Origin of the sequence: Microlunatus panaciterrae (genome assembly GCF_016907535.1) — a bacterium.
Lineage (GTDB): Bacteria > Actinomycetota > Actinomycetes > Propionibacteriales > Propionibacteriaceae > Microlunatus > Microlunatus panaciterrae.
This window is the reverse complement of record NZ_JAFBCF010000001.1, coordinates 1,604,174-1,661,844: the sequence shown is the minus strand read 5'-3', so window position 1 is coordinate 1,661,844 and position 57,671 is coordinate 1,604,174. Positions and strand designations below refer to the sequence as shown.

Here is a 57,671-nt window from a genome sequence, read left to right as displayed (position 1 = left end):
GCAGCCGGCTGCTGATCAACAGCAGCAGAACGACGAGACCGCCGAGCTGAAGGTGGCCCTGGCAGAGCGCACCAGCGACCTGCAGCGGCTGCAGGCGGAGTATGTCAACTACAAGCGTCGGGTGGACCGAGATCGTGAGGTCGTCAAGACCCATGCTGTCGAAGGCGTGCTCAAGGAGCTTCTGCACGTCCTGGACGATGTCCGGTCGGCGCAGGAGCACGGCGAGCTCACCGGTGGGTTCAAGGCGGTTGCCGAGGAGGTCCAGCGGGTCGCCACCAAGTATGGCCTTGAGCAGTTCGGCACCAAGGGCGAGCCGTTCAACCCGCACATCCACGAAGCCCTGATGCACGCGCACGCCGACGGCATCGACGGCCCGACCTGTGTGGAGATCCTGCAGCCCGGCTACCGGATCGGGGAGAAGGTGCTGCGCCCGGCCAGGGTTGCGGTGGCCGAGCCGTCCGAGAGTCCCGTCGAGGCGCCGGTTGTCGATCAAGAGACGGCAACGGACAGCGAGCAGTAAACCCAGTGTCGATCATGGTCGAGAGGAGGCGTCGGTGAGCACGAAGGACTGGATAGAGAAGGACTACTACAAGGTTCTCGGCGTCTCCAAGGACGCCAAGCCCGAGGAGATCAAGAAGGCCTACCGCAAGCTGGCGCGGGAGAACCACCCGGACCAGAATCCCGGCAACCCTGAGGCGGAGCGACGCTTCAAGGAGGTGTCGGAGGCCAACGACGTGCTCGCCAGCGAAAGCAAGCGCAAGGAGTACGACGAGGCCCGGCGGCTGTTCGGTGGGGGCGGCTTCCGCTTCCCGCGCGGCGGCGGTGCCGGCAGCGGTGGTTCCTCCTCGGTCGATGACCTGTTCCGGCAGGCGTCGCAGGGCGACAACAACTTCTCCGACCTGTTCGGTGGGCTGTTCGGCGGGGCCGGCGGGGTGCGGACCCGCACCTCGACCCGGGGCCCGCGCCGTGGCAGCGATGTCGAGGGTGAGGTGACCGTCGACTTCGAGGACGCGATCAACGGGGTCACCGTCGGGATGCAGATGATCTCCGACGCCCCCTGCGCTGCCTGCCACGGCACCGGCGCCCGGGCCGGCACGGTCCCGCACGTCTGTCCGACCTGTGAGGGGAGCGGAATGCAGACCTCGACGTCGGGCGGCGTGTTCGCCGTCACCGAACCCTGTCGCGACTGCCGCGGCAGGGGGATGGTCGTGGACGACCCGTGCCCTGTCTGCCACGGGTCAGGTCGAGGCAAATCGACCAAGACGATGCAGGTCCGGATCCCGGCCGGGGTGACCGACAAGCAGCGGATCCGGTTGAAAGGCAGGGGCGGAGCAGGTGAGAACGGCGGTGCTCCCGGTGACCTCTATGTCCTGGTGCACGTCCGGCCGCACCCGGTCTTCGGTCGCAAGGATGACAACCTCACGCTGGTGGCACCGGTCACCTTCAACGAGGCCGCGCTGGGAGCCGAGATCGAGGTCCCGACGCTCAGCGGGCCGAACGTGCGGCTCAAGGTTCCGGCCGGTACGCCCAATGGGCGCACCTTCCGGGTCCGAGGCAAGGGAGCGGCCAAGAGGGACGGCACCCGCGGTGACCTGCTGGTCACCGTCGAGGTGGTCGTACCGCACAAGCTCAACGATGCCGCCATGCAGGCACTGCAACGGTTCGCCGAGGCCGTCGGCCCGGTGAACCCCCGGTCGAAGCTGTTCTCAGCACAGCACTGAGACGCTTCGGTCACGATATGTCACCACAAACGAGGTAGCAGGAAGGAAGGGAAACGGGGATGAGCGCTTCGTATCTGCCGCAGATTATCGACGGCGACGCGCCCCTCTTCGTCATCTCCGTCGCTGCCCAGCTGGCCGGGATGCACCCGCAGACGCTGCGCACGTACGACCGGATGGGCCTGGTGTCGCCGCAGCGCACTGTCGGTCGCGGGCGTCGTTACTCGCCCCGCGACATCGCCAAGCTCCGACTCGTCCAGCACCTGTCCCAGGAAGAGGGGGTCAACCTGGAAGGCATTCGACGCATCCTGCATCTGGAGAGCGAGCTCGACGACCTGCGTCAGCAGGTGCACGAGCTGACCCAGCTGCTGTCCGCCGCCCGGAGCGCCCCGCCCGGGCCCCGGGTGTTCACCGCCGACCCGCTCGGCGGTGTGCACATCGCCGGTCCACGCCCCCGAGGCCCCTGGTCCGCGACCAAGGCGCTGCCGGGCCGCGGCGGATGAACGGCGCGCCCCGAGCCAGGCATCACGTGCCCCGAGCCAGGCATCACGTGCCCTGAGCCTGTCGAAGGGCACTCAGAACCTCACACCACAACTCAAGATCAAGTGATGAAACACAACTAGGGAGCTCCGACTCGTGGAAGCACAGAAACTCACCACCAAGAGTCGTGACGCCGTCTCTGCGGCGTTGCGGCACGCCCTGACGCAGGGCAACCCCAACGCTGAACCGGCGCACCTGCTGCACGCATTGCTGATGGTGCCCGGCAATACGGTCGCACCGCTGCTGACCGCTGTTGGCGCCGACCCGGCTGTGGTCGACGCGGCGGCCCAGGGCGCGATCTCCAAGCTCCCCTCGGCGAGCGGGTCGTCAGTCAGCCAGCCGGCTGTCTCCGGCGCACTGGCCCGGGTGCTGGCCGACGCCGAAACGCGGGCCGAGCAGCTCGGCGACGCCTTCGTCGCGACCGAGCATCTGCTGATCGCCCTGGCCTCCGTCCAGTCCGAGTCGCGCAAGATCCTGCAGGACCTCGGGGTCTCGGCAGCGGCCCTGACCTCCGCCTTCAACCAGGCCCGCGGTTCCAAGCGGGTGACGTCGGCGGAGGCCGAGGGCACCTCGTCCGCCTTGGACCAGTACGGGGTCGACCTGACCGCGCAGGCCCGTGAGGGTCGGCTTGACCCGGTGATCGGCCGGGACACAGAGATCCGTCGGGTGGTGCAGGTGCTGGCACGCCGGACCAAGAACAACCCCGTACTGATCGGCGAGCCGGGCGTCGGCAAGACGGCCGTCGTCGAAGGGCTGGCCCAGCGACTGGTTGCCGGCGACGTGCCCGACTCGCTCAAGGGCCGGCGGCTCGTCTCCCTCGACCTGAGCTCGATGGTCGCCGGAGCCAAGTTCCGCGGAGAGTTCGAGGAACGGCTGAAGGCCGTACTCAACGAGATCCGCGATGCCGAGGGCCAGATCATCACCTTCATCGACGAGCTGCACACCGTGGTCGGCGCCGGCGCCTCCGGTGACTCGTCCATGGACGCCGGCAACATGCTGAAGCCGATGCTGGCCCGCGGCGAGCTGCGGATGATCGGCGCGACCACACTGGACGAATACCGGGAGCGGATCGAGAAGGACCCGGCGCTGGAGCGTCGGTTCCAGCAGGTCTATGTCGGCGAGCCCTCGGTCGAGGACACCATCGCGATCCTGCGCGGGCTGCGCGAGCGCTATGAGGCTCACCACAAGGTGGCCATCACCGACGCTGCCCTGGTCGCCGCAGCGAGCCTGTCCAACCGCTACATCACCTCGCGGCAGCTGCCGGACAAGGCGATCGACCTGATCGACGAGTCCGCCTCCCGGTTGCGGATGGAGATCGACTCGTCGCCGGAGGAGATCGACCAGCTCCGTCGGCAGGTGGACCGGATGACCATGCAGCAGCTGGCGCTGCAGAAGGAGCAGGATCCGGGCAGTGTCGAGCGGTTGGACCGGCTGACCGCCGAGCTGGCCGACGCACAGGAGCAGCTGCGTGGACTGGAGGCTCGATGGGAGGCCGAGAAGCAGGGCCTCAACCGGGTCGGCGACCTGAAGGAGAAGATCGACGAGCTGCGCAGCGAGGCCGAGCGCTATCTGCGCGACGGCGACCTGGTGAAGGCCAGCGAGATCAGCTACGGCAAGATCCCGGCGCTGGAGAAGGAGCTTGAGGCGGCCTCGCAGGCCGAGAGCGCGCTGCCGTCAATGGTCAGCGAGGAGGTCGGCCCGCAGGACATCGCCGAGGTGGTGGCCAACTGGACCGGCATCCCGGTCGGCCGGCTGCTACAGGGTGAGACCGAAAAGCTGCTGTCGATGGAGGACCGGATCGGCGAGCGGCTGATCGGTCAGCGCAAGGCCGTGACGGCCGTCGCCGACGCGGTCAGGCGGTCCCGAGCCGGCATCTCCGACCCCAACCGACCCACGGGTTCGTTCCTGTTCCTGGGTCCGACCGGCGTCGGCAAGACCGAGCTGGCCAAGTCGCTGGCGGAGTTCCTCTTCGACGACGAGCACGCCATGGTGCGGATCGACATGAGCGAATACTCCGAGAAACACTCGGTGGCGCGGCTGGTCGGCGCTCCGCCCGGGTACGTGGGGTACGAGGAGGGTGGCCAGCTGACCGAGGCCGTCCGGCGTCGCCCGTACGCGGTGCTGCTGCTGGACGAGGTGGAGAAGGCGCACCCGGAGGTGTTCGACATCCTGCTGCAGGTGTTGGATGACGGCAGGCTGACCGACGGGCAGGGTCGCACCGTCGACTTCCGCAACGTGATCCTGATCATGACCTCCAACCTGGGCTCCCAGTTCCTGTCCGACCAGACCCTGGACGCCGAGATGAAGCGGAACGCGGTGATGGGTGTGGTGCGCAGCGCCTTCAAGCCCGAGTTCCTCAACCGGCTGGACGAGATCGTGCTGTTCGACGCGCTCGGCACCGAGGAGCTGTCCAGGATCGTCGAAATCAACCTGCGAAGGCTCAATGAGCGGCTGGCCGACCGGCGGATCGTCGTCGAGGCGACCCAGCCGGCCAAGGACTGGCTGGCGCTGACCGGGTTCGACCCGATCTACGGTGCCCGGCCGCTGCGCAGGTTGATCCAGACCACCATCGAGGACCAGCTGGCCCGCAGGGTGCTCGGCGGCGAGGTGCTCGAGGGTGACACGGTGCTCTTCGACGTGGACGAGACCAAGGACGGTCTTGTGGTGTCCTCGGTGACCAGCTCCGCCGAGGCATGACCGACGGCGACCTCGAGCTGCGTCCCGGGGTGCGGTTGATCGCGGACCGCAGCTATCCGGCGGCCTACACGCTGCAGATGGCTGGGACGGACCAGTCCTATGTGGACCTGGACGATCCCACCCGCCTGGAGTTCGACTACGTCCAGCGGATCGCCGATGCCCTCGATGCGCATGCCCCGGCTGGGCAGCGGCTGCGGGTGGTGCACGTCGGCGGTGCCGGGCTCACGCTGCCCCGCTACCTGGCGGCCAGCCGGCCGCAGTCGGCGCAGATCGTGCTTGAGCCGGACGCGGAGCTCACCGAGTTCGTCCGGGAGCATCTGCCGCTCCCGCGACGGAGCGGGATCAAGGTGCGGCCGGTTGACGGGCGGGCCGGGATCGCCGAGATGCGTGACGACTTCGCCGACGTCGTCGTCGTGGACGCGTTCACCGGAGCGCAGGTCCCGTCGGAACTCTCCACCACCACCTTCTTCGCCGACGTCCACCGGGTGCTAGCCGCCGATGGCACCGTCATGGTCAACGTCACCGACCGCGCGCCCTTCGGCTACCTCAGACGCTGCGTGGCCGGGGTGCGCGAGCACTTCACGGACACCCTCATCAGCGCCGAGCCCGCGACCCTCAAGGGCCGGCGGTTCGGCAACGTGCTGATCCTGGGAAGCAAGGGCCGACTGGCCAGCGACCTGCTGGTGCGCAAGGCGGCCAGCTCAGCCTTCCCCTATCGGATCGTCCGAGGCGAACACCTGGATCAGCTGGTCGGCTCGGCCGCCCCATTCACCGAGACCGACTCCTCGCCCTCACCGGAGCCGCCGAGTGGTCTCGGCTTCTTCGGCTGATCTCGCCGCACGGAGTTAGGGAGCGCGGAAGAACGCCGCTGGGATCGCCCCCGGCGGAGGTCCCCTGGAGCGAGTCTTTGCGTGCTCCGAAACCCCGGAGGGGGGTTATCCCCCCGATGAATTCGGGTGCTGCTCCCAATGTGCGCAGGCCCGCCGTAGGGGATGGTTGATCTATGACCACCACAGTCCACGTCGCCCAGCCGGCGCCCACGCGCGGTTCCGCCAGTACCCGCGCCAAGAGTGAGTTCGGGCCGCTCCGCGATCGCATCGTGGCCGACGGCCTGCTCGAACGCCGCATCGACCACTATCTGTGGCGTGGCACCCTGATATTGCTCGGCCTGGCCGCCGTTGCCGCGGGAATTGTGCTGCTCTCCGGCTCCTGGTGGGTGCTGCTGCTCGCCCCGGTCGCCGCCATCGTGTCGGCCCAGGTCAGCTTCCTCGGGCATGATGCCGGTCACCAGCAGATCTCCGAGTCGCGCAAGACCAACCGCGTCATCGGTGTCATCGCCGCCAACGTGCTGGCGGGCATCTCCTACGGCTGGTGGCAGGACAAGCACCTCCGCCACCACGCCAACCCCAACCAGGAAGGCCTGGACCCCGACGTCGGCGAGAGCATCATCGCCTGGAGCGAAGAGCAGGCCGCCAAGAAGACCGGGTTTGCGCGCTGGTTCGCCAGGCACCAGGCAGCCTTCTTCTTCCCGCTGCTCACCTTCGAGGGCTGGAACCTCTCCGTCGCCGGATTCCGGGCGTTGAAGGCGCGGCCCGCCAAGGCGCGCACACTCGAGGTGGGCCTGCTGGTCCTGCACTTCGCGGTCTACTTCGGCTTCCTCTTCATCCTTCTCCCGCCGCCGGTCGCCATCCTCTTCATCCTGATCCACCGCGGCCTCTACGGCCTCAACCTCGGCTCGGCCTTCGCCCCCAACCACAAGGGGATGCCGATGCCGCCGGCGGGCTCGCGGCTCGACCACCTGCACAAGCAGGTGTTGACCTCCCGCGACGTGCTGGGTGGGCCGGTGGTCGACTTCATGCTCGGTGGCCTGAACTATCAGATCGAGCACCACCTCTTCCCGAGCATGCCGCGTCCGCACCTCAAGCTGGCGCAGCCGATCATCCGGGACTACTGCGCCACCATCGACCTGCCGTACCGCGCTTGCGGTGTGATCGAGTCGTACGGCGAGTGCCTGAGACATCTGCACAAGGCCGGCCACTAGCCGAGCCTCTCCGAGGCCTCCCCCCGGGCCGAAGAGTCCGACCCTGGCGTTGCCGCCAGGGTCGGATTCTGCTTTCCGGCCAGGCAGGCGTCCAGCCGGAGCGGCTGCGGCATTGACCGGCGGGGACCGTCTTAACTAAATTTGTTGGAGTTAACACCGATACGTGTACGCAGGATGGACGCTGGAGGAGTCCGCCGATCGAGTCGGACCCGACCTCGTCCCAGGACGGAACACCAACTGTGAATCATTTCGCGCCGTTCGCGGGACCTGCGAGGACGCTCGTCCTGCGTCAACCGAGATCGTCGCAACCGAGGGCGGCGACAGGATGAGAGATCTGACCGACGGGGGAATCTCGCCACGGGGCGCCAACCAGGTGAGTGTCGGTGACTTCAACCAGACCGTCATCCTGGACGCCATCCGCCGCAGTCGCAGCGGAATCAGCCGGGTCGAGCTGGCCGAGATGACGGGGCTGTCCGCCCAGTCGATCAGCAACATCGCCCGCCAGCTGCTCAGAGCTGGCCTGGTGCGCGAAGGCAGCCGGGCACCCGTCGCCCGTGGCAAACCCCGAACCCTGCTCGAGCTCGAGCCGACCGGGCAGTACGCAGTCGGCGTCCACCTCGATCCTGCGGTGATCACCTATGTGATCTTGGATCTGACCGGCAGGACGGTGGCGCGCAGTCGCCGCGTCACACCGGCCAGGATCAACCCCTCAGTCATCATCCGCCGAATGGCCACCGAGATTGAACGGCTGGTGACCAAGGCCGGGATCGAACGCAACCGCATCGTCGGTGTCGGCATCGCCGCACCGGGGCCGGTCGACATCATCCAGGGCATCGTCATCGATCCACCCAACCTGGAGGGCTGGCACCGGGTGCCGCTGCGGGAGGCGCTGCGCGAGACCACTGGGTTGCCGGTGCTGCTGGACAAGGACGTGACGGCCGCAGCGGCAGCAGAGAAGTGGTCGGGTGGTGAGAGCCGCAGTGGCAACTTCGTCTTCTTCTACCTCGGTACCGGCATCGGGGCAGGTCTGGTGATCAACAACGACCTGGTGCGAGGTTCATCCCACAACGTCGGTGAGATCGGGCACGTGATCGTCGACCCTGAAGGTCCGAGGTGTTTCTGCGGTCGGCGCGGCTGCGTCGGAGAGACCAGCCAGCCGCGCTACCTGGTGCAGCTCGGGGTGGCGGCTGGGCTGCTGGACCCGACGATCGATCTTGACGATCGACAGCGGGTGGAGCACGCCTTCACCGAACTGGCGCGGATGGCGCTGGCGGACGATGGCGAGGCAAGAAAGATCATGCTGGCTCTGGTCGATCGGATCGCCAAGGTAGTGGAGGACATCGCCAACCTGTTGGACCTCGACCGCGTCGTCTTCGGAGGGCCCCACTGGGCGCCGCTCGAGCCCTTCTTCGATCCGCAGAGACGCCAGGACCTGGACGACCGCTTCATAGCCCGAGGCATCCATTCCCTGAGCGTGTCGGGCACCGACCTGGGAGAGGATGTGGGGGCGGTTGGAGCGGCGAGTCTGGTGCTGGACCACACCTTCTCGGTCAATCCCTCGGCACTGTTGCTCGGAGCGCGGGCAGGCTGACCTTGGCGGTCAACTGTGCGTTCCTCGTTTTCTCCTGATCTGGAAGGCTTTCCATGGTGGTAGGTATCGATCCTGGCAATCTTCAACGCGTTGTTGCGCGGCTGCGGCGGCTGCTGGACGACGACCCGGTGGTCGACCTGTTCGAGCGGTCCATGGCCGAGAACCTCGGCCGGGTCGCCGAACGCCTGCCTGACGGGACGACGTTCATCCTGACCGGCGACATTCCAGCGATGTGGCTGCGGGATCCGGCGGCGCAGATCCGGCCGTACCTGATCTTGTGTGGCGATGATCCGCAGCTGCAGGATGTGCTGATCGGCATTCTGCACCGACAGCTCGAGTTCCTGGTGCTGGACCCTTACGCCAATGCCTTCAAGCGCACAACGGGGCCGGGGAACCATGACGACGACGTGACCGAGCTGCTTCCCGAGGTGTGGGAACGCAAGTACGAGATCGACTCGCTGTGCTATCCCCTTGAGCTGGCCCACCGGCTCTGGCGCATCACCGGCCGCCAGGAGGTGATCGATGATCGTTTCCGACCCGCGGCCGAGGCGATCCTGGAGCTCTGGACGCGAGAGCTCGATCATGATCACCGCTCCTCGTACACCTTCCAGCGGCTGCACGGTCCGGCCAGTGACACGCTGACGAGGGCGGGGCGCGCGGAGCCGATCGGCTGGACCGGGCTGTCCTGGAGCGCCTTCCGACCAAGCGACGACGCCTGTCGCTACAACTACAACATTCCGGGCAACATGTTCGCCTCGGTTGCCCTCGGCTACCTGGCCCAGATCGCCGAGCAGGTGCTGGGTGATGAGGGGCTGGCCGCCCGAGCGGTCGCCCTGCGCGACACGATCGAGGCAGGCATCGCCCGGTTCGGCGTCACTGAGCACCCGACCCGCGGCCGCGTCTTCGTCTACGAGACAGACGGACTGGGCAACTTCGTGCTGATGGATGACGCCAACATGCCGAGCCTGCTGTCGGCGCCGCTGACCGGCTTCGTCGATGTCGAGGACCCCGTCTACCTGGCCACCCGGTCACTGCTGCTGAGCACGGAGAACCCGACCTACTTCAGCGGTACGGCGGCGAGCGGGATCGGCAGCCCGCACACTCCCGGTCCCAACGTCTGGCCAATCGGCCTCGCCGTGGAGGGGCTGACGTCCCCGGACCCACGGGAGAAGCGCCGCATCCTGCAGGTGCTGAGCGACACCACGGCCGGCACCGGCCAGATGCACGAGTCCTTCAACGTCGACGATCCGACCGAGTTCACCCGGCCCTGGTTCTCCTGGGCGAACGCCATGATGTGCGAGCTGGTCCTCGACGTCGGCGGACTCACCCTGGCTTCCGCGATGCGCCCCTGAGCTTGTCTGCCACGTGCCCTGAGCTTGTCTCCCACGTGCCCTGAGCTTGTCGAAGGGCGGCTCTTCGACAGGCTCAGAGCGCGGTGCGGGCTCTTCGACGGGCGCAGAGCGCGGTGCGGCTCTTCACCGGGCGCCTGCCGCAAGGCCGATACCCTGGACGGCATGTCGCAACCGCCCAACCAGGGCTACCCGCCAGAGTTTCGGCCGCCCGTCCCTTACGGTGGCTATTCCGGGCAGCCCATGGGTTATGGACGGCCCTCCGATCCTCCGACGCAGGTGCTGCCCTATCACGGCGCACCACTGCCACCGCCGTTCGCGCCCGCCGCCGCCCGACCGACCCCCCAGCCACCGCCCCGCCCAGGAGGCGTCACGGTCGCCGCAACCATGGCTGTGACAGCGTCGATGCAATGGCTGGTGGTGCTCAGCTTCGCCTGGCTGGTCGCCGCCGTCGGTGCCGATCAGCTGGACACCTCCGACCAGGTCCAGGGGGCGTTCTTCCACATCATGAACCGTTTCCATCTGCGGATGATCGAGGGGCTGGCCTGGCCGCTGTACGGCTTCCCGCTGGCGGCGACGGTGGTCGGCTTGATGGTGCTGGCACGCCGGGCGGCCCACCGCATCGCCTTCTCGGTGGCCGGGCTGGCGGCGCTCGTTTGGTCCGCCTGGTGGCTGCACCAGGACCTGCGGTGGTGGGTACCGCTGGCCGGCTACGTCGGTCTGTGCCTGCTGCTCGTCTGGACTCCCGCTGCCACCCGTTGGTACGACTGGAGACCGCAGCATGGCTGAGTCCCTCAGGATCTTCGTCGCCGGGCCGGCGGCATGGAACCTGTTGGTGTTCCTTGATCATCTGCCGGAACCGGTGCCGCAGATGATGGCCGCCAGGCACAGCTATCCGACCCTCGGCGGCACCTCCGCCGGCAAGGCCTTGAACCTGCGGCACCTGGGGGCCGAGGTGACTCTGCGTACGGTGCTGGGCGCGGACGCACCCTCTGGGCTGATCCGGTCAGCCCTGGAGTCGGCAGGTGTGTCCTTGATCATCGAGGAGGATGCCGACGGGCGGGCCGAGCAGCACCTCAACCTGATGGACAGTGCCGGGCAGCGGCTGTCGATCTATCTGCACGGGTCACAACTGGGCCCTGACGGCCCGCGCCATGACAGTGCCAGTGTGGCGGCGATGCAGGCGGCAGACGCGGTGATCATCGACCTTGCCGACGCATCCCGCCCGCTGCTGCGAACGGCGAGGGAGCTGGGCCTGCCGATCTGGTGCGACCTGCACGACTATGACGGTGTGAACCCGTTCCATGCCGAGTTCGCGGACGCCGCCGACTACCTGTTCCTGAGCGCAGACCGGATGCCGGAGCCGGAGGTGTTCATGCAGCAGCGGATTAACGCCGGCGCGCGACTGGTGGTCTGCACTCATGGAGCCGACGGGGCGACTGCGCTGGATGGAGACGGCGGTTGGCACCAGGTTGAGGCCGAACCGATCTCCGCTCTGGTGGACAGCAACGGCGCCGGGGACGCCTTCCTGGCGGGCTTCCTGGTCAGCTATCTCCGCTCGGGACTGGTGGGCGACGCGCTGCGTTCCGGGGCGCGACAGGGGGCGGCAACAGTGCAGAGTCCTGCGCTGGCACCGCTCCCAATCTGATCACTCCGCCGCTGACGGCGACCCCGTCTCGAGTGACGGTCCCGCCAGATCGGCCAGTGCGGCCGCCACGCGGCGCTGCTCCTGCCCGGGGCGGGCCACGTGGCTGGCGGCGGTGAGCAGGAAGCTGCCGACCACCACCCCACCGCTGCGTACCGGTAGGGCGATCTCGGTGTCGGTCGGCAGCCCGTCGCGCTCGACAGCGATTTCTCCTGACGCCCCGACGAGGGTGCCGTCAGGTCGCAGCGACGGCAGCGACGAGTCGGACTCGGTCGAGATTCGGCAGCGATCGAGGTCGAGCAGCTCGACCAGTTCGGCCGAGATGTGGTTGATGACGTCCTTCGGCGGCGTTGTCCCGGCAGCAACCGTCGCGGAGGTGTCGAGCATCCCCGACAGGTAGCCCTGCTCCCGACTGGCCGAATGTTGCTGTCGTCGACCCCACAGGGCCAGCTCGGTCACGGCGAGGCCCACTGCGAGCAGCAGCAGTGTGGTTTCGATGTCGTCCCGGTTGGTGATGGTCAGCCGGTGGTAGGGCGCCGTCAGGAAATAGTCGAACGACACTGCGCCAGACAGCGCCGCCACAATCCCGGCGGAGCGCAGCCCGGTGGATGCGGCGGCGACCACCAGCAGCACCAACCCGAGGGCGGCATTGGTGTTCTCCACCCACTCCCGCAGCAGGGACAGGAGCGCGCAGGCGAGGGCGGGCACTGCGACGGCGAGCACCATGACAGCCGACCGGTGCCGGGCGATGACCTGTTCCATGACTTTATGGAACAGCGTCTGGGTCGACGGAAGCAATGGTCCTGACGAAAACCTGATGGTCAGACGGGCGATGCGGCTCAGCGAGTCGTTGCCGGCTCGTCGCACGTCAGGATCTCGCCAAGGTCAGGTCTGGTCGCGTCAAGAACCTGTCAAGACGACCGGCCCAGTGATCTCGGCGGCTGTTGGCTGGAACCTGTACACCGGTGCCGCAACTGCTGGGAGATCTGATGCTGGACGCCATGTTCATCGCTCTGACTGCACTGTTCTTCGTGGGGGTGGCCTGGCTGGCGCGCACCCTGGGTCGTCTGCAGGCCGGGGACCAGGAGAGCCAGCCGACACACGTGGTCAGGCAGTCCGTCCTGCGGCGGGGCCGACGGTGAGCATCGAGAACCTGGTCGGCTTGATCATCGCTGGCGCCCTGCTGGTCTACCTGACCGTCGCCCTGATCAAACCGGACAGATTCTGATGACTGCGACTGTGGCCGGGGTTCTGCAGATCGCGCTCCTGGTGCTGCTGCTCGGAGTGGCCTACGTACCGCTCGGTGACTACATGGCTCGAGTGTTCACCTCCGAACGGCACCTCGCCGCAGAGCGTGTCCTCTATCGAGTGGTGCGCGTCGACCCGGATGCGGACCAGCGCTGGTACAACTACCTGCTGTCCCTGCTGGGGTTCTCCGCAGCGTCGGTGGTGTGCCTGTATGGCCTGTTAAGACTGCAGCGGTTTCTCCCGCTCTCGCTCGGCCACCGGGGACTGGAACCGACCCTGGCGTGGAACACCGCGGTGTCATTCGTGACCAACACCAATTGGCAGTCCTACTCGGGTGAGGCCTCGTTGGGATACCTGGCTCAGATGGCAGGGCTGACGGTGCAGAACTTCGCGTCTGCAGCGGTCGGACTGTGTGCCGCGATGGCGCTCATTCGCGGGCTGGCGAGTGAGGGTGGCGGCGTTGGCAACTTCTGGACCGACCTGACCCGCGGCATCGTACGGATCCTGCTGCCGCTCGCGGTGATCTTCGGCCTGGCGCTGGCGGCTGGCGGCGTCATCCAGAACCTCGCAGGTGTCCGCGAGATCACCACCCTGACCGGCGGAACACAGCAGCTTCCCGCCGGGCCCGTCGCCTCCCAGGAGGTCATCAAGCAGCTCGGCACCAACGGGGGAGGATTCTTCAACGCCAACTCCAGTCACCCGTTCGAGAACCCGAACGCGGTCACCAATCTGCTGGCGATCTTCCTGGAGCTGCTGATCCCGGTGTGCCTGACCCGGACCTTTGGACGCATGGTCGGACGGATGCGTCAGGGGTATGCAGCGTTGGGCTTCGTTTCGGTGCTCTGGTTGGGTTCGCTGATCGCGCTCTGGGCCATGGAGGCGAGCCACCGGGGGACAGCGCTGCAGCTGGCCGGTGCGGCCATGGAGGGCAAGGAAACCCGGTTCGGCATCCCGTCGTCAGTACTTTTCGCGACCAGCACCACAGCCACGTCGAGCGGCGCCGTCGACAGCATGCACTCCAGCTTCACCGGGCTCGGTGGTGCGGTGCTGATGCTGAACATGATGCTCGGGGAGGTGTCGCCCGGCGGGGTCGGCTCGGGCCTTTTCGGGCTGGTCGTGCTCGCCATCCTGACCGTGTTCCTCGCAGGTCTGATGGTGGGGCGAACGCCTGAGTTCCTGGGCAAACGGGTCCGCCGGGCGGAGATCACCTACGTCGCCTTGTACTGCCTCGCCATGCCCGCTGTGCTGCTGGTCGGGGTCGCTGTGGCGGCGGTGACACCCATGGGGCGGGATTCCAGGCTCAATCCGGGGCCCCATGGTCTGTCCGAGATGCTCTACGCCTTCACCTCTGCGGCGAACAACAACGGGTCCGCGTTCGCCGGTCTGGGTGCCGACACACCGTTCTACAACGTCGGCCTCGGGATCGTCATGCTGATCGGCCGGTTCGGGCTGATCGCTCTGGTGCTGGCCCTGGCCGGCTCGCTTGCGCAGCAGCAACGGCGAGCCGAGAATGCCGGGACGCTGCCGACCCAGACGCCGTTGTTCGTCGGCCTGCACGTCGGCACGGCCCTGATCGTGACCGCACTCACTTTCTTCCCAGCCCTGGCGTTGGGGCCGATAGCCGAGGGGCTGTCATGACGGGACCGGACAGGGCTCGGTCTGCGGGCGTCTCGTTCAACCCGAGCCAGCTCGTGCGCAACCTGCCGCAGGCGCTGCTGAAACTCGACCCTCGCGTGATGATCAAGAACCCAGTGATGTTCGTCGTGGAGGTCGGCGCCATAGTCAGCACCGGTCTGGCGACGGTGCACTCGAGTCTGTTCGCCTGGCTGATCGTTGGTTGGCTCTGGTTCACCGTCATCTTCGCCAACCTCGCCGAGGCGGTGGCCGAGGGTCGCGGGCGCGCACAGGCGGCATCGTTGCGGGCCACCAAGCGGGATACCCCAGCGCGGCTGCTCTCGGAGGACCGTCGGGAGTCGCTGGTCAGCTCGGTGTCGCTCGCCATCGGCGACCTGGTGGTTGTCGAGGCCGGACAGGTGATTCCCGGCGACGGGGACGTCGTCGAAGGCATTGCCACAGTAGACGAGTCGGCCATCACCGGTGAGTCCGCTCCAGTGATCCGTGAGTCGGGTGGCGACCGATGCGCGGTCACCGGGGGGACCACGGTGCTGTCCGACCGGATCATCGTCCGCATCACCGCGAAACCCGGCGAGAGCTTCGTGGACCGGATGATCGCCATGGTGGAGGGTGCATCACGGCAGAAGACGCCGAACGAGATCGCGCTGAACATCCTGCTGGTCAGTCTGACCATGATCTTCCTGCTCGCGGTCAGCACATTGCAGCCGCTGTCGATCTACTCCGGGGAGCCGCAGCCGGTGGTGGTGCTGGTGGCGCTGCTCGTGTGTCTGATCCCGACCACGATAGGGGCGTTGCTCTCCGCCATCGGGATCGCCGGCATGGACCGGCTCGTTCAGCGCAACGTGCTGGCGATGTCGGGTCGCGCCGTCGAGGCGGCGGGAGACGTCAACGTCCTGCTGCTCGACAAGACGGGCACGATCACCCTGGGGAACCGGCAGGCGGTGGAACTCATCCCGGTCGGTGGACGCGAGGACCAGCTGGCCGACGCGGCCCAACTCGCCAGCCTCGCCGATGCGACGCCGGAGGGACGGTCGGTGGTGGTGTTGAGCAAGACCCGTTATGGACTGCGGGAACGGCACGAGGGAGAGCTGCCGGGGGCCGAGTTCATCAACTTCACCGCCCAAACCAGGATGAGCGGTATCGACCTCGCAGATGGCCGGAAGGTCCGCAAGGGGGCCGCTGCGGCCGTGCTGGCGTGGGTGGCGGCGGAAGGCGGAACATCCGGATCGGAGGCAGAGGCCGGGCATGTTGACCCGGCCGACACCGCTGCCGACGCCTCAGAACTCGAGCCGAGCATCGATTCGATCGTCCACCGGGTCGCTGCGGCGGGAGGGACGCCCCTCGTCGTCGGCGAGGTCAGTTGCGGCAGGGCACGGGTGTTGGGTGTCATCCACCTGGCCGACGTCGTCAAGGACGGCATCAGGGCCCGCTTCGGCGAACTGCGGGCCATGGGCATCCGGACTGTCATGGTGACCGGTGACAATCCCGTCACCGCCAAGGCGATCGCCGCCGAGGCCGGCGTCGACGACTTTCTGGCGGAGGCCAAGCCAGAGGACAAGATGGAACTGATCCGTAGGGAACAGTCGGGTGGGCGGTTGGTGGCGATGACCGGGGACGGCACCAACGACGCGCCGGCTCTGGCTCAGGCTGATGTCGGAGTGGCCATGAACACCGGCACCTCGGCCGCCAAGGAGGCCGGCAACATGATCGATCTGGACTCCGACCCGACCAAGCTGATCGAGATCGTCGAGATCGGCAAGCAACTCCTGATCACGCGAGGTGCGCTGACCACCTTCTCGATCGCCAACGACGTGGCGAAGTACTTTGCCATCATTCCGGCCATGTTCGTCACCATGTTCCCCGGGCTCGAGGCGCTGAACATCATGCAGCTGGCAACTCCGCGCTCGGCGATCCTCTCGGCGGTGATCTTCAACGCCTTGATCATCATCGGCCTCATCCCGTTGGCCCTGCGCGGAGTGCACTATCGGCCGATGTCGGCCTCCAGGATGCTGAGACGCAATGTGCTGGTCTACGGGATCGGTGGGCTGGTCGCGCCCTTCGTCTCGATCAAGCTGCTGGATCTCCTGCTCTCGCTGATTCCCGGCGTCGGCTGACCGTCGTCCCCGAAGAGAGAGGGAATGCTCATGAATCTGCTCCGTCAGTCACTCGCCGGACTGCGAGTGCTGGCCGCCTTCACCCTGCTCCTTGGTCTGGCCTACCCCCTGTTGATCACCGGAGTCGCCCAGCTCGGCTTTCCCAGCCAGGCCAACGGCAGCCTCGTGTCGTACCGGGGCGCAGTAGTGGGCTCCAGCTTCATCGGTCAGCGGTTCACCGGTGACCGATGGTTCCTGCCACGGCCGTCCGCCGCAGGCAGCGGCTACGACCCGACCGCCAGCTCGGGGTCGAATCTCGGCCCCAACAGCCTGCGGCTCACCACTCTAGTGAGGGCCCGTCGGGTCGAGATCGCGCGACGGGAGGGTGTCAGTCCCGACAAGGTCCCAGCTGACGCGGTCACGGCCTCCGGCAGTGGCCTCGACCCGGCGATCTCTCCCGCGTACGCGCAACTCCAGGCGGCCCGGGTGGCGCGTGCGCGGAGGTTGCCGCCTGCTGAGGTGGAGCGGTTGGTCGCGGCGCACACCCAGAGACGCATGCTTGGCATCCTGGGCGAACCAGCCGTGAACGTACTGGAGTTGAACCTGGCCCTCGAGCGGCTCTCGTGACCGCCGGGCACTGGCCGGCGGACTAGGTTCGTCTCATGCAGCGTGGATCCCTGCGAATCTATCTCGGCGCCGCTCCGGGCGTCGGCAAGACCTTCGACATGCTGTCGGAGGGGCACCGCCGGGCGTCACGGGGGACCGATGTCGTGATCGGCTATGTGGAGGCACACGGCCGCAAGCTCACTGAGGCCCTGATCGCGGGTCTCGAGGTGGTGCCACGCCGCCGACTGGCCTACCGCGGATCGACCTTCGAGGAGATGGATCTGGACGCGGTGATCCGCCGAGCCCCCGACGTCGCCCTGGTGGATGAGCTCGCCCACACCAATGTCCCGGGCGTCCAGCACGAGAAGCGCTGGCAGGACGTCGAGAAGCTGCTGGCAGCTGGCATCGACGTGATCTCGACGGTCAACATCCAGCACCTGGAATCACTCAACGACGTCGTCAACGAGATCACCGGAGTGAAGCAACGAGAGACCATCCCCGACGAGGTGGTCCGCAGGGCTGATCAGATCGAGCTGGTGGACATGTCGCCCCAGGCGCTCCGGCGCCGTCTCGCCCACGGCAATGTCTATGCAGCGGAGAAGATCGACCCAGCCCTGGGCAACTACTTCCGGGTCGGCAACCTGACCGCCCTTCGGGAGCTGGCCCTGTTGTGGCTGGCCGACCGCGTCGACGACGCTCTGCAGAGCTATCGCAACGAGCATGGCATCGCCCAACCCTGGGCCGCCCGTGAGCGCGTCGTTGTAGCCCTGACCGGTGGGCCCGAGGGAGAGACCCTGCTGCGGCGCGGCGCGAGGATCGCCGGTCGTGGCGCGGGCGGTGAGCTGCTGGCGGTGCACGTCGGCCGCGAGGACGGTCTGGTGGACGGCAACCCTGGCACTCTCGAGGCGCAGCGTCTGCTCACCGAGCGGCTCGGCGGCTCGTTTCATCGGATCGTCGGTGACGACATCGCGGCATCCATCATCGACTTCGCCGTCGGCTCGAACGCCTCCCTGATCGTGGTCGGGGTCAGTCGCAAGCCACGGTGGCAGGCACTCTTCTCCGAGAGCGTTGGCGACGGGGTGGTACGCGGCGCCGGGGCCGTCGAGAGCCTCGACGTGCATGTCGTTGCCCATGAGCAGGCTGGCCGCGGACTACTGCCCCGCCGCATCGAGCTGCTCAGCCGCCGTCGCCGACTGGTCGGATGGCTGACGTCGGTGCTCGGCCCGACACTGCTGACCGCCTTTCTCATCACGTTCGGCCACGGGTTGGGTCTACCCACCGACCTGATGTTGTTTCTGGCGCTCACTGTTGCCGTGGCGCTGCTCGGCGGACTTGGCCCGGCTCTGACCGCTGCGGTGCTGGGCTCTGTGCTCGCCAACTTCTTCCTCACTCCGCCACTGCACACGCTGACTATCGCTGATCCGGAACATGCCCTTGCCCTGCTGACTTCGGTCTTGACCGGAGTGGCGGTCGCGTCCGTGGTGGACCGGGCTGCTCGGCGTGCAGACCAGGCTCGACGGGCCAGCAACGACGCCGAGATCCTCAGCGTGCTGGCCGGAAGCGTCGTCCGCGGCGAAGACTCGGTCGCGGCAATCCTCGAACAGCTGCGGGCCACCTTCCGGATGGACTCGGCGACGCTGCTCGAACGGGACGCGGAGGACGCCGCCTGGCGGATCGTGCACTGTGCGGGAGAGCCACCATGCGGCCGCCCGGAGGACGCGGACAATGAGGTCACCATCTCCCCGTTCCTGGTGCTCGGCCTCCGCGGGCATGCGCTGGAGGGTGGCTCACGGCGGGTGCTCGAGGCTTTCGCCGCCCAGGCGTCGGCGGTGCTGGAGCGAGAGCGGCTCCGGGTCCGGGCAGAGGAGGCCCGGACGTTGAAAGAGGGCGACGACATCAAGACGGCGCTGCTGGCGGCGGTGTCCCACGATCTGCGGACGCCGCTCGCCAACATCAAGGCCAGCATCACCAGCCTGCGTCAGGAGGACGTGCAATGGAGTCCGGCGGATGAGAAGGCGCTGCTCGGGACGATCGGAGAGGCGACGGACCGGTTGGAACGGCTGGTCGACAACCTGCTGGACCTCTCCCGGCTGCAGACTGGCAACACGCATCCGGTGATCCGCGCCATCAGCCTGGATGAGATCATCCTGCCCGCGCTGGAGAACGTTCCCGCCGACACGGTGCGGCTCGACTTCGACGAGGCACTGCCGATGATCGCGACCGATGCCGGGCTGGTCGAGCGTGCACTGGCCAACATCATCGAGAACGCCGTGAAACATGGTGCGCCGTCCCAGGCGCCGGTAATGATCTCGGCCGCCGTCGTCGGCGAGACCATCGAGATCAGAGTCGTCGACCGTGGGCCAGGGATTGCCGCTTCGCTGAGAGAGCAGATGTTCGAGCCCTTTCAGCGCCTGGGGGACGGGTCGGCGGGCGCGGGACTGGGTCTCGGGCTCGCAGTGGCCAAGGGGTTCATCGACGCGGTGGACGGCAGCGTGATGGCGGAGGACACCCCCGGTGGCGGCTTGACTGTGAGCGTGGTGTTGCCCCTGAGCAGCGGCGTCGTCAGGCCGGGGCAAGGCCAGCGGCGACAGTCATGACACAGCAACAGACCATTCTGGTCGCCGACGACGAGCCTGGGCTGGTCCAGGCACTGGCCATCAACCTCCGGGCGCGCGGCTGGAACGTCGTCACCGCCGGCACCGGCGCGGGCGCGCTGGAGGCGGCGGCCAAGCGGCGCCCGGATCTGGTGGTGTTGGACCTCGGGTTGCCGGACATGGACGGGGTCGACGTCATCCGCGGAATCCGGGGTTGGTCGGCGGTGCCGATCATCATCCTCTCGGCGCGGCACGACTCCGACGAGAAGGTGAGTGCCCTGGATGCCGGCGCCGACGACTATGTCACCAAGCCGTTCGGGATGGACGAGTTCCTCGCACGTATCCGGGCCGCTCTTCGGCGGGCACAGCCCAGCGAGAGTGATGCGCCGGTGGTGCAGGCGGGGGAGTTGCGGATCGACCTCGCGGCCAAGAAGATCTCCCGCAATGGTGCCGAGCTTCGGCTGACGCCGACCGAGTGGCACTTCCTGGAGATCCTGGTACGTCACCGCGGCCGACTGGTGACGCACGAACAACTGCTGCAGCAGGTGTGGGGACCCAGCTATCGCACCCAGAGCAACTATCTCCGGGTCTATTCTGCCCAGCTTCGGCGCAAGCTCGAGGCGGACCCTGCGCACCCCAGACACCTCATCACCGAAGCCGGGATGGGATACCGCTTCGAGACCGACTGACTCAGCCGAGCTTGGCCAGTCGTTCCACCGCCTGCTCGAGGACCTCGTCCCGCTTGCAGAAGGCCCAGCGGACGTAGGGCGCGCCGGCGGCCGTGTTGTCGTAGAAGACCTGGTGAGGGATCGCCACCACTCCGCAGCGACCTGGCAGCTCGCGGCAGAACTCCAGCCCGTCGTGGTAGCCCAACGGCCGGACGTCAGTGGTCATGAAGTAGGTCCCGCGGGGGAGGGCGGGGGACAGACCCATGCTCCTGAGTCCCTCGGCGAGCAGGTCCCGTTTGCGTTGCAGGTCGACCCTCAGCTCAGCCACCCAGTCGTCCCCCTCGTTGAGGGCCCGGGCGATGGCGGGTTGGAACGGTGCCCCGGACACGTAGGTCAGGAACTGCTTGACAGCGGTGATCTCGGTGATCAGCTCGGCCGGTGCCAGCGCCCAGCCGATCTTCCAACCCGTGGCGGAGAAGGTCTTGCCCGACGAGGAGATCCGGACCGTCCGTTCCCGCATACCGGGGTACGAGGCGAGCGGCACATGCGTGGCATCGTCGTACACCAGATGCTCGTACACCTCGTCGCAGACCACCAACACATCATGATCAACACAGATCCTGGCGATCTCTGCCAGCTGCTCCGGCGGCAGCACGGCACCGGTCGGATTGTGCGGCGAGTTGATCAACACCATCTTGGTGTGCGCGGTGAAGGCCCGCTCGAACTCGGCAAGGTCAAGGACGAAGTCGGGGCCGAACAGACCGACGCCGACCCGGGTGCCGCCGGCAAGGTCGATAGAGGCCGCATAGGAGTCGTAGAACGGCTCCAAGGCGACCACCTCGTCGCCGGGGTTGACGAAGGCCAGGATGGCCGCGGCCAATGCTTCGGTGGCCCCGGTGGTGACCAGCACTTCGAGGTCGGCGTCGTAGTGGAGGCCGTAGTGCCTCGAGGTGTGGTCGACGACGGCCTGCCTGAGCGACTGGATCCCCCGGCCCGGCGGATACTGGTTGATCCCGTCGGCGATGGCCTGCCGGGCGGTCTCCAGCATGAAATCGGGACCGTCGGTGTCGGGGAACCCCTGACCCAGATTGATGGACCCGGTCGAGAGTGCGAGCGCGGACATCTCGGCGAAGATGGTGGTGGTGGCCGATCGGACCCGATCCGCCTTCCAAGGTGAGGCCATACCCGCGACCCTAGCGCGATACGCCCCCGACCTTGTCTCCCCTCCGTGCCCTGAGCTTGTCTCTCCGCGCCCTGAGCTTGTCGAAGGGCTGCTCTTCGACAGGCTCAGAGCGCGTTGGGGCTCTTTGACAGGCTCAGAGCGCGTCGCTGCTCTTCGACAGGCTCAGGGCGCGTTGGGGCTCTTCGAGAGGCTCAGGGCGCGTCGGGCAGGATGAAGGGTGTGACCGATCACGCCATCACTCTGCCTGTCGGACCCGGCACCGTGCTGCTCGACCCCAACGACGGTGCTCCTCTGCAGTTCGTGGACCCGGACGCCGCCGATCGCCGGTTCCTGCTGGACGAGACGACGGACGCCTTCCATTCCAGCGAACATCGTTGGGGGTCGGGGTTCGTGATCACCAACGTGGGCTCCACCCGATGGTCGCAGCCCGCAGAGCGCCGGCTCGACGGCCCCGGCGTCCAGCTGACCTATCCGCTGCTCGACACGTTGACCTTGACGGTCACCCGGACCGGCGGTGAGCGCCTGCTGGAGCGCTACGAGCTGACCAACACTGGTGCCGCGCCGTTGGTCGTCACCAGCCTCGGCATCAACACTCCCTTCCGGGACCTGTACGAGAGCGCGGCGACCTCGTTGGCGCAGGCCGTCCACGCTCACGTGTGGACCGGTGGTGCGGACGCCTGGGTCTGGGCTCAACCGATGTCGGGCACCGGCCGATCCCTGGGGCTGATCGTCCGCAGCGGGGCCCTGTGGAGCTATTCGGTCGAGTCGCGCAACCAGAACTCGTCCTCCAACGTCCGCGGACACCTCCTGCTTCAGGCCACCGACCTGGCCAGGAATTCTACGGCTTTCGGCGGCCAGCCGCCGATCGAGATCGCGTCGGGCGAGTCCTGGCTGCTTGAGTGGGAAGTCGGCTTCTTCGCGAGCCGGGAGGCATTTCTGGCAGCGTCGACGCCACAGCTCACCGTCGACCGGCTGTATGCCGAGGTGGGTCAACAGATCACGGTGCTGGGCAACACGGCCGGGCTGCGGGTCGATGGGGAGGCCAGCGTCGAGCGGGAGGGTGAGCGGGTCGCCGTGACCGGCACCCAACACGGTGCGGTGCATCTGAGCACCGACTCGGCCCAGACGGCGGTGCTGTTCCACAGCCCGCTGCCCGACCTGGTCCGACGCCGGGTCCGGTTCATCCTTGATCAGCATCGGCCGACCGAACGACCGTTGCCCTATCGTTACGCCTTCGTTCCCTACGACACCGCGACCGGCCTGACGCAGACCACCAACGGTTGGGCCGACTGGTCGGACGGGGCCGAACGGGTGGCGATGCCAGCTCTGCTGCAGGAGGCTCGCCGACGCGGTTGGGTCGACTCACCGGGTGAGGTGGATGAGGCGCTCGTCGGCTTTGCCGACTTCGCGCGGAACCTGCTGCTGGATGAGTCGGCGGCGCCCCGATGGGGCAGCACGGTCAAGGCGCCCGTACGCATCTACAACTCGCCGTGGCTGGCTCACTTCTTCGCCACCCAGCATGATCACGGTGGCGCGGACGATGATCTCGACCTGGCCGCGCGAATCCTCGAGCGCAGCTTCGAGCTGGGTGCAGGCGAGCATCTGTCGATCGGCCACCCCGAGGCGCTGGTCCTGGTGACCGAGAGGCTGCTGGAGGCCGGTCAGGCCGACCGGGCGACCGGCCTGCGGGACCTGCTGGTCCAGCAGGCGGCCCATTTCGCCAAGATCACGGTGAACCTGCCGAGCCACGAGGTCAACTACGAACAGTCCATGGTGGCGCCGTTGGTCACCCTCTATGCCGTGGCTGAGCAGCTCGAGGGTCAGGACCGCTTCCTCGGGCCGCTGGATCAGGCGGTGCGCTGGCTGCGGGCCTTCGGTGGACCACAGCCACACATCAGGCTGAACGAGATCGGCATCCGGCACTGGGACGGCTACTGGTTCGGCCGAGACCGGCAGTGGGGCGACATCTTCCCGCACCACTGGAGCGTGCTCACTGCGGTGGCACTGCGGCAGCTGCCCACGACGATGCGTACCGCGGAGTCCGACTCGGCGGCCCGGGAGATCTTCCACGCCAACTTGATCAACATCTTCGCGGACGGCTCGGCGACCTGCGCCTTCACCGTGCCCAGCGCCGTCGACGGCCGCCCGGGCTACCGCGCCGACCCGCTCGCAAACGATCAGGACTGGCCGCTGACCCTGTGGCTGCGGCAGCTCGAGTCGGGTGACGTCTGACGACCTGAGGCAGTTCGACATTCACCCATGGCGGTGCTATGCTTTGCCCGACTCGGGGGAACGAGTCATTGGCTCGTGGGGTACCAGGCGTGCATGCCACACCCGATCGGGCCGCTTTGGCTCTATCCGGGGGGATGCAGCACATGCAGGGATATTCGAGCGCGCCTTCGCGCGCCCAATTGGTGGCGGGTCACGAGCGCCGAGCGCAGGAAGACTTGCCGAACGATCGGCGGGAGATCCGCGCTCACCGTTTTCTGGCGGGTTTCGTGGTTATGGCAGTCTGTGGCCTCGCCTTGGCCTGGGTCGCGCTCAAGCAGCCGGGCCCCGTCGTCTCCGTGGTCGCGGCTCTGGCGGTGCCGGTCGTCGCGTACGGGCTGGGCTGGAGCCGGCGTCAGATCCTGGTGAGCGCCCTGTCGTTGGGCTCCTTCGTCGCGGTCGTCGACTACCTGAGCTGGCGGACGACAGTGATCAACTGGTCAGCGTGGTGGATCTCGCTGCCACTCTTGATCGCCGAGGCCTTCGGGGCCCTGCATGCCGTCGGGATCGCCTGGACCGTGTGGCCGCGGCCTGAGAAGCCCTGGCAGCCGACGGCAGATGCGACCGAGCTGCCGATCTTTGTCCTGATCCCGACCGTCAACGAGGGAGTCGACGTCGTCGGCCCGACCATTGACGCGGCTCTGCTGGCCCGCTCGGCGTTCCAGGATCGCTATCCGCACGCCTCGGTGACGATCGTCGTCTGCAACGACGGCCGGGTCGCCAACTGGAACGGCTGGCGAGACGTCGAGCGGCTCGCCAAGAGCCGTGGCGTGGTTCACGTGGCCCGGCAGGTCGGTGGGGGTGCCAAGGCCGGCAACATCGAACACGCCCGTCGGCTGCTGAACATCCACGGCAACGCTCTGCTGGTGGTCTTCGACGCCGACCAGATCGCCGAGCCGGAGTTCCTGCTGGCCACCGTGCCCGTGCTCGACGACGAGCAGGTGGCCTGGGTGCAGACGAGCCAGACCTACCGCAACCTGGACAACCCGGTCGCCCGGTGGGCCGAGCACCAGCAGGCGATCTTCTACAAGATCTTGTGCCCGGGCAAGGCCAGGCAGAACTCGGCCTTCATCTGTGGCACCAACGTGGTCATTCGTGCGGCCGCCCTCGACGAGATCGGCGGCTTCCCGCAGGACTCCGTCACCGAGGACTTCGCCGCCTCGCTGAGGCTGCACGCCCGCTGGCGCAGCGTCTTCGTCCCGGGAGTGCTGGCACGGGGCCTCGGCCCGATGGATCTGCGGTCCTACTTCGGACAGCAGCGCCGCTGGGCGATCGGGACTCTCGGAGCGCTGCGCACCAACGGCAGACAGATCTTCTGGCCGTCGCGGACGGGCCTCAGCCTCGAGCAGCGGGTCCAGTACGGACTGGCCGCCACGCACTACCTCGGAGGACTCAAGGATCTGATCTTCGTCCTTGCCCCGTTGGTCTTCCTGGTCACCGCCATCCCCGCCGTGAGCGGTGCCACGCTGGGTGACTTCATCAACCACTTCCTGCCGTACCTGATCTTCTCCCAGGGTGTCCTCCTGGTGGCGGCCAACGGCAAGACGTCCTGGCGTGGCCTGGTGATGGGGTTCGCCAGCTTCCCTGTGCTGGTCGGCAGCCTGGTCACCGTTCTCGCCGGTCGCAGGATCGGCTTCGCGGTCACCGCCAAGTCGCGGGCGGCGGGCCGCCAGGTCGGGCACGTCCTGCCGCACCTCGTCGGTCTGGGCATCTGCCTGGCAGTGCTCGCGTTCTCCTTCGCTACTGGTCGGGTGGGTGCGGCCCAGCTCGTCAGCCTGGTCTGGGTCGGCTACAGCCTGCTCAGCTTTTCGGTTGCGCTGGGGCTGGCCCTCGCCGACGTACGCGGCCTGCGTCTGCCCTCCTCAGGACAGCAGCGCCCGTCGGTCGGCCAGCGGCTGCGCGTACTGGCGCGGGTCCTGCCGCGGCGCCGTCGGCGTTACGCTCTGGCGGCCGGTACGGCCACCCTTGCCCTGCTGGCGGTGGCCACGGTGGCCCTGCCCAACCTGGACCCCTCAGCCGCCGCCGCCTTCGAGCCCAGCGCCAAGCCGTCCGAGCTGAAGGTTGGGCTGGCGCTGGCAGGGGACGCCCCACCGAGCGGCTCAATCGCCCTGGGTCGGAAGTGGGACCTCATCGGCCGGACGCAACAGGTCGATGAGCCGTTTGACCTGGCCTGGATGAGCAGCCGTCGCCAGGAAGGGACCACCCCCTGGATCACGCTGGTGTTCGGCACCGGCGGCGATGATCTGGACAGCGGGCTGCCGGCTATCGTCAACGGGACCCACGACGGCGAGCTGCGTCGGTGGGCCGACCAGGCTCGCGCCTTCGGAGGGCCGATCTACCTCACGGTGCTTCCCCAGGTCGATCGGAGCTGGGCCGCGACCACTGCGGTGGCCCATGGTGGGATCCCCGCCGACGTCGGCCCGGCCTGGTCCCATGTGAGAGAGCTCTTCCGGTCCGAGGGCGCCAACAATGTCGCCTTCGTGTGGGCCCCGGCCGATCCTGACAGTGATCAGCTTTTCGCACCGGCCGCGAACCAGGTTGACGCAGTCCTCCTCAGCCTGATCAGCTACCCCGGCACCAGCTGGGCAGATCCCGACCGCGCGATCACGGCGGTGCAGGCACGTCACCCGGGCAAGGCGGTGCTGCTGGAGATCAGTGCCGCCGGCAGCGACTCCGCCAAGGCCACCTGGATCAGCAAGGCCGTACACGCCGCGCAGAAGAACGGGCAGGTGCGCGCACTGATCTATCACCAGGCCCCGCCGGACGGGTCCAAGGATCCACGATGGCCGTTGCTTCCGGGCTCCTCGTCGGCGCGGTCTTTCGAGGCTGCCTCGGTGTCGGGCACTGCGGGAACGGAGGTTCAGCGATGACCACGATGGTGAGTGATCGGGCAGCTGGCCTGGCGCGAGTCGCCGGCAATGGCCTGCTGGGTGATCAAGAGTTGACCGCTCAGCCGACCGGGCCGCTGCGTTCGGAGATCGGGCAGGCTTCGCGCGGAAGCGTGCCCGGAGAGGACCGGCCCGTACGGCGACGTCGCCCCGCGACGCTGTTCCCGCTGGCGGCCGTACTCCTGCTGCAGCTGATGGCCATGCTGACGCTCCGCAACAGCGCCTTCCAGGACGAGGCGCTGTACCTCTTCGCCGGGCGTGATCTGTGGCGTTCGTGGACGTCAGGTGAGCCCGCACTGGAGAACTATGCGAGCTATTTCTCCGGCCTGCCGCAGCTCTATCCGGTGTTCGCCGGCTGGCTGGACCGCCTTGGCGGTGCCGAGCTGGCCCGGACGGCGAGCATGGTGTGCGCGTTGTGGATCACCTGTGCGGCCTACCTGATCGGACGCACCATGTTCGGGCGGCGGGCAGGGCTGGCCGGCGCCGCGGTGCTGGCGGTGCAGGGTTCGCTGCTCTTCATCGGTCGGTTGGCCACCTTCGACGCGATGTGCCTGGCCCTGCTGGCGCTCGCCGCGCTGCTGGCGGTGCGAACGGGAGTCCAGCTCTGGTGGCGCATCCCGGTCGTGGCCGCCATCTGTCTGGTAGCAGCTCTCACGAAGTATGCCGGTGCCGCGTTTGTGCCGATGATCATCGTGCTGCTGCTGGGCCGGGTGCACTGGAGCAAGCGGCGGCTGGTGGAGGCCTTGGCCGGAGGTCTGCTCGCGCTCGGACTCGCCGGCGGCGCCGCCCTGGTGTTGTGGCGACTGACGCCCGATCTGTTCACTGGGCTCGACCACACCACCACCAATCGGCAGGTCCAGGCGATCCTGCCGAGGTCCGAGCTGGTGAGACGGATCGTGATCTCGGCGGGAGCCGGGATCGTCCTTGCAGCGCTGGGCTTCAGCCTCTTCTGGAGGCGCCGGACCCGCGCGGCAGGGCGGCTCCTCGCAGTGGCCATGATGGCCACCCTGCTGATTGCACCGACCTATCACGTGATCAAGGGCGAGGTCGTGTCGATGGACAAGCACCTCGCCTACGGGCTGTTCTTCGCCGCGCCGTTGATCGGCTACGCCTGCAACACGGTGCTCACCGTGGTCGGCCGGGTGTCCTGGAAGTCGCGCATCGTCGGCGTCGCGGCGATCACGATGCTCTTCGGTCTCGGGCTGCAGCAGGCGGGCACGCTCTACTCGGTCTGGCCGAACAGCACCTCGATGGTGCAGACCCTCAGACAGGTGGTCCGCTCCAACAACACGCACATCCTGGCCGAGGAGTTTGAGGTCCCGCGCTACTACCTCTCGGACCAGGCCACCTCGGGCTGGGAGTTCACAGGTCTCGACTACCTGCGCTACCAGCTGCCTGACGGGTCCTATCTGGAAGGGCCGGAGGCGTACCGGAGAGCGATCGACGACGGCTACTTCGGCGTAGTGGTGCTCCGCTACGGCAGCAAGGCCGCCCTGGCCAACGAGCTCACGGATCGCATGCTGGAGTCCGGCCACTACCGCCAGATCGCCATGGTCCCCTTCGCCTCCGGGCAAGGCGCCTACCGCATCTTCCGGGTGGAGGTCTCGAGGTAGGCCCGCTTTACGTGCTCTGAGTTCGTCGAAGAGCTTCAGCTCCGTCTACGTGCTCTGAGACCGTGGAGGGCGTCGTGGGCACCGTTGACGGGCTCTATCCCTCGGCGTACAACGGAACCAACGGTTCATTCGGGGGCTGGCGCAGGTCGGCCGTGGACCGACCAAAGGAGCTCGGAATGGCCATTGCAGTGGTGATGGACTTCACCGGTGGAACGTTGGAGCAATACGACCAGGTGATCGAGAAGATGCACTTCACGCCGGGCGGGCCGGGAGCGGCGGGTGGCCTCTTCCACTGGTCCACCGCAACGCCGGATGGTGTGCGCGTGACCGATGTGTGGCAGACCCGCGAGCAGTTCGAAGCCTTCTCACGAGATCAGATCGGGCCCGTCACGATGGAGGTCGGTATCCCGGGACCGCCTGCGATCACCGTCTACGACGTGCACAGCTATCTCACCGCGGGTTAGCGCGTGGGTGGATCTCCGACAGGCTCAAGCGCGTGATAGGTGTACGTGCCCTGAGCCTGTCGAAGGGCCAGAGCGCGCACCTCCGGCAGGACGGGTCAGGAACAGCGCGTACAGCGGGACGCAGAGGAGGGAGAAGGCGATCAAGGGGAGGGTCTGGTCGGCCATCATGACCACGATCGAGGCGTGCAGTCCCAGGCCCAGCAGGGCGGCCGCCCGCCGCGTCGGTCGGAACCAGAGCGCCCCGGCCAGGAAGAACTCGGTGAGGATCGTACCGACGGCAAGTAGGGGAAATACCTGGTCGGGGAGCGGCCAACGGACCCAGGACTTGAGGGCTCTGCCGCTGAGGAACACCGGGTTGATCTTGCTCAAGGCGGCGAAGAAGTAGAGCACGGACAGCTGCGTCATTATCAGCAGCTGGGGCCACCACGGGACTGTCGCCGCGCCGTCGCGGTGTCTGCGTCCGAGCGACCAGACCCGGTCCGATCGGGCGAAGACGAGATAGGCCAGCAGGAGGGTCGCAAGGAACCGGTGGCTGCTGTACGTCTGCTGGTCCCACAGGAAGACGCCGACGTTGGCCAGCACCGAGATCAGCGCGGCGGCTGAGGCTCGGTAGCCGACCGACAGGGCCAGCCCGGCGGCAACGCCGACGACCAGATAGATCATGATGACCGGCTCGGTTGGTCGCGCGATCCAGGACATCACGGGCAGTGCGACCTTGCCGTTGGCGATCGCCGACAGCAGCACAGACATCTCGAGGACGTTGATCACCGTCGCCAAACCGACGCCGATGCGCACGGCAGCGACTGGGCGCGCGTCGACCTCGAGGTCCATCAAGGGCACGTCAGCGTCCTGCGATGCGTCGACTGGACGACAGTCACCTGGTGAGCCCCGGACACGTGTGCGCAGAGATACTCCGGCAGGTCCCGGGTCCAGTCGAACTCTGGCCGGAGCAGTCCGGGCAGTGCGGCCTGCTGGTCGAACGGGATCGACTCGCCGTCGCGCCCGATGATCTTGACCTCGGTGGACCCGAGGCCTGAATACATCTGGAACCCGAACCGGGTCGGCGGCTGCAGGCAGTTGGCGATCAGGGGGACCGCGACCTGCAGCAGGATGACCGCTAGGACGGCCGCGGCTCCGACCCGATTACCAGTCCTCGACACCGAAGAGCTTGCGACCGAAGTCACCCATGGCGTCCAGCTGCGCCTGGTCGTACCTGCCTGGCTCCGGCTTCTGTCCGACACCCCAGGTCTGGTCCTCACGCACCCATCGGACGAAGTAGGCGATCCGGGTGGTGGCCTTGCGGTTGTGCGAGGCGCCGTGCGGCATCAGGTGGTGCAGCAGCGCGAAGTCGCCAGCCTCGCCGGTCACCTCGATGCTCTGCAGGTGCTTGATCTGCTTCCACTCCTGATGCAGATGCCGACCGCCACCACCGGCAGCCCGCGCCTCGGCCTCGACGATCTTGTGGCCACCCGGTACGACGTGGATCCCCCCGCCGTTGGGCTCGACATCGGTCAGGTAGTAGCACCCGCCGACCTGGAGCTCACGCGTCTCGAAGGTGAAGTCGTCGACCGAGTTGGGCACCGATGCGTCGATGTGCAGCGTCTGGCTCAGCGGCTGGTCGGGATGGGCGTCGTTGCGGAACGTGATCCCGACCGACCCGTCCAGCACCCGCAGGGCGGTGGACTCCAGCAGTTGGCTCGCGGCCCGGTAGAGCTTCTCGTTGGTCATCAACGGGAGCAGTTCGGGGGTGTCGAAGGTGTGGTTGTCCGCCGAGGCCATCGGCTTGATCCGACCCTCGTAGGAGCCCCAGGTGGCCGGGAGGTCGAGATTGGGCGGAAACAGGGACACGATCGACCGGCGGTAGTGATCGGCCTCCTCGCGGCTGAGTGCGCCCTTGACGATCACGTAGCCCTGCTCGTGGAACTGGGCGATCTGGTCTTCGGAGAGAACCGGTTCAACACCGGTCACCGGTGAGGATGTCATGCCGACAGGCTAGTCCTCACGGCACTGGGGCCCCATCCAGGGCCCATGGCAACTCGCTGAGTTTGATCATGGGCGGGATTTCCTTCGTCAGGCTGTGCAGTCTTGTTGATCACGTTAATCTGCAGGCGACGACACCATGGGGGGCTGGCCGTCGGCTGGCGTGGTGTCGCCAAAGGGGGAGCAAGACATGAAGAAGATGACCCGCATGGTGCGCGCTGCCAGCGTCGCCCTGACCGCCGCAGGATGTCTCGCGGTCGCCGGCCTGTCCGCACCCGCGTTCGCCGCGGATCCGGCTGGGAACAACGGGACGGTGAAGGTCGATGCCACACCGTTCGACTCGGCACCCGACAACGAGCCGCATGTGGGCTGTCCGTTCCAGATCGACTTCTATGGCTTCGACGAGGGCCCGCTGTATGCGAAGGTGACCTTCACCGGCCAGGCGCCGACAGGTGACGGCGTCGTCCTTCGTACCGACAGGGTCTTCATCGGCGGAGATGCGGCCGGAGGCGGGACGGACGTCGACGCCCAGAGGACCTACACCCTGGGAAGCCAGCTGCCTCGACTCGGTGCCCCGCACCCAGTGCAGGGCTATCACGTCAAACTGACCATAGAGGCCGATGGGTCGCAGGGAGCGGACACGAAGCACAAGGTGTTCTGGGTGACCGACTGCCGTCCCTCGTGATCAGTGGCCACCTCCCTGACTGAGGCAGCTGCACGCCAAAGACCCCGCCCCCCAGGGGGCGGGGTCTTCGAGGGTGGTCCCGGGGGGGTGTTGGGACCCCCTTTCCCGGACCAGGCGCCACGGCTGCGCGCCGGTCCGGAAGCTGATCAGCTCTGCAGGCTCAGCGTCAGCCGAGGAGGCCCAGGATCTGGTTCAGCAGGTTGGCGATCTGAGTCACGATTGCGTTCAGGCCGGTCGGGCCGTTCAGCAGTCCTGCCACTGCACACAGCAGGTTGCCCACCAGGTTGCCCGGGCCCGACTGTGCGGTGATGTTCAAGTGAACCGTGTCGAGGTGGACCTGCAGACCGAGCAGGTCGAGATCCAGCGGGCCGAGGACCAGGTCGAGGATCTGGCAGCTACCAGAGCTCTGAGCCAGGTCGACGGGGACGCTCACCTGCTGGGTGCCGCTGGTGACCTGGCCGGCGGCATCGGTCACCGTGCCGGTAAAGGTGCCAACAGCCGTCAGCTGCCCGCTGTTGTTGACGAACTTCGTCACGTCCAAGGTGCCGGCCACCGCGCCGGTGCCGTCGGCGAGCGTGCCGGTAACCGGAACGACGGTCGGGTCCGCCGTGGCTGTGGGTGCCGCGCTTGCGGTGGTGGCCCCACCGATGCCCAGCGCAATCATGGCGGCGAGTGCGACGAGCATCGCTAGCCCTTTGATGCTGTGCTTCTTCATGGTGGATCTCTCTTCCTGTGCGTGGTGCGTCATGGAGGCGGTGCCTTTCTGATCTGCCCTTGCCAGGGTCAGAAGCGGTCCCTTCGTGGGGCTTACATGAGTGAAGACGCCCCCGTACGTCGGCCATGACGCGGCCGAAAGCCGTCACTGACTTCGCCAAGGTCGGGTTGGACCACGAGATCTCGCGGAATAGCGCCAACGAAGATCAGCTCGCTGCGTCGGTGGGACCAACGAAAGTTGCTGATCCGCGTCATGCACGTGGGGTGGAGGAGTCCGTGTCGGGAAAGGTCAGCCTTCGGCGAGAAAACCGCGCTGCGTCATGTCGAAGGTCGCCAGCACCTCGCCCAGGAACTCCGATGCGGAACTGGTGACACGAGGCAGGTCATCCCTCGGCGTGTCTCGGAGTACCTCCAGCAGTACGTCGTGGTGGACCTGGACCACGTCGAGGATGCTCAACCCATCGACGACGGCCGAGCGGCCGATCTCGTAGCCCATGTGCAGCGGGGCCTCCTCCCCGCGTGGGAGGTAACGCAGGAACGCCGCGCGGTAGTCGCGTTGAAGGTCGTCGACGGAGGCCATCTCAGTCTTGGAAGCCGACCACGCCGGGGGCGGCGGGGGACGCCAGGTGGCTGTTCAGGTAGGCCAGCCCCTCCTCCAGGTCCAGGGCGGTATGCACCGATCCAGTGCCCATGCCCAGCTCAACCATCGCAAACGCGACATCGGGCTGGATCCCCACGATGACGGTGATGGCCCCGCGCAGCCTGGCCATCTCGGCCACGTTCCTCAGCGTCTTGGAGCCGAACGAGTCGAGGACGTCGAGCGCCGCGACGTCGATCACCACACCTCGGGACCGGTAACGTCCGATCTGGTTGATCAGATCCTGCTGAAACCTGACCAACTGGGAATCGTCGAGAGCAGTGTGGATCGACGCGATCAGATACGAACCCTGCCGCAAGATGGAGACCAGCGCCGGACCTCCGTTCACGGCCCCGCCGTTCCATCCCGTCGACTCACCGTGAAGCCGAGCAGTCTCTCGGCCTCCTCGAGACCGCCCTGCAGGTCCCCGATGGTGTTCATCTTGCTCAGATCGACTCCGATGGTGACGAGAGTCTGGGCGATCTCGGGGGACAGGCCTGTGATGATCACGCTGGCACCCATCAGCCGCGAGGCGTCGACCGTCTGGACGAGGTGGTTGGCGACCGCCTCGTCGACGTCTGGCGCGCCGGTGATGTCGATGACCACGACCTTGGCTCGATGGGTGCGGATGCCGCTCAGCAGCTGTTCGGTCAGCTGGCGGGCGCGTTCGGTGTCCAGAACGCCGATGATCGGCAGGATCAGCAACCTCTCCCGCACCGGCAGCACCGGGGTGGACAGTTCGCGGATGGAGTCCTGTTGCTGGCGGATGACCCGCTCCCGCTCCTCGACAAAGCTGACGGCGACGGTGTTGGCGATGCGGTTCGCGGCCGGCTCGTAGGCGTCCAGCACCCGGTTGAGCAGACCGAAGTCGCGTTGATACTTGCCGAACAGCGACCGGGCGAGTACGTCCCGCAGCAGCAGCACGATCCCGACCACCTCGTGCGTCTCAACGCCGCGGGGAATGATCCGCTCGGACAGGTCACGGGCGTAGTGCTGCAGGGCCTCGACGCTTCCGGTCTCGAGCACCTCCACATAGTTGTCATACACGGAGGTGGTCTCGGCCGCCATCTCCTGCGGGGTCATCGCCTGCAGCAGGTGCGCACCCTGGATGCGACTGGCCCACTCCTGCCGGAGCCTGGTTCGGTGCTCGCGCAGGTGCGCCACCAACTGCGGCAACAGCTGATCCTCGTCCTCACGGTCGAGGGTGGGGAAATCCGCACTCAGCTGACGAGCGGTCGCTGACTCTTCGTTCATGCTCATCCTCCCTGTCGCCACTTTGTCATGGTCACCGTCGTTCCACGGCCGCGTTCCGACACGACCGCAAACTCATCCATCAACCGTCGCGCCCCCGGCAGACCCAGCCCGAGCCCGTGGTAGGTGCTGTAGCCCTGGGCCATGGCCTGATCGACGTCCTCGATGCCCGGACCAGTGTCGCGGGCCACCACGCGTACGCCAGGTCGGGGATTCTCGAGCAGCTCGACCAGGATCTCCCCCTGCCCGGCGAAACGGACGATGTTTCTCGCGATCTCGGACACAGCCGTGGCGATCACCGTCAGCTCGGTGCGCGAGAATTCCAGCCTGGCGGCCAGCTCTCTGGCCCCCTGGCGGGCCAGCACGATGTCCGCGTCCGAGCGGATGCGAATGCGGGTCTCGTTGTCATTCGGTTGGCCGCGCTCCATCAACGGCTCGCTCAATCGGGCGCACAGGTTGCACTCCAGCAGGTGCCGAGCCGCGTCGACCTCCCGCTGGCGCCGTCGGTCACCGATCGACAGTGCGAACAGGACCGGTCGGCACCGGTCGGTAGGGGGTTCGGCCTGTTCGAGGGCCAGCAGATATTCGACCCGGAGCCGGGCCCTGCTCCGGTTGAGCTGTGCGGCCACCGCCCCAGCCGACACCCCCAGCTCGTTGGCCAGCGAGCGGGTGTCCTCACCCGACACCTCATGCGCCAGCAGCGTGCGGCGTTCGCGCTCCGACAGCCGCGCCAGAGCCTCCGTCACGGCATCGTGCTCCTCCCGCTCCAGGAGGTTCTCGTCCGGCTCCTGCGCCGGCGCCAGGTCGACGACCCGGTGCTGGTTGCGCCGATGCCGGTCCTCCTGCTTCCACATCGAGGCGACCACGTTGCGGGCGGTGACGATGGCGTACGGCTCGAGCATGCCCGGTTCGACCCGCTCCGATGCGGCGAGCACCCGCACCAGCGTCTCCTGGACCAGATCGTCCGCGGCGGCCCGGTCGGCCACGCGGGCGAAGACGATCCGGCGGACGATGGGAATGAGCGCTGCGACATCGGGCTGGTCAGGCTGGGCCGTGGCGTCGGTCACCTCCCCGGCTGTGCTCATACCGGGCACCCTACGCCGATAGTGCAGGCGAAGCAGTGCTGAACTCCAGGTGAACATCGATCGAACCCGGGCGGCATTTCACGACGGTTCAAGTGGAAGTGAAATGTGGATATTCGGCCAGATTCCCGGACGGTACGGCTCAGACGAAGGCAAATTCGACATTAGGGAGAATATCTGCGGCGAGTCGTTACGTTGAGAGTTGACACTGCTCGACTATCCTTCCCCGGCACTTGTGTCCTATGCTTCGCAAGGATTTGTCATGCGCGTCGGGGGGCGAGGCCAGGAACAGGAGACCACTGTGCAGGACCCCTCACTTCACCGACGCCTAGCCCGAGTCGGGTGGGACCTCGCCAGCTGGGTGGTTGCCACTCTGCTGGTGGCGGCGACCCGCTATGACTTTAACCTCAGCGCCATGCAGTGGTCGGTCATCTTCGGCTACCTCGCGCTGGCCTGCATCCTGCAGGTCGTGTTCGGCACCCTGCTGATGCTCTATCGCGGTCGCTACCGCACCGCCAGCTTCGAGGAGAGCTTCGGGCTCGCCGCCACCGCTCTCGCCGGGGCCGTGGTGCTCGGTGTCGTGTTCCTCGGATTCATCGGAACCCAGACCTTCCCGCGGGCCACTGCCGTGCTCACACCGCCGATCGCCCTGATGCTGATGGGCGCGGGTCGCTGGGGCTACCGTGCCTGGACCAGCCGTGGTGTCCTCTCCCGGCAAGGGGCGGAGAGGGTGCTGATCTACGGTGCCGGCGACGCCGGCCACCAGCTGGTCCGCTCGATTGCCACCGACGAGAGTGCCCCGTACGAGGTGGTCGGCCTGATCGACGACTCGAGGGCAAAGCGCAATCTGCGCCTGCTGGGTATTCCCGTCCTCGGTAATCGGCATCAGATTCTCGAGGCCGCCGAGAACAAGGGCGCCAGCACCGTCATTCTGGCGATCACCCAGGCCAGTGCAGAACTCGTCCGCGAGGTCTCCACCATTGTCGAGAACGCCGGTCTACGCTTCCTGATCCTGCCGCCGCTGGCTGACCTGATCGACAACCGCGTCTCGGTCCAGGATGTCCGCGAGATCCACATCGCCGACGTCCTGGGACGGCACCAGATCGACACCAACCTCGACGAGATCGCCGACTACCTCACCGGCCGCACGGTGCTGGTCACCGGCGCCGGCGGCTCGATCGGCTCCGAGCTCGCCCGTCAGGTCTACCGGTTCGGTCCCAAGGAGCTGGTGTTGCTCGACCGCGACGAGTCCGCCCTGCACGCCGTACAGCTCTCCATCTATGGACGGGCACTGCTGGACACCAACGACATCGTGCTGGCCGACATCCGCGACGAGGCGGCCCTGGATGCGGTCTTCGCCGCACACCGACCGGACGTCGTCTTGCACGCGGCCGCCCTCAAGCACCTGCCGATGCTGGAGCAGTATCCGGAGGAGGGGTGGAAGACCAACGTGTTGGGCACCCTCAACGTGCTCAAGATGTCGCAGAGATATGGCTGCAGCCGTTTCGTCAACATCTCCACCGACAAGGCGGCCAGCCCGTCGAGCGTGCTGGGCAGCACCAAGCGGTTGGCCGAACAGCTCACCTCCTGGTTCGCGCACCGCTCAGAGGGCACCTATCTCTCGGTCCGGTTCGGCAACGTGCTCGGCAGCCGTGGGTCGATGCTGCACACCTTCGCCGGTCAGATCAAGGCGGGTGGGCCGGTCACCGTGACCCACCCCGAGGTGACCCGGTTCTTCATGACCATCCCGGAGGCCTGCCAGCTGACCATCCAGGCCGCCGCCATCGGTGAGCCGGGGGAGGTGCTCGTCCTCGACATGGGCGAGCCGATCAAGATCCTCGACGTCGCCAAGCGGCTGGTGGCCCAGTCCCGTGCCCGGATCGACATCGTCTTCACCGGCCTCCGTCCGGGTGAGAAGATGCACGAGGTGCTGTTCAGCGACGAGGAGCGCGGGGTGTTCAAGCATCACCCGTTGATCGCCCACGTCCCCGTCCCCCCGATCGACCCGGCCGAGATCGGTGCCAGGCACGAGTACGTGTCGTCCACCGGCAACAGCCGGCTGCGGCTCGCCCGCTAAGCACAAGCCCTGAGCCTGTCGAAGGGCCTCACTACGTGCCCTGAGCTTGTCGAAGGGCCTCACTACGTGCCCTGAGCTTGTCGAAGGGCCTCACTACGTGCCCTGAGCTTGTCGAAGGGCCTCATTACGAGCCCTGAGCTTGTCGAAGGCCTCACCCATGTGCCTCAACCTCTCGCCCTTCGACAAGCTCAGGGCGCGTGGGGTGGGGCTCGAGGCGCGTGGGTCGAGCTCGGGGCGCGTGGGTCGGGCTCAAGGCGCGAATATGGGCTGCTGGGCCACCTGCGTTAGGCTCGGGTGGGCTCCGGGGACCCGTACAGGTAGCACAGCGGCTCGAGCCGAGAGCACAGGTAGGGAGAGTGAAGATGGCCCGCGTTCAGGCAACGGCAGATGTTGCAGAGGATGCCCAACTTGGAGAGGGAACCTCGATCTGGCATCTGGCGCAGGTGCGCGAGGGTGCCATCCTCGGCCAGAACTGTGTGATCGGACGTGGCGCGTACGTCGGCTCGGGCGTACGGATGGGCGACAACTGCAAACTGCAGAACTACGCCCTGGTCTATGAGCCGGCGATCCTCGAGGACGGCGTCTTCGTCGGCCCGAGCGTGGTCTTCACCAACGACCACTACCCCCGCTCGATCACCCCCGATGGGCAGCTCAAGCGTGGCGACGACTGGGAAGCCGTCGGTGTCACCGTCCGCACCGGCGCCTCGATCGGCGCCCGGGCCGTCTGCGTGGCCCCCGTGACCATCGGCGCCTGGGCGCTGGTCGCGGCCGGTTCAGTGGTGGTCAAGGATGTGGCGGACTTCGCGCTGGTCGCCGGCGTCCCGGCCAAGCGGATCGGGTGGGTCGGCCGGGCCGGTGTCCCACTGGAGCAGACCGCCGACGACCGGTGGCGCTGCCCGCAGACCGGCGAGCTCTACGCCCAGGACAACGAGTCGCTCACCCTTCTTACCTCGACGCCAGCCAGTTCAGAAACCCCCGACACGTCCATGGAGACCACCACCTCATGACCGATTTCATCCCGCCTGCCAAACCGCTGATCGGAGAGGAGGAGCGTGCCGCCGTCGACCGCGTGATGCGCAGTGGCATGCTCGCGCAGGGTCCTGAGGTGGCCGCCTTCGAGCAGGAGTACGCCGAGCACTTCGGACTCGGACGCGCCTGCGTCGCGGTCAACTCCGGGACGTCCGGCTTGCACCTGGGCCTGCTCTCGGCCGGGGTCAAGGCGGGAGATGAGGTGATCGTGCCCTCGTTCACCTTCGCCGCAACCGCCAACTCGGTGGCGCTCACCGGCGCGACACCGGTCTTCGCCGACATCCAGGCGGACAGCTTCTGTCTCGACCCCGTCTCGGTCGAGAACGCGATCACCGAGCGGACCGTCGGCATCATGCCGGTGCATCTCTACGGCCATCCGGCCGACATGGCCGGCCTGCAGGCGGTCGCCGACAAGCACTCGCTGCAGATCTTCGAGGACGCGGCTCAGGCCCACGGCGCCTCCCTCGGCGGAACCCCGGTAGGGGCGTTCGGCTCGTTCGCCATGTTCTCGCTCTACCCGACGAAAAACATGACCTCGGGTGAGGGTGGGATGGTCACCGCGGCCACCCCGGAGATCGAGCGGCTGCTGCGCCTCTATCGCAACCAGGGCATGCAGCGGCAGTACGAGAACGAGGTGGTGGGTTTCAACAACCGGATGACCGACATCCACGCCGCCATCGGCCGGGTGCAGCTGACCAAGGTCGACGGTTGGACCAAACAGCGGCAGTCGAACGCTGCATACCTGACCGCCCATCTTGAGGGCGTCACCACCCCGCCAGTGGCGGACGGTGCGATCCACGTCTACCACCAGTACACGATCCGGGTCGCCGACGACCGCGACGGCCTGGCCAAGGCGCTCCGCGAGGAGCACAACATCGGCTCCGGCATGTTCTACCCCATCCCCAACCACCGGCTGGCGCCGTTCCAGTCGCCGGTTGACCTGCCGGCCACCGAACAGGCCGCCCAGGAGTGCCTGTCGCTGCCGGTGCACCCGTCGCTCTCCGACGCCGACCTCGAACGGATTGTCACCGCCGTCAACGCACTAGCCAGGGCAGGTGCCTGATCATGGCGAACCTGCGCGCTGGCCTGATCGGGCTCGGCATGATGGGGCGGCACCATGCCCGCGTCCTGGCAAGCCTGGAGGGGGTCGACCTGGTCGCCGTCGCCGACCCCGGTGGTGACCAGCACGGTGTGGCCGCCGGTCGCCCCGTCCACGACAGCGTCGAGCAGCTGATCGCCGCCGGTCTCGACTACTGCGCGGTCGCCGTACCGACCGTGTACCACGAGGAGGTCGGGCTGGCGCTGGCCGCGGCCGGGGTGCACGCCATCATCGAGAAGCCGCTGGCCCAGGACATCGCCTCCGCCCGCAGGATCGCCCAGGCGTTCGCCGATCAGGGACTGGTCGGTGCCGTTGGCCACATCGAGCGCTACAACCCGGCTTTGCAGTCGGCCCGGCAGCGGTTGGAGCAGGGCGAGCTCGGCACCGTCTACCAGATCATCACCCGCCGGCAGGGCCCGTTCCCGGGACGCATCGCCGACGTGGGGGTGGTCAAGGACCTCGCTACCCACGACATCGACCTCACGGCCTGGGTGACCCAGCAGGCCTTCGCCTCGGTGGCGGCCCGGACGGCGCACAAGAGCGGGCGGGAGCACGAAGATCTGATCGCCGTGGTGGGTTCGCTCACCGACGGTACGGTGACCAACCACCTGGTGAACTGGCTGTCGCCGCTCAAGGAGCGGGTCACGATCGTGACCGGGGAGAAGGGCACCTTCGTCGCCGACACGCTGACCGCCGACCTCACCTTCTATGCCAACGGCTCGGTGCGCACCACCTGGGACGACGTGCAGCAGTTCCGAGGGGTCTCGGAAGGCGACGTGGTCAGGTATGCGATCGCCAAGCCGGAGCCCTTGCGAGTGGAGCACGAGAACTTCCGTGACGCGGTTCTGGGCAGGCCCGCCGACATCGTCACCATGGAGCAGGGACTCACCACCGTCGTCGTCGCCGAGGCAATGATCGAGTCCGCCAACACCGGCACGACCATCGACATCAAGGACCACTCATGAACATCACCGTTGTCGCGCTCGGCAAGATCGGCCTGCCGCTGGCCGTCCAGTTCGCCAGCCGCGGGCACCAGGTCATCGGCGCCGACGTCAACCGGGCGGTGGTCGACCAGGTGAACCGTGGCGAGGAGCCGTTCCCGGGTGAGGCGCACCTGGCGGAGAAGCTGGCCGCGGTGGTGGCCGACGGGCGGCTGACCGCGACGACCGACACGGCGGCCGCGGTGGCACAGGCGCAGGCGGTGGTGGTCGTGGTGCCGCTGTTCGTCAACGCCGACAGCGAGCCCGACTTCGGCTGGATGGACTCGGCCACCCAGGACATCGGCCGGGGGCTCAAGGCGGGGACGCTGGTGTCCTACGAGACCACCCTTCCGGTCGGCACGACCCGGGGCCGGTGGAAGCCGCTGCTGGAGTCGGAGTCCGGGCTGGTCGAGGGTGAGGACTTCCACCTCGTCTTCTCGCCCGAGCGGGTGCTGACCGGTCGGGTGTTCGCCGACCTGCGCAAATATCCGAAGCTGGTCGGTGGGCTGTCCGACGCCGGCGCCAAGGAGGCGGTCGCCTTCTACGAGCAGGTGCTGGAGTTCGACGAGCGACCGGACCTGGAACGCGGCAACGGCGTCTGGGACCTGGGCAGCGCTGAGGCAGCCGAGATGGCGAAGCTGGCCGAGACCACCTACCGTGACGTCAACATCGGACTGGCCAACCAGTTCGGCCGGTTCGCGGCCTCCCACAGCATCGACGTCTACCAGGTGATCGAGGCCAGCAACTCCCAGCCGTACAGCCACATCCACCGCCCCGGCATCGCCGTGGGTGGTCACTGCATCCCGGTCTATCCGCGGCTCTATCTGTGGAACGACCCGACGGCGACCGTCGTCCGTGCCGCACGCGAGGCGAACGCCGCCATGCCGGCTTACGCGGTCGGGCTGGCCAAGGGCGCCTACGGTGACCTGACCGGCGCCCGGGTGGTGGTGCTCGGTGCCGCCTATCGCGGCGGGGTGAAGGAGACCGCCTTCTCCGGTGTGTTCCCGACGGTGGACGCGCTGCGGGCCGAGGGTGCCCAGGTCACCGTGCACGACCCGATGTATTCCGACGACGAGTTGCGCGAGCTCGGCTTCGAGCCCGCTTCGTTGGGGACGCCGGTGGACGTTGCGGTGGTGCAGGCCGACCACGCCGACTACACGAACCTGACGGAGCAGGATCTGCCGGGTGTGAAGGTCATCGTGGATGGACGTCGTCACCTCGACGGCGAGGCCTTCCCGGAGGCGACCGTGCTCGTGGTGGGCAAGGCGTAGGCTCGAGCGTTCATCAGCAAGGCGAGAGCTAACCGCCGGCCGCCCAACGCCCGTAGGTTTCCTGCACGATCGTGTAGTTCTCCGGGTCGGACTCAGTCGTCGAGCCCGGAAGGTACAAGTTGAACAGAAGAGAACCGTCGACCAGCTTCTGTTTCCTTAAGGCGTCAACACTGAAGAGCACGCTACGGACGTAAGCCGGAGAAGCTCCTTGGCCATGCTCCGCAGTGAGGGGTGTCGCGTAGGTCATGTAGATCACTGGCACGTTGCTGATGATGGTCTGGCTGCTGCCCTGGACGTCCATCCTGGCTGGGTTGAACTTCGTGACTATGGTCCCCCCACTCAGAGTGGCCTCGTCGATCTGCACGGTCAACGGGTGATCACGCATGATAGGTAGTCTCGACAGCCTGATCTGCACATTCGCCTGGTTCTTTCCCGATGTGGCGCTTGTGATGTCGAAGGCTTGGGTCTGCCAGCCGCTGCGCGGAGCACGCGCAGCCACGACCTTGCCGTCTACAAGGATCTCCACCTGGTACCCGCCTCTACCGAGGGTCCCCCTGTCATCGTTGGTCATGATCGTTACGAAACGACGCTGAGTTGGAAGAGGCTTGAAAGTCGCAGTGAGCGTTGCAGTGTCGGAGGTCTTGTCCCCGTGCACTCGTCGAGGGAAGACAACTTGATCGCAGGAGGGCCCACTCGGACACTTCAAAAGTCGAGCGACCTCTACACCCTGGCGGTATGCCCGTGAGGCGTCCTTCGTGTTTCCAGGGACCAGTTGACCGTCGGAGTATCCGAAATAGGGGAAGACCACGCCTTGAATGGCATCACGGTAGTCAGAGAGGACAGCCCTGGGCCCGAGCATATCGTGGTAATACAAGACTGGACTGAAAGTGAGCCAGGGTGCAACCCTCCTTGCACTGGCCATCATGTCCCGCACGTAAGCGGGGGTGAAGTGAAACGAGAGGTCGGCCCGCGGCTGCGTGTTACCTCCGAAATCATCGATCATGATGCCCTTGATCGACGGCACATGCGCAGCAATTTCAGCTATATGAGTAGCCCAGGACTTGTAGTCCCAGTGGAATGGCGCATAGGCCTGTTGAGGAGCCTCTGTTGGCGGGACCAGGTAGACGAAGACATCGATCCCAGCGGCTCCAGCGGCTGCTGAAAATGCTGGCAGGTCGTCCAGTTGGGAGCTTGACACGCGCGGATTGGCATTCTTATCAGGGCAGATCAAGTAGGCATACGTATTGATATTCGCCTCACTCAACTTCTTCACCGTAGCGTCCACATTGATTCGTGAGACTCCGGAGGCGTCTTCGGGTTCAAGGATGGGACTGCCATAGTCCCCGAGCATGAACCGGCCAGCTAGGAAGTTCGGATTGTGATCGTTGGGCTGGGTCTCGCCTTGCGAGGACGGTGCGGGGCGGGGATTCTGTACGCCGAGTACTGCACAGAGCAGCGCGATCAGTATGAGCACTGCAAGGGAAACCCAGACCATTCCACTTGACCGCTTGGTTACGGCATCTCGACGTTGGTCACTACCTGCCGACGAACCGCGCCACCGACCGGCTGCTTCAGACCTCAGGACGCGCTCGGCATCTCAGCTAGTCGACGGAGTTCACGGATCCTGGGGGATTCCTTTCGAGGAGGCGGCTGGTGTACTCCATTGGCCGTATTGGCGAGTGGCGCCGCAAGAATTGCCCCGAAAACGACCCACATCATGCGGTTACCTACTATATCGCTGCTCAACAAAGCACCGACGAAAGAACTGATTGCAAGGGCAGCCAGTGCTATTCCCATCGTCGAAGAGGCCTGTTGGAGCCCCCTCCGCATTACAATGACGAAGAACACGAGGAAGAGAATGGCACCAGCGAAGCCAGCTTCGATCCAGAATTCAAGGATGATGTTGTGCGCGTACAACTTCTCACCTTGGTCCGAATCGAGAAGAGCAGGTGGGACGAACCGGTAGAAGTTACCCCACCCCACGCCAGCCGGGTGCGTAGAGGCGATGTGGAGTGCCTCGCGGTAAAGCGTCTCGCGACCAGATCCGGATGATTCGACTAGGCGGGAGCCACTCACAACGAGCTTCCGATAGGCAATCAGCCCCACGACCGCGCCCGCAGTGAGAAGGCCGACTTTGATCGAGCGTCGCAACATCGGCTGCTTCCAGACGATGAGAACAACAGCGACAAGGACACCGAGAACCGGCCCGCGACTGCTGGCCCAGTAAAGTCCGAGGGCAAGTGGAAGTGCCAAGACACTCAATGACAATAGATGCCGCATCTTGCGGACTGAGGCCGCGAATGCAAGAACAACGACCAGGCCTGCACCTACGGCGCGTCCCGAACCGATCGCGTTCAGGCCCACTGGTGTTCGCCTCCCGGTGTCAAGTGCTATCGGATCCGGCGCCACCACCTGGCCAATAACGACGACGAATGCGAGTACGACGATGGTGACGCACAGTGCTTTGATTCGCCGGCGATTCGACAATGACAAGAAGCTGGCAGCCAGGACAAACAGGACAGCAGCCCCAATATTGATCCTCTTACTGACTGCCTCCGCCCCCAGCGCGGGCTCAATGAAGCCAAAACTGACACTTGCGATTAAGAGAAAGAGGCACAGAAAGCCGCTCAGGCGTACTCGACGTGTCAGGGCGAACAGCGTCGCCGGCACGGCGAGGATGAAACTCGCGGTAGTGAGGTCGAGCCAAGGCAGCTGAGTGGTCCAGGCGCCCTGTACCAGGTTCGACGCCGAAAGGATGCCGAAGATCACACCGACCGCGACGTCACCCACCCCTGAGTGAGTTGGTGCTGGGGGGTTCGTGAGCTTGGACTGTGCGCCTCTGGCGGCTGAGATCTTTCGCGCCGGCGCTCCTCCGCTGGGCCGCCGGTGAAGCCTCATCTGGGCGGTGCCAGATCGAGTCATTGAGCCCTCCTCCTACGTACCTCTCGCCCCGCGGTCGACGTAACAGGCTGCAAACACCCACTTTGCACTTGTGCGGCGTAGAAGAGTGCAAGCGGGGGAACTGCCCGAGTGACTCGCCGTGCATCTTCGCCTTCCTGGGCTGGGAGGGACCTGGGCACAGCCCTCCCTCATGAAGATTGCGCAAGGCGCAGAAGGTTCAGTTGCACCGCCAGGCCCGAGGTAAGACTCTAACCCACGCGGTCGCCTGCTCCAAAGCGCAGGCACTGCTGCGGCCGTCGCTCAGAAAGGGTGCGGCTCGTCGAGCCCGAGGGGCGCCTCCAAAGGCCTAGGATGCGAGGGTTCCGTCCTCGCGAGTGGTCCCTCGACTGTGGTGCCAACCGCTCAGCAGGGCCCCGACGTCCAATCCGTAGAATGACCCTGAGAGTCTCCTCACTGCAAGCTGTCGTCGCAGACTTGGCTGGTGCCCTCGCGGTTCGAGCGACTCACCTGGGAGCGAACCACTCGATTACGCCCATACTGAACTGCCATGAAACGGAGCCGCCCGAGTGATGAGGAATAAGGGTGTAGGGGCGGCCGTGAAGCCAGCCCGCGCCAAGCTGACCGCGGGTCGGAGGGGCATCATCTCGATCCTTGCTGGGACGGCAGGTGGCCAAGGCGTGGCCCTGCTGGCGGCACCACTTCTCTCTCGAATGTATGATCCTGCGGATTTCGGTGTTCTCGCGATTATCTCCGCTCTTGTTGCCGTGTTGGGAACCGTGGCGGCGCTGCGATTCGAATTGGCGGTTCCACTGCCCCGTCGTGAGAATGACGCGTATTCGTTGGTTTTCCTAGGGCTTCTTTCCTCCACTGTGACCTTCCTCGTCGGAACCGCCATTGTTGCGATAGGCGGAGACTTCCTCTCGTCTTCCTTCGGCGTCCCGCAGTTGATGCCTTGGCTGTGGCTAGTGCCTGTTATAGCTGCAGTGATGGGGGTTTACCTCACACTGAACCAGTTGGCTATTCGGCGGCGACGTTACAATGCGATTGCCCGGCGTAATCTTGCTCAGTCCGTGGCTACCGTTCTGGCCCAGCTCGGTGGCGGCCTTGCTGGGTTCGCCCCCGGCGGTCTGGTCGTCGGTTTGGGCATTGGCCAACTGACCAGCGCCGCTGCGATGTCGCTTGGGTCGTCATTGCGCAGCCCTCCGGCTCGAGAAGGCCGAACTCTGTCGCGGCTCAAACAAAATGCGACGCGGTATCGCAAATTTCCGCTCCTGATGATGCCCTCCGGCTTGCTGAACGTCGCCGGCCTGCAAGTTCCCGTCGTTCTGATCGCAATCTGGTATGGGACCGATGTCGCCGGCTGGCTCGGTATGACCCAACGAGTTCTTGCCCTCCCCGTGATGCTGGTGGGAACCGCTATAGCCCAGGTCTACCTCGGCAAGATCTCGACCGCGATCCGCGACGACGTTGAGGATGTTTGGAGACTGTTCAAGCAGACGAGTCAGCGTCTTGCCATAGTCGGTGGCCTGGCAGCGGTCGGCGTCGCCGTCTTGGGCCCATGGCTCTTTGCGCTGGTGTTCGGGGCCCCATGGCACACCAGCGGCCTCTATGCTCAGGCACTTGCGCTCAGCCTGGCGTTGCAGCTTGTGGCAGTGCCCGTCTCGCAGACGTTGATCGTCTTCGAGAATCAGGCCGTTCAGCTCGGGTGGGATTTCGCCCGACTTGTCCTGTCTACCGGCGCCGTCGCGCTCTGTTGGGCGAGCGGCTGGTCGGCCTTAGTCGCAGTCTGGAGCTTTGGAATGGTCTCCGCCGCCGCTTACGCGGGCTCTTGGCTCCTCTCGCGATGGGCAATCAAGACGCGGCTCAAGACCTTCGCGTTATGACCTGTGCAGGGACGAACGCACCATCGCCACAGATTGTCAGGAGTCTGGCGTTTCCTTGACCAGACTCGCTGCGATGCTGTCGGCGGATAGCCAGGAGTTCACTTCTAGCCGAGAGAGTCGGCCTTCACCCGAGTAATCGAAAGTCATGAGGACCTCCTGGAGCGCTCTCTGAAGCGCACGGACTTCATGTCCCATGGTGAGCGGGTAGTACAAGCCGGTCCCAGGTCGAATGAGATGCCCCACGAGATCATTCTCCGGAAGGACGACCGGAAGGCCGGTCCCCATCGCCTGCTGGATGGTGATCGCGGGGTTCCGTGGCCAGACGGCAAGGTCAGCTGCATTGAAAATCGCATTGAGCTCCTGGGAGTCCACAAACCCCATGACCGTGACTCGGTGTGAGTGAGGCGACCCGGCGATCTGCTCCTCAAGCTGTTTCGAATGAGTGGACGAGTCGGCGCCGACGAGGATCAGTCGCAGGTTCTGGTTTTGTACCGCTAAGTGCTCGAATGCAGAAATCAGCCAGTCGAGCCTCTTGCGCTGCTCGAACTTGCCTGCGGCCAAGATGACGCGTTCATCTTCGGTGAAGCCAAGTCGGGCTCGCGTCGCCTGTCTGAGGTCGTCACTGAAGAAGAACCGCTCCGGTGAGTAGGCCAAGGGCATGACTTCCATGGGTGAGCCCGCTCTGAAGGCGCGGAGCCTGTTCAGCGTGTTCGGGGTATAGCCGTACGTCTTATCAGCGCGAGCATTGACGAACGCGTAAACGACCCCCTTGGACATCGCGAAGGCTGTCCCTTTGAGCATCCGCTGCAAGCGGCTCAGATGTCCCCACATCGCTCGGTTGTCGCCGTAGAGTACAACCCGCCGAGCCGGATTACGTGTCAGGCTTGGAGCCACCGAGAAGATCTGTCCAGGCATCACCTGCACCACGAGATCGTACGGTCGATCGGACAGGTAGCGGGCGGCTTCGGTGGACCAAACCATAGATCGTTTCTCGCGTGCGGCGAACCTTGTCACGGTGACGCCGTGCTCTTCGCGGCTGCCGATCTGGTAATCACGGTCCATACCCAGCTTCGAGAGGTGAGTATCGTTGAATGCTGGGCTGACGCGGTTCGAGGCCACCACTTCGGTGTCAGCAATCTTCGCGAAGGCTGTGGCCAGCGCCGTCTCCTGATAGCCGCTGAACCAGTCGAAGTAGCCTGCGATGATCAACACACGCGCTCTAGTTTGCGTCATGCGTCTCGTACTTCTCTCGGCTTTCTGCGAAGCGAGGGCTAACGAGAGGGCCCTCAAGCATGGCGAGGTGCAACTCCTTGCTGCCCGGATCGGTGAACCGGGCACGAAGCTTGGCTGCAGGGGTGCCGGCCCAGATCTCACACGCCGGAATGTCTTTAGTCACCACCGCGCCGGCCGCGACTATAGCGCCATCGCCGATGGTCACGCCGCGCATCACAATGACCCCATGACCCAGCCAGACGTCTCGACCGATCACGGTCGCGTGCTGCGCAGGACGGCCGGAGAACTGCATCGGGACGCCCGGATCTGACCAGTTGTGATCATCCCCGACGATCGCCACATTCGAGGCCAGCATTGTGTAACGACCGATCTCGACCAACGGCGCAATGTTGCAGTGGCGACCGACGAAGACGTACTCATCCGCTTGGAGGTCTGTGGCGACGTGAGAAGACGGGTGCACATAGGCCGTCGGGTCGACACGCGACAGGCGCCGTCGCGCGATCACCAGCCGGTTGCGTGCGAGCCGCAGTGACTTGTAGAGGTTGCTGCTGCGGGCTAGAGCCATTCTCATTCCCTGATGCCCGACCAGGCACGATGCCGGCGTGCGGTGGACAGGATGAACCGCACGGCCCGGTCGGAGGTGTTGTCGATCAGGTAGTCGACGGGGGTGAGCCTGCTCACTCCACGCACCGGGCGGTCCGAACCCATGATCAACGAGACGGCCTCGGTCACGTCGTGCGCATCGAGCCCGGTCATCATGATGCCCGCCGTGTCGAGGGCTTCTGGCCGCTCGATCGAGTCGCGCAAGGTGATGGCAGGAAAGCCCAGGATCGTCGACTCTTCAGCGATGGTGCCCGAGTCGGACAGCACACAGGCAGCACCGAGTTGGAGACGGTTGAAGTCGTGGAATCCGAACGGCTCGTGAAAGGTGATGCCCTCCGGCTCGCTCCAGTCGGGCAGCGCCTCGAGGCGCTTACGGGTGCGGGGGTGCGTCGAGACATAGACCGGCAGATCCCACTTCTCCCGGACAGCCACCAGACATTCCAGCAGCATCCGCAGCCGTTCGGGGGAGTCGACGTTCTCCTCCCGGTGCGCGCTGACCAGGAAGTAACCGTTTTCGACCAGGCCCAACCGGTCCAGCACGTCGGAGGCCTCGATCTGCTGCTGGTAGGCGTTCAGCACCTCCCGCATCGGTGAACCGGTGAGCAGGATCCGCCGTGGGTGCAGGCCTTCGGCCAGCAGGTTGCGGCGGGCGTGCTCGGTGTAGACCAGGTTGAAGTCGGCGACATGGTCCACCAGCCGTCGGTTGGTCTCCTCCGGGACGTTCTCGTCGAAGCACCGGTTGCCAGCCTCCATGTGATACACCGGGATCCGCATCCGCTTCGCCATCACAGCGGCGATGCAGCTGTTGGTGTCGCCGAGGACCAGGACCGCATCCGGCCGCTCCTGGGTCAGCACCTCCTCGGCCCGGATCAGGGTCTCGCCCAGCACCCGGCCGAGCGAAGAGGTGTCGACGCCCAGCAGGTGATCGGGCTTGCGGATGCCGAGATCCTGGAAGAAGACCTCGTTCAAGGCGTAGTCGTAGTTCTGGCCGGTGTGGACGAGCACGTGGTCCACGGTCTCGTCGAGACGCGTGATCACCCGAGACAGCCGGATGAGCTCGGGGCGCGTCCCCACAATCGTCATGACCTTGAGCATCAGTTTCCGTTCACCGAGATCGTGTAGCGGTTCATCGGACGCCCTTCACGCGTCTCGAAGCGGTCCGACAACACCCAGCCGGCCGCCTGGTAGAAGCGATTGACCGCGTCGTTGCCCACGGCGTCCGTGGTCAAGAATGCCTTATCCGTGCCTCGAGAGGCGACTTCGGCGACCCAGGCGGCCAGCAGTCGCCTGCCCAAGCCGGTACCGCGGACGCCAGGATCGACACAGATCGAACTGAGCAGCGCGCCGTCGGCGCCCTCGGGCGTGTCCCCGCGATAGGTGACCGCGCGCAGCAGCCGAGGCACCGCGCGCGGGTTAGTCAGGGCGGCCCGGACGCTGGCGGCGGCGAAACCCGGCCAACGGTTGCGCACCAGTCGGCCGAAGAACCCGGCCGGTTGGGTGGTCCCCACCACGGCACCCTGCACTGCGCCCGACCCGTCGTGCGCGACCACCGTCACGGCGTCGTCGTCGGACAGGAACCCGCGGTAGAACTGGACCAGGAACGGCTCGCCCAGGGTGCTGAGGAAGAAGCCCGGGAACGCTTTGCGGTGCAGCCGGGCCAACGGCTGCACGTCGGCGTCGGTGAGCGGGCTGAGGAGCACCGACATCGGCTACGACCTCACGCCGGCGGCTGGGGCGAGCACCGGCTCGGCGAAGGTGTCCGGGCTGGCCGGATTGAACAGCTCATGGGTCCAGAACAGTGTCGTCAGCTCGGTGCTGCCCGTGTTGGTGATGTTGTGCACCCACATCGTCGGCATGTCGACGATGCTCGGCTGGTCGCCGGTCACGTCAAAGCTGACCACCTCGTCGCTGAACATCTTGCGCAGCGAGATCCGGGCCTGCCCGCTCAGCACCACGAATCGCTCGACCTTGCGCAGGTGGAAGTGCTCACCGCGGGTGATGGCCGGCTTGGTGGTGGAGACAAAAGTCTGCCCCTGTCCGCCGTGGGCCCTAACGACCTCCACCAGGCTGCCCCGGTTGTCCGAGCGGGGCGTCAGCCCGATCGGGTAGTGGGCCGGGAACCGGGCGGCCCGCAGCGTGTTGAACAGGTCGATGTCGAGATCGGTGAGCAGCGGCGGGATGTCGCCGGTGTCGTAGAGCTGGTTGAAGGTGCGGAGGGTGTCGAACACACCCTGCACCGTGGTGGCCGTGCCGGCCGGGCTCAGGCTGGTGGACGCGGTCTCGGACAGGGCGCCGATGAGGGCGTCGGCGGCACCCTGCACGTGCAGCAGGTCCACCGGCCGGTCGCTGATCTGCGGTGTCTCGCCGTTGACGACCGCAGTGACGAACGTCGCGACGAAGGAGTTGTACTGGGGCCGGCCGTGCTCGCCGAACAGGTTGGGCAGGCGGACGTCGACGTAGATGGAACCGGTCTGCCGAGCGGTGGCAGCGAGCAGATCGGACGCCGCGCTCTTGCCTGCACCGTACGGGGTGTCGTTGCCCGACTGGATGGAGTTGGCGAAGACCACGGTCGGGCTGCCGCCAGCGGCCAGGACAGCAGCGGCCACGTCCCGGGCGAGCTGCACGTTGCCCTGCTCGACCTCCTCCGGAGTCGCCCGGTTGACCCCGGCGATGTGGATGACCGCGTCGACATCCTTGACGAGCTCCGGCAGCTGTGACCACGAGTCACGGTCCACGGCGACGACCTCGTGCTCGGTGAGCGCACGCAGCCGTACCCGGGTGTGCCAGCCGAGAAAGCCTCCGGCGCCGGTCAACAGCACCTTCATCGGTCGGCTCCGATCAGCCGGCGGACCTCAGGCAGCGTCCGCAGCAGCTTCTGGGTGGCCTCGACGTCGAGCCGCTCGGTGTTCTCCGAGGTGTAGTCGTCCAGCTCGACCTCACGCTGCTCGCCCTCCTCGTAATACAGCTCGTACTCGAGCGAACGCGCGTCGAGCGGGACCCGGAAATAGTCGCCCTGGTCCACCGCCTTGACCCGTTCCTCGCGGGACAGCAGCGTCTCGTGCAGCTTCTCGCCGTGCCGCGTCCCGATCACCTGGACCTCGGGGGCCTCGTCACCGAGCAGACCCGCCACAGCGCGGCCCAGCACCTCCACCGTCGAGGCCGGCGCCTTCCGGACGAACAGGTCGCCGGGCTCGGCGTGGGTGAAGGCGTACTCCACCAGGTCGACCGACTCCTGCAGCGACATCAGGAACCGGGTCATGGTCGGCTCGGTCAGGGTGAGCGGCTTGCCCGCCTGGATCTGGTCCACGAACAGCGGGATCACCGAACCGCGGGAGTACATCACGTTGCCGTAGCGGGTGATCGAGACGGTGGTCTTCGAGTGCGGGTTGTTGCGGGCGAAGGCCTGGGCGGTCTTCTCCATCAGCGCCTTGGACATCCCCATCGCATTGACCGGGTAGACGGCCTTGTCGGTGCTCAGGCACACCACCGAACGGGCACCGGCTGCCGCAGCGGCCTCGATCACGTTGTGGCTGCCCTGCACGTTGGTCTTCACCGCCTGTTGCGGGAAGAACTCACACGACGGCACCTGCTTGAGGGCGGCCGCATGGAAGACGAAGTCGGCACCGATGAACGACTCGGCGACGCTGTCGAAGTCGCGGACATCGCCGAGGAAGAAGCGCAGCCTCGAGTCGGAGAAGCGCTTGCGCATGTCGTCCTGCTTGGCTTCGTCCCGGGACAGGATGTGAACGGTGTCGACACCGCGGGTCAACAGGTGGCGGACCATCGTTGAGCCGAACGAGCCCGTCCCGCCGGTGATAGCCACCGTCGCGCCGGCCATTGCATCCGAAGTCATCTACCGTTCCTCCTTGAGGCTGCCCTCTGGAGCAGAGCCTCGATCCTGGTCACACCCTGATCGACTGAAAAGGTGCGTTCGTAATAGTCCCGACCGATGGCGCCGAGCCGGTGCAGCTCGGGCCGGCCCAGACGACAGGCGGCGCTGATCGCGTCGGCGATGCCTGCCACGTCCTCCGGGTGGGCGGTGAAGCCGGCGCCTGACTCTCGGACGACGCCGGCGACGTCACCCTCGGCCGCCACCAAGATGGCGCGGCCGGCGGCCAGCGCAGCCTGGGTCTTGCTCGGCATCGTCACCGGGGAAAGGGCGTGGGTCCGCAGCCCCACGTAGTTGAGGTCGCCGGTCGCCATCAGCTGGGTCATCTGCTCCTGCGGCAGCCGCCCGACGAACCGGACGTTGTCGGCACCGATGGTCACCGCCTGCGCTCGCAGGGCGCTCTCGGCGACCCCCGAGCCGGCGATGACGCAGACGAAGCGGGGGTCGTCCACCTTGGCGCAGGCATCGATCAGCGTCGACAGGCCCTGGGCCTCGCCGAGCGCTCCCGCATAGAGCAGCACGACCTGGTCCTCGGCGATGCCCAGCTCTGCCCGCAGGTTGCCATCGCTCGGGTGGAACACCTGTTCGTCGGCCCACATCGGCACGTAGTGGAGCTTGTCCTGGGGCACGCCACGGTCCTGCAGCACCCTGCCGACGCCCGGGGAGATGTAGGCGACCGAGCTGGCGGCGGCGTACATGCCCCGGCACCAGGCGCCCAGTCCCTTCTCCAGCAGAGTCGACAGCCGCCCGCCCGAGGCGAACCCGCCCGCGAACACCGTGTCCGGCCAGAGGTCGAGCACGTGCACGACGGAGGGGATCCTCAGCCGGAAGCGGGCCGCCCACATGGGCCAGGCGACGGTGATCGGGGAGTAGTTCACCCAGAGTGCGTCCAGGCCCCGCAGGGCACCGACTCCGAAGGCGGTGGCCGACGCACCGAACGAGGCGTAGTTGGCAAACCGTCGCACCGCGGAGGCGTCGTGGTTGGCGTACAGGGCGACTCTGCGGACGTCGATGTCGTCCAAGCGTTCGTCCAGGCGCCGGGACATCGTGTAGCCGTCGGCGAGCACGCCGGTGGGGTAGTTGGGGAAGCCCGTCAACACCTGGACCTCGTGGCCTCTGGCGCGGAGCCCGCGGGCCAGCACACCGGGAAGAGCGGCCGGGCCCGGCTCGGGGTCATACCACTGGGTCAGGAGTCCGACGCGCATCGCTTCGGGCTCCTCTCTCGCGTCCTTGGGTAACGTCGGTGCGACGTACGACCCGCTGCTTCCGCCACCGCGTTAGTGTCGGCCCCCTCCGAAGCCGTATCGTACAGGCCGAATGACGCTAGCCCGAGTCACGCCCAGCGAAGCCACGAGAGGAGCCGGCATGAGCGCCGAAGACTTTCTGCCGTTCGCGTTGCCTGACATCGGCAAGGAGGAGATCGAGGCGGCCGCCGACGCGATGCGCAGCGGGTGGCTGACCACAGGTCCCCGCGCGGCAGCCTTCGAGCGCGAGTTCGCGGAGTTCCTGGGGGAGGGCGTGCATGCGGTCGCGCTGAACTCGGCCACCGCCGGCCTGCACCTGGCGCTTGAGGCGGTGGGGATCGGGCCGGGTGACGAAGTCCTGGTGCCGACCTGGACCTTCACCTCGACGGCGGAGGTCGTGCGTTATCTGGGTGCCGATCCGGTGATGGTCGACGTCGATCCGGTGACGCTCAACCTCGACCTCGAAGCAGCGGCCGCGGCCGTGACGCCGCGCACCCGGGCCGTGATGCCGGTGCACTTCGCCGGCCTGGCCGTTGACCGCAGCGGCCTGGAGAAGCTGGCCCGCAACTGTGGACTGATCGTGGTGGAGGACGCCGCCCACTCGTTTCCCACCGTGTCGGCCGGCTCATTGGTGGGGGCGGGGGCGAGCGAGGCCGTCGTGTTCAGCTTCTACGCCACCAAGACCATGACGACCGGGGAGGGTGGAATGGTGGTCACGTCCGACCCCGACGTGGCCAAGCGGATCCGCACCATGCGGTTGCACGGCATCAGCCGAGACGTCTTCGACCGCTATCGCAGCACGGTGCCCTCCTGGCAGTACGAGGTGGTGGCGCCGGGTTTCAAGTACAACCTGACCGACCCGGCCGCCGCGATGGGTCGCGTCCAGCTCGGCCGGGCCCACGAGATGCGCGACCGGCGGGGCGCGATCGCCGCCGTCTACGACGAGGCTTTCGCCGACCTGCCGTTGGAGCTGCCGGCCCACGCCGATCCGGGTGACGTGCACGCGTGGCATCTCTATGTGACCCGGCTGACCGCCGACGCCGCTGTCGGCCGTGACGCCTTCATCGAGGAGATGGCCAGGGCCGGTGTCGGCTGCAGTGTGCACTTCATCCCGCTGCACAAGCACCCCTACTGGCGTGACCGCTATGCGCTGACTGATGAGCAGTTCCCGGTGGCGTCGGCACAGTTCGAACGGGTCGCCAGTCTGCCGATCTTCTCCAGCATGTCCGACGCCCAGGTGGATCGAGTGGTCCGGGCGGTGCGCCGGGTGCTCGGATGACGGTCGATCCCAAGCGGGTCTTCGACGTCGCCGTGTCCGGGGTCGGTCTCGTGCTGGCCTCCCCGGTGCTGGCCGGAGTCGCGGTCGCGGTGCGGCTGGACAGCCGAGGCCCGGCGTTCTTCCGGCAGGAGCGGGTCGGCCGCAACGGTGAGCTCTTTCGTATCCACAAGTTTCGCAGCCTTCGCACCGATATGCCGGGGGCGCTGATCAGCCCCACGCACGACCCACGGATCACCCGGGTGGGGGCCGTTCTTCGGCGCACCAAGCTGGATGAGCTGCCCCAGCTGCTGGATGTCCTCGCCGGCCACATGAGCCTGGTTGGTCCCCGGCCGGAGGTCCCCCGCTATGTCGAGCTGTGGCCGGCGGCGGAGCGTGAGTTGATCCTGTCGGTGAGACCGGGCATCACCGACCCCGCGTCGGTCGCGCTGCGGAACGAGGCGGAGGAGTTGGCGGGCGCCGAGGACCCGGAGCAGCACTACGTGAGCGTGCTGCTGCCCCGCAAGGTCGCGATGTATGCCGACTACGTGCGCAGCCGCAACTTCCTCGGCGATCTTGGCATCATCGCCTCCACCCTGCGTACAGTGCTAAGAGACTGATCGGAACGGTTGCCTGCGAGGCGATTCCGTACTGACGCCCGGGGGCGGCCAGCCAATGGATTTGTGCGTCATGCACACCAGATGTGGAAAGATTGCCCGGGTTCCCTGCAGCGGCAGGGTGAGGAAGGCTGGTTTGCTCTATGGAACTGCGCGACTATCTGACGATTCTCCGTCGGCGCTGGATCACGGTCGTCGTGGTCACCTTGGCCACTGTTGCGGCGGCAGCCGCACTCACGCTGACGATGACCCCGCAGTACACGGCGACCACCCGCCTGTTCTTCGGCGTCCAGGGTGGAGAGTCGGTGACCGATATGGCGCAGGGCTCGACGTACACCGAGAAGCAGATGAGCTCCTATGCCGAGGTGGCGACCTCGCCCCTCGTCCTGGACCGGGTCATCAAGGACCTGAACCTCGACACGACCTCGGGCGGACTGGCGGGCCACGTGAGCGCGACCGCGCCGACGGGCACCGTGATCCTGGAGATCTCCGCCACCGAGACCGACCCCAAGCTTGCCGCTCGGATCGCCAACTCCGTCTCCGAGCAGCTGACCGCCGTCGCTGGTGACCTGTCGCCGGAGCGTCCCGACGGCTCCGAGGCTGTCCGGGCCACCATCCTGGCCAAGGCGCAGGTCCCTGGCGCTCCGTCCGCTCCCAGCGTGAAGCGCAACCTGGCGCTGGGGCTGCTGCTCGGGCTGCTGCTCGGCATGGGCGTCGCCCTGCTGCGCCACCTGCTGGACACCAAGGTACGCAGCGAGCAGGACGTGCAGGCGCTCACCGACAGCGCAGTGCTCGGCATCGTGCCGTTCGACATCAGCACCCCGAACCACCCGGTGGCGATGCATGACGACCCGCTGGGCGCCCGCTCGGAGGCGATGCGACGGCTGCGCACCAACCTGCAGTTCGTAGATGTCGCCGAGCACGCCAAGTCGATCGTCGTCACCTCCTCCATCCCGGGCGAGGGCAAGTCGACCACCACCATCAACCTGGCGGTGTCGCTTGCGGATGCCGGTCAGCGCGTGCTGCTGGTCGACGCCGACTTGCGCCGTCCGTCGGTGGCGGAGTATCTCGGGCTGGAGGGTCGCGCCGGCCTCACCACCGTCCTGATCGGCCGGGCCGACCTGGACGACGTGGTGCAGCCGTGGCAGCAGAGCTCGCTGGACATCCTGCCGGCCGGGCAGATTCCGCCGAACCCGAGCGAGCTGCTCGGCTCGAAGGCGATGCAGCACCTGATGGAGCAGCTCAGCCAGCGCTACGACATGGTGCTGCTGGACAGCCCGCCGCTGCTCCCGGTCACCGACGCCGCCATCCTGAGCAAGTTCGCCGGCGGGACTCTGGTCGTCGTCGGTGCAGACCGCATTCACCGGCCGCAGCTGCGCGAGGCCCTGGAGTCCCTGACCACCGTGGACGCCAATGTGGTGGGCATCGTGCTGAACAAGATCGCCCGTCGCGACACCAGCGCCTACGTCTACGACTCGAGCTATGCCCCCGAGGACGAGGTGACCTTCCACCCGGCCGCCGCCCCGCCCCAGCGGGCCCAGGCCGCCGAGCCCGACGCCCTCACCGCCGCCTGGGAGCGCCAGGACCAGCACATCTGATCCGTGCCCTGAGCCGGGTGTCCGCGCCTGAGCTTGTCGAAGGGCGCCCGGGAGCACTGTCACCCGCGCCCTGAGCCTGTCGAAGGGCGCCCGGGAGCACTATGACCCGCGCCCTGAGCCTGTCGAAGGGCATTGAGCCGCTGGAAGGGCGACCTCTTCACCCGCGCCCCGGAACGGCTCCCTCTCCGCAGACCCTCGCCACACCATGCAGACGTCCGGGTCCCTGCACAGTGCAGCGAAGGTCTGCACGGACGGGTCGTGAGTCGGTGCCAAGCCCCTTGATGCTCACGTCGCCCTTGGCTGCGTACCCGCCAGCATGATGCGGTGACCTCCCGGCTCCGTTCCTGGAGAACGTCGAGCGGCGATCCTCCGATTCCATACCCGACGCCGTCGATGGGCCCGACCCCTGCCGATCGGCGTACCAACTCCGTACCCCCTGACCGTCGACGTGAGACGCGTCGACGGGCACAGGGCACGACGAGCCCCACACGGCCAAGGAAACTGTCACTCAGCCAGGCAAATTGCCCTGGCCACGTGACTGTTTCCCAAGTCGACTTGGGAAACCGACATACGGACTTGCCGGCCAGAGCGACACACCGCAAAACGGGAGGCCGACATACGAGCAGCAGGGCGGGGGCCCTCACCAGGTCTTGCCGGAGTCGCGGGAGACGGCCACGTCGGGGCCGGCCCAGACCCAGATGCTGCTGCCGCGCTTCGCGACGGCGATGTCGGCGGGGCTGGGGGCGGGGACCGGGGCGCAGCGCCTGGTGTCCTTCACCTTCTCGGCCTCGGCGTCGAAGGT

The 57,671-nt window shown here is 66.7% G+C and carries 51 protein-coding genes (2 of these 51 running past the window's edge); 31 read left to right on the top strand and 20 right to left on the bottom strand.

Going from position 1 to position 57,671, the window contains the following annotated elements:
- From grpE to JOE57_RS07480, 10 genes are all read left to right on the top strand, one after another.
- Positions 1-520: the 3' portion of a nucleotide exchange factor GrpE gene (gene grpE / locus JOE57_RS07525; protein WP_204917108.1), read on the top strand. 143 nt of this gene lie to the left of the window's left edge; only the last 520 of its 663 coding nucleotides appear in the window; its start codon lies beyond the left edge, outside the window; its stop codon occupies positions 518-520.
- A gap of 34 nt (positions 521-554) precedes the next feature.
- Positions 555-1,721: a molecular chaperone DnaJ gene (gene dnaJ, locus JOE57_RS07520; protein WP_204917107.1), complete on the top strand. Its 1,167-nt coding sequence runs from the start codon at positions 555-557 to the stop codon at positions 1,719-1,721.
- A 59-nt stretch (positions 1,722-1,780) separates the two neighbouring features.
- Entirely contained in the window at positions 1,781-2,221 is a 441-nt protein-coding gene (locus JOE57_RS07515; protein WP_204917106.1) for a heat shock protein transcriptional repressor HspR, read from the top strand.
- A 133-nt stretch (positions 2,222-2,354) separates the two neighbouring features.
- Positions 2,355-4,955, top strand: coding sequence for an ATP-dependent chaperone ClpB (clpB, locus tag JOE57_RS07510; protein WP_204917105.1), 2,601 nt, complete (start codon positions 2,355-2,357; stop codon positions 4,953-4,955).
- Entirely contained in the window at positions 4,952-5,785 is an 834-nt protein-coding gene (locus JOE57_RS07505; RefSeq protein ID WP_204917104.1) for a spermidine synthase, read from the top strand. The genes clpB and JOE57_RS07505 overlap by 4 nt, the downstream gene beginning before the upstream one ends.
- 173 nt (positions 5,786-5,958) lie before the next feature.
- The gene (locus tag JOE57_RS07500; protein WP_204917103.1) at positions 5,959-6,996 is read left to right on the top strand and encodes a fatty acid desaturase family protein; all 1,038 of its coding nucleotides are present in this window, start codon (positions 5,959-5,961) and stop codon (positions 6,994-6,996) included.
- 325 nt (positions 6,997-7,321) lie between these two features.
- Positions 7,322-8,587: an ROK family transcriptional regulator gene (locus JOE57_RS07495; protein WP_204917102.1), complete on the top strand. Its 1,266-nt coding sequence runs from the start codon at positions 7,322-7,324 to the stop codon at positions 8,585-8,587.
- Positions 8,588-8,640: 53 nt separating this feature from the next.
- Complete coding sequence (locus tag JOE57_RS07490) at positions 8,641-9,939, top strand: glycoside hydrolase family 125 protein (protein ID WP_204917101.1); 1,299 nt, start codon at positions 8,641-8,643, stop codon at positions 9,937-9,939.
- A 162-nt stretch (positions 9,940-10,101) separates the two neighbouring features.
- Positions 10,102-10,725 carry a hypothetical protein gene (locus tag JOE57_RS07485; RefSeq protein ID WP_204917100.1) on the top strand — a complete coding sequence of 208 codons (624 nt, stop codon included), beginning with the start codon at positions 10,102-10,104 and terminating at the stop codon, positions 10,723-10,725.
- Positions 10,718-11,584: a carbohydrate kinase family protein gene (locus JOE57_RS07480; RefSeq protein WP_204917099.1), complete on the top strand. Its 867-nt coding sequence runs from the start codon at positions 10,718-10,720 to the stop codon at positions 11,582-11,584. Before JOE57_RS07485 ends, JOE57_RS07480 begins: the two co-directional genes overlap by 8 nt.
- Here the strand turns inward: JOE57_RS07480 and JOE57_RS07475 are convergent, their stop codons facing one another.
- Positions 11,585-12,343, bottom strand: a complete 759-nt coding sequence (locus tag JOE57_RS07475; RefSeq protein WP_204917098.1) for a DUF4118 domain-containing protein — start codon at positions 12,341-12,343, stop codon at positions 11,585-11,587.
- Positions 12,344-12,546: 203 nt separating this feature from the next.
- Between JOE57_RS07475 and JOE57_RS07470 the strand changes: the two genes are divergently transcribed.
- From JOE57_RS07470 to JOE57_RS07440, 7 genes are read left to right on the top strand one after another with little or no spacing between them, the layout of a single operon-like run.
- Positions 12,547-12,723, top strand: coding sequence for a hypothetical protein (locus JOE57_RS07470; RefSeq protein ID WP_204917097.1), 177 nt, complete (start codon positions 12,547-12,549; stop codon positions 12,721-12,723).
- Positions 12,720-12,809, top strand: coding sequence for a K(+)-transporting ATPase subunit F (gene kdpF / locus JOE57_RS07465; RefSeq protein WP_204917096.1), 90 nt, complete (start codon positions 12,720-12,722; stop codon positions 12,807-12,809). The genes JOE57_RS07470 and kdpF overlap by 4 nt, the downstream gene beginning before the upstream one ends.
- Positions 12,809-14,467, top strand: a complete 1,659-nt coding sequence (gene kdpA, locus JOE57_RS07460) for a potassium-transporting ATPase subunit KdpA (protein ID WP_204917095.1) — start codon at positions 12,809-12,811, stop codon at positions 14,465-14,467. The genes kdpF and kdpA overlap by 1 nt, the downstream gene beginning before the upstream one ends.
- Positions 14,464-16,578, top strand: a complete 2,115-nt coding sequence (gene kdpB, locus JOE57_RS07455; protein ID WP_204917094.1) for a potassium-transporting ATPase subunit KdpB — start codon at positions 14,464-14,466, stop codon at positions 16,576-16,578. Before kdpA ends, kdpB begins: the two co-directional genes overlap by 4 nt.
- Positions 16,579-16,602: 24 nt before the next feature.
- On the top strand, positions 16,603-17,184 hold the full coding sequence (gene kdpC, locus JOE57_RS07450; RefSeq protein ID WP_420827668.1) for a K(+)-transporting ATPase subunit C: 582 nt from the start codon (positions 16,603-16,605) through the stop codon (positions 17,182-17,184).
- A gap of 35 nt (positions 17,185-17,219) precedes the next feature.
- Positions 17,220-19,760, top strand: coding sequence for a DUF4118 domain-containing protein (locus tag JOE57_RS07445; RefSeq protein WP_204917092.1), 2,541 nt, complete (start codon positions 17,220-17,222; stop codon positions 19,758-19,760).
- On the top strand, positions 19,757-20,446 hold the full coding sequence (locus JOE57_RS07440; RefSeq protein ID WP_204917091.1) for a response regulator: 690 nt from the start codon (positions 19,757-19,759) through the stop codon (positions 20,444-20,446). The genes JOE57_RS07445 and JOE57_RS07440 overlap by 4 nt, the downstream gene beginning before the upstream one ends.
- Position 20,447: 1 nt before the next feature.
- On the opposite strand, the gene JOE57_RS07435 is transcribed toward JOE57_RS07440, so the two are convergent.
- Positions 20,448-21,608 carry a pyridoxal phosphate-dependent aminotransferase gene (locus JOE57_RS07435; protein WP_204917090.1) on the bottom strand — a complete coding sequence of 387 codons (1,161 nt, stop codon included), beginning with the start codon at positions 21,606-21,608 and terminating at the stop codon, positions 20,448-20,450.
- Positions 21,609-21,827: 219 nt separating this feature from the next.
- Here JOE57_RS07435 and JOE57_RS07430 point away from each other — a divergent pair, with 219 nt between their 5' ends.
- From JOE57_RS07430 to JOE57_RS07415, 4 genes are all read left to right on the top strand, one after another.
- Complete coding sequence (locus JOE57_RS07430) at positions 21,828-23,840, top strand: hypothetical protein (RefSeq protein WP_204917089.1); 2,013 nt, start codon at positions 21,828-21,830, stop codon at positions 23,838-23,840.
- A gap of 272 nt (positions 23,841-24,112) precedes the next feature.
- Positions 24,113-26,746 carry a glycosyltransferase family 2 protein gene (locus JOE57_RS07425; protein WP_239579293.1) on the top strand — a complete coding sequence of 878 codons (2,634 nt, stop codon included), beginning with the start codon at positions 24,113-24,115 and terminating at the stop codon, positions 26,744-26,746.
- Entirely contained in the window at positions 26,743-28,377 is a 1,635-nt protein-coding gene (locus JOE57_RS07420; protein WP_204917087.1) for a glycosyltransferase family 39 protein, read from the top strand. The genes JOE57_RS07425 and JOE57_RS07420 overlap by 4 nt, the downstream gene beginning before the upstream one ends.
- 176 nt (positions 28,378-28,553) lie before the next feature.
- Positions 28,554-28,841, top strand: a complete 288-nt coding sequence (locus JOE57_RS07415) for a hypothetical protein (protein ID WP_204917086.1) — start codon at positions 28,554-28,556, stop codon at positions 28,839-28,841.
- 24 nt (positions 28,842-28,865) lie between these two features.
- Here the strand turns inward: JOE57_RS07415 and JOE57_RS07410 are convergent, their stop codons facing one another.
- From JOE57_RS07410 to JOE57_RS07400, 3 genes are read right to left on the bottom strand one after another with little or no spacing between them, the layout of a single operon-like run.
- Positions 28,866-29,672: an HTTM domain-containing protein gene (locus tag JOE57_RS07410; protein WP_239579292.1), complete on the bottom strand. Its 807-nt coding sequence runs from the start codon at positions 29,670-29,672 to the stop codon at positions 28,866-28,868.
- On the bottom strand, positions 29,672-30,001 hold the full coding sequence (locus JOE57_RS07405; RefSeq protein ID WP_204917084.1) for a hypothetical protein: 330 nt from the start codon (positions 29,999-30,001) through the stop codon (positions 29,672-29,674). The genes JOE57_RS07410 and JOE57_RS07405 overlap by 1 nt, the downstream gene beginning before the upstream one ends.
- Positions 29,985-30,824, bottom strand: coding sequence for a phytanoyl-CoA dioxygenase family protein (locus JOE57_RS07400; RefSeq protein WP_204917083.1), 840 nt, complete (start codon positions 30,822-30,824; stop codon positions 29,985-29,987). The genes JOE57_RS07405 and JOE57_RS07400 overlap by 17 nt, the downstream gene beginning before the upstream one ends.
- Positions 30,825-31,011: 187 nt before the next feature.
- Between JOE57_RS07400 and JOE57_RS07395 the strand changes: the two genes are divergently transcribed.
- Positions 31,012-31,506 carry a hypothetical protein gene (locus JOE57_RS07395; protein ID WP_204917082.1) on the top strand — a complete coding sequence of 165 codons (495 nt, stop codon included), beginning with the start codon at positions 31,012-31,014 and terminating at the stop codon, positions 31,504-31,506.
- A 166-nt stretch (positions 31,507-31,672) separates the two neighbouring features.
- On the opposite strand, the gene JOE57_RS07390 is transcribed toward JOE57_RS07395, so the two are convergent.
- From JOE57_RS07390 to JOE57_RS07370, 5 genes are all read right to left on the bottom strand, one after another.
- Positions 31,673-32,221: a hypothetical protein gene (locus JOE57_RS07390; protein ID WP_204917081.1), complete on the bottom strand. Its 549-nt coding sequence runs from the start codon at positions 32,219-32,221 to the stop codon at positions 31,673-31,675.
- Positions 32,222-32,509: 288 nt separating this feature from the next.
- A complete protein-coding gene (locus JOE57_RS07385) occupies positions 32,510-32,800 on the bottom strand; it encodes a phosphatase RsbU N-terminal domain-containing protein (RefSeq protein WP_204917080.1) in 291 nt (96 codons plus the stop codon).
- A gap of 1 nt (position 32,801) precedes the next feature.
- Positions 32,802-33,206 (bottom strand): STAS domain-containing protein, encoded by a 405-nt coding sequence (locus JOE57_RS07380; RefSeq protein ID WP_204917079.1) that lies wholly within the window; start codon positions 33,204-33,206, stop codon positions 32,802-32,804.
- A complete protein-coding gene (locus JOE57_RS07375; RefSeq protein ID WP_204917078.1) occupies positions 33,203-34,111 on the bottom strand; it encodes an STAS domain-containing protein in 909 nt (302 codons plus the stop codon). The genes JOE57_RS07380 and JOE57_RS07375 overlap by 4 nt, the downstream gene beginning before the upstream one ends.
- Before the next feature lie 2 nt (positions 34,112-34,113).
- Positions 34,114-35,193: a sigma-70 family RNA polymerase sigma factor gene (locus tag JOE57_RS07370; RefSeq protein ID WP_204917077.1), complete on the bottom strand. Its 1,080-nt coding sequence runs from the start codon at positions 35,191-35,193 to the stop codon at positions 34,114-34,116.
- A gap of 259 nt (positions 35,194-35,452) precedes the next feature.
- On the opposite strand from JOE57_RS07370, the gene JOE57_RS07365 reads away from it, so the two are divergent.
- From JOE57_RS07365 to JOE57_RS07345, 5 genes are all read left to right on the top strand, one after another.
- Entirely contained in the window at positions 35,453-37,267 is a 1,815-nt protein-coding gene (locus JOE57_RS07365; protein ID WP_239578877.1) for a polysaccharide biosynthesis protein, read from the top strand.
- A gap of 362 nt (positions 37,268-37,629) precedes the next feature.
- Positions 37,630-38,274, top strand: coding sequence for an acyltransferase (locus JOE57_RS07360; RefSeq protein ID WP_239578876.1), 645 nt, complete (start codon positions 37,630-37,632; stop codon positions 38,272-38,274).
- Positions 38,271-39,359, top strand: coding sequence for a DegT/DnrJ/EryC1/StrS family aminotransferase (locus JOE57_RS07355; RefSeq protein WP_204917075.1), 1,089 nt, complete (start codon positions 38,271-38,273; stop codon positions 39,357-39,359). The genes JOE57_RS07360 and JOE57_RS07355 overlap by 4 nt, the downstream gene beginning before the upstream one ends.
- 2 nt (positions 39,360-39,361) lie before the next feature.
- On the top strand, positions 39,362-40,360 hold the full coding sequence (locus JOE57_RS07350; RefSeq protein WP_204917074.1) for a Gfo/Idh/MocA family protein: 999 nt from the start codon (positions 39,362-39,364) through the stop codon (positions 40,358-40,360).
- Positions 40,357-41,646: a nucleotide sugar dehydrogenase gene (locus JOE57_RS07345; RefSeq protein ID WP_204917073.1), complete on the top strand. Its 1,290-nt coding sequence runs from the start codon at positions 40,357-40,359 to the stop codon at positions 41,644-41,646. The genes JOE57_RS07350 and JOE57_RS07345 overlap by 4 nt, the downstream gene beginning before the upstream one ends.
- A 28-nt stretch (positions 41,647-41,674) precedes the next feature.
- Here JOE57_RS07345 and JOE57_RS07340 read toward each other — a convergent pair whose 3' ends face one another.
- Entirely contained in the window at positions 41,675-43,141 is a 1,467-nt protein-coding gene (locus JOE57_RS07340) for a hypothetical protein (RefSeq protein ID WP_204917072.1), read from the bottom strand.
- Positions 43,142-43,224: 83 nt separating this feature from the next.
- Positions 43,225-44,436, bottom strand: a complete 1,212-nt coding sequence (locus tag JOE57_RS19155) for an O-antigen ligase family protein (protein WP_204917071.1) — start codon at positions 44,434-44,436, stop codon at positions 43,225-43,227.
- A gap of 707 nt (positions 44,437-45,143) precedes the next feature.
- Here JOE57_RS19155 and JOE57_RS07330 point away from each other — a divergent pair.
- Complete coding sequence (locus JOE57_RS07330; RefSeq protein WP_204917070.1) at positions 45,144-46,430, top strand: oligosaccharide flippase family protein; 1,287 nt, start codon at positions 45,144-45,146, stop codon at positions 46,428-46,430.
- A 36-nt stretch (positions 46,431-46,466) separates the two neighbouring features.
- Here the strand turns inward: JOE57_RS07330 and JOE57_RS07325 are convergent, their stop codons facing one another.
- From JOE57_RS07325 to JOE57_RS07295, 7 genes are read right to left on the bottom strand one after another with little or no spacing between them, the layout of a single operon-like run.
- Positions 46,467-47,642, bottom strand: a complete 1,176-nt coding sequence (locus tag JOE57_RS07325) for a glycosyltransferase (RefSeq protein WP_204917069.1) — start codon at positions 47,640-47,642, stop codon at positions 46,467-46,469.
- Between the two features lie 7 nt (positions 47,643-47,649).
- Positions 47,650-48,228, bottom strand: coding sequence for an acyltransferase (locus JOE57_RS07320; protein WP_239578874.1), 579 nt, complete (start codon positions 48,226-48,228; stop codon positions 47,650-47,652).
- Between the two features lie 2 nt (positions 48,229-48,230).
- Positions 48,231-49,349 carry a non-hydrolyzing UDP-N-acetylglucosamine 2-epimerase gene (wecB, locus tag JOE57_RS07315; protein ID WP_204917067.1) on the bottom strand — a complete coding sequence of 373 codons (1,119 nt, stop codon included), beginning with the start codon at positions 49,347-49,349 and terminating at the stop codon, positions 48,231-48,233.
- Between the two features lie 11 nt (positions 49,350-49,360).
- Complete coding sequence (locus JOE57_RS07310) at positions 49,361-49,972, bottom strand: GNAT family N-acetyltransferase (RefSeq protein ID WP_204917066.1); 612 nt, start codon at positions 49,970-49,972, stop codon at positions 49,361-49,363.
- A gap of 3 nt (positions 49,973-49,975) precedes the next feature.
- Positions 49,976-51,091, bottom strand: coding sequence for a polysaccharide biosynthesis C-terminal domain-containing protein (locus JOE57_RS07305; RefSeq protein WP_204917065.1), 1,116 nt, complete (start codon positions 51,089-51,091; stop codon positions 49,976-49,978).
- A complete protein-coding gene (locus JOE57_RS07300) occupies positions 51,088-52,119 on the bottom strand; it encodes a polysaccharide biosynthesis protein (protein WP_239578873.1) in 1,032 nt (343 codons plus the stop codon). Before JOE57_RS07300 ends, JOE57_RS07305 begins: the two co-directional genes overlap by 4 nt.
- Complete coding sequence (locus tag JOE57_RS07295; RefSeq protein WP_204917064.1) at positions 52,116-53,360, bottom strand: glycosyltransferase family 4 protein; 1,245 nt, start codon at positions 53,358-53,360, stop codon at positions 52,116-52,118. Before JOE57_RS07295 ends, JOE57_RS07300 begins: the two co-directional genes overlap by 4 nt.
- Positions 53,361-53,520: 160 nt before the next feature.
- On the opposite strand from JOE57_RS07295, the gene JOE57_RS07290 reads away from it, so the two are divergent.
- The 3 genes from JOE57_RS07290 to JOE57_RS07280 all read left to right on the top strand — a co-directional run bounded on the left by JOE57_RS07290 (position 53,521) and on the right by JOE57_RS07280 (position 56,869).
- A complete protein-coding gene (locus JOE57_RS07290) occupies positions 53,521-54,678 on the top strand; it encodes a DegT/DnrJ/EryC1/StrS family aminotransferase (RefSeq protein WP_204917063.1) in 1,158 nt (385 codons plus the stop codon).
- Complete coding sequence (locus JOE57_RS07285) at positions 54,675-55,274, top strand: sugar transferase (RefSeq protein WP_204917062.1); 600 nt, start codon at positions 54,675-54,677, stop codon at positions 55,272-55,274. Before JOE57_RS07290 ends, JOE57_RS07285 begins: the two co-directional genes overlap by 4 nt.
- 140 nt (positions 55,275-55,414) lie before the next feature.
- On the top strand, positions 55,415-56,869 hold the full coding sequence (locus tag JOE57_RS07280; RefSeq protein WP_204917061.1) for a tyrosine-protein kinase domain-containing protein: 1,455 nt from the start codon (positions 55,415-55,417) through the stop codon (positions 56,867-56,869).
- Between the two features lie 640 nt (positions 56,870-57,509).
- Here the strand turns inward: JOE57_RS07280 and JOE57_RS07275 are convergent.
- Positions 57,510-57,671, bottom strand: the end of a protein-coding gene (locus JOE57_RS07275) for a beta propeller repeat protein (RefSeq protein ID WP_204917060.1). 789 nt of this gene lie beyond the right edge of the window; 162 of the gene's 951 nt are visible here — the last part of the coding sequence; its start codon lies off the right edge, out of view; the stop codon is at positions 57,510-57,512.

Coding starts and splice junctions, on each gene's coding strand:
- JOE57_RS07285 (WP_204917062.1), top strand. CDS start 54,675: ATGACGGTCGATCCCAAGCGGGTCTTCGACGTCGCCGTGTCCGGGGTC.
- kdpB (WP_204917094.1), top strand. CDS start 14,464: ATGACGGGACCGGACAGGGCTCGGTCTGCGGGCGTCTCGTTCAACCCG.
- JOE57_RS07290 (WP_204917063.1), top strand. CDS start 53,521: ATGAGCGCCGAAGACTTTCTGCCGTTCGCGTTGCCTGACATCGGCAAG.
- JOE57_RS07395 (WP_204917082.1), top strand. CDS start 31,012: ATGAAGAAGATGACCCGCATGGTGCGCGCTGCCAGCGTCGCCCTGACC.
- JOE57_RS07280 (WP_204917061.1), top strand. CDS start 55,415: ATGGAACTGCGCGACTATCTGACGATTCTCCGTCGGCGCTGGATCACG.
- JOE57_RS07320 (WP_239578874.1), bottom strand. CDS start 48,228: ATGGCTCTAGCCCGCAGCAGCAACCTCTACAAGTCACTGCGGCTCGCA.
- JOE57_RS07410 (WP_239579292.1), bottom strand. CDS start 29,672: ATGGACCTCGAGGTCGACGCGCGCCCAGTCGCTGCCGTGCGCATCGGC.
- JOE57_RS07360 (WP_239578876.1), top strand. CDS start 37,630: ATGGCCCGCGTTCAGGCAACGGCAGATGTTGCAGAGGATGCCCAACTT.
- wecB (WP_204917067.1), bottom strand. CDS start 49,349: ATGACGATTGTGGGGACGCGCCCCGAGCTCATCCGGCTGTCTCGGGTG.
- JOE57_RS07345 (WP_204917073.1), top strand. CDS start 40,357: ATGAACATCACCGTTGTCGCGCTCGGCAAGATCGGCCTGCCGCTGGCC.
- JOE57_RS07350 (WP_204917074.1), top strand. CDS start 39,362: ATGGCGAACCTGCGCGCTGGCCTGATCGGGCTCGGCATGATGGGGCGG.
- JOE57_RS07500 (WP_204917103.1), top strand. CDS start 5,959: ATGACCACCACAGTCCACGTCGCCCAGCCGGCGCCCACGCGCGGTTCC.
- JOE57_RS07515 (WP_204917106.1), top strand. CDS start 1,781: ATGAGCGCTTCGTATCTGCCGCAGATTATCGACGGCGACGCGCCCCTC.
- JOE57_RS07355 (WP_204917075.1), top strand. CDS start 38,271: ATGACCGATTTCATCCCGCCTGCCAAACCGCTGATCGGAGAGGAGGAG.
- JOE57_RS07425 (WP_239579293.1), top strand. CDS start 24,113: ATGGCAGTCTGTGGCCTCGCCTTGGCCTGGGTCGCGCTCAAGCAGCCG.
- JOE57_RS07505 (WP_204917104.1), top strand. CDS start 4,952: ATGACCGACGGCGACCTCGAGCTGCGTCCCGGGGTGCGGTTGATCGCG.
- kdpA (WP_204917095.1), top strand. CDS start 12,809: ATGACTGCGACTGTGGCCGGGGTTCTGCAGATCGCGCTCCTGGTGCTG.
- JOE57_RS07375 (WP_204917078.1), bottom strand. CDS start 34,111: ATGAACGAAGAGTCAGCGACCGCTCGTCAGCTGAGTGCGGATTTCCCC.
- JOE57_RS07420 (WP_204917087.1), top strand. CDS start 26,743: ATGACCACGATGGTGAGTGATCGGGCAGCTGGCCTGGCGCGAGTCGCC.
- JOE57_RS07295 (WP_204917064.1), bottom strand. CDS start 53,360: ATGCGCGTCGGACTCCTGACCCAGTGGTATGACCCCGAGCCGGGCCCG.
- JOE57_RS07365 (WP_239578877.1), top strand. CDS start 35,453: ATGCGCGTCGGGGGGCGAGGCCAGGAACAGGAGACCACTGTGCAGGAC.
- JOE57_RS07475 (WP_204917098.1), bottom strand. CDS start 12,343: ATGGAACAGGTCATCGCCCGGCACCGGTCGGCTGTCATGGTGCTCGCC.
- JOE57_RS07495 (WP_204917102.1), top strand. CDS start 7,322: ATGAGAGATCTGACCGACGGGGGAATCTCGCCACGGGGCGCCAACCAG.
- JOE57_RS07340 (WP_204917072.1), bottom strand. CDS start 43,141: ATGGTCTGGGTTTCCCTTGCAGTGCTCATACTGATCGCGCTGCTCTGT.
- JOE57_RS07400 (WP_204917083.1), bottom strand. CDS start 30,824: ATGACATCCTCACCGGTGACCGGTGTTGAACCGGTTCTCTCCGAAGAC.
- JOE57_RS07415 (WP_204917086.1), top strand. CDS start 28,554: ATGGCCATTGCAGTGGTGATGGACTTCACCGGTGGAACGTTGGAGCAA.
- JOE57_RS07480 (WP_204917099.1), top strand. CDS start 10,718: ATGGCTGAGTCCCTCAGGATCTTCGTCGCCGGGCCGGCGGCATGGAAC.
- JOE57_RS07490 (WP_204917101.1), top strand. CDS start 8,641: ATGGTGGTAGGTATCGATCCTGGCAATCTTCAACGCGTTGTTGCGCGG.
- JOE57_RS07305 (WP_204917065.1), bottom strand. CDS start 51,091: ATGAAGGTGCTGTTGACCGGCGCCGGAGGCTTTCTCGGCTGGCACACC.
- JOE57_RS07485 (WP_204917100.1), top strand. CDS start 10,102: ATGTCGCAACCGCCCAACCAGGGCTACCCGCCAGAGTTTCGGCCGCCC.
- kdpC (WP_420827668.1), top strand. CDS start 16,603: ATGCTCATGAATCTGCTCCGTCAGTCACTCGCCGGACTGCGAGTGCTG.
- JOE57_RS07440 (WP_204917091.1), top strand. CDS start 19,757: ATGACACAGCAACAGACCATTCTGGTCGCCGACGACGAGCCTGGGCTG.
- JOE57_RS07445 (WP_204917092.1), top strand. CDS start 17,220: ATGCAGCGTGGATCCCTGCGAATCTATCTCGGCGCCGCTCCGGGCGTC.
- JOE57_RS07370 (WP_204917077.1), bottom strand. CDS start 35,193: ATGAGCACAGCCGGGGAGGTGACCGACGCCACGGCCCAGCCTGACCAG.
- JOE57_RS07300 (WP_239578873.1), bottom strand. CDS start 52,119: ATGACTTCGGATGCAATGGCCGGCGCGACGGTGGCTATCACCGGCGGG.
- JOE57_RS07385 (WP_204917080.1), bottom strand. CDS start 32,800: ATGGCCTCCGTCGACGACCTTCAACGCGACTACCGCGCGGCGTTCCTG.
- JOE57_RS07390 (WP_204917081.1), bottom strand. CDS start 32,221: ATGAAGAAGCACAGCATCAAAGGGCTAGCGATGCTCGTCGCACTCGCC.
- JOE57_RS07310 (WP_204917066.1), bottom strand. CDS start 49,972: ATGTCGGTGCTCCTCAGCCCGCTCACCGACGCCGACGTGCAGCCGTTG.
- JOE57_RS07435 (WP_204917090.1), bottom strand. CDS start 21,608: ATGGCCTCACCTTGGAAGGCGGATCGGGTCCGATCGGCCACCACCACC.